Annotated in this window: 52 protein-coding genes and 1 pseudogene (1 of these 53 running past the window's edge); 37 read left to right on the top strand and 16 right to left on the bottom strand. The window is 51.3% G+C overall.

The genetic code is table 11. From position 1 onward, the window contains the following. Both QNH46_RS22840 and QNH46_RS22835 read left to right on the top strand, forming a co-directional pair. A protein-coding gene (locus tag QNH46_RS22840; RefSeq protein ID WP_213591211.1) for a Gfo/Idh/MocA family protein crosses the window boundary here: on the top strand, nucleotides 1–193 show its 3' portion. It extends 788 nt beyond the left edge of the window; 193 of the gene's 981 nt are visible here — the last part of the coding sequence; the start codon falls outside the window, past its left edge; it ends in the stop codon at nucleotides 191–193. A gap of 115 nt (nucleotides 194–308) precedes the next feature. Next, nucleotides 309–725 carry an exosporium protein C gene (locus tag QNH46_RS22835; protein ID WP_283926154.1) on the top strand — a complete coding sequence of 139 codons (417 nt, stop codon included), beginning with the start codon at nucleotides 309–311 and terminating at the stop codon, nucleotides 723–725. 208 nt (nucleotides 726–933) lie between these two features. On the opposite strand, the gene QNH46_RS22830 is transcribed toward QNH46_RS22835, so the two are convergent. Together QNH46_RS22830 and QNH46_RS22825 are read right to left on the bottom strand one after the other, a co-directional pair. Then, on the bottom strand, nucleotides 934–1,620 hold the full coding sequence (locus QNH46_RS22830; RefSeq protein WP_283926153.1) for a CidB/LrgB family autolysis modulator: 687 nt from the start codon (nucleotides 1,618–1,620) through the stop codon (nucleotides 934–936). After that, a complete protein-coding gene (locus tag QNH46_RS22825) occupies nucleotides 1,617–1,997 on the bottom strand; it encodes a CidA/LrgA family holin-like protein (RefSeq protein WP_283926152.1) in 381 nt (126 codons plus the stop codon). Before QNH46_RS22825 ends, QNH46_RS22830 begins: the two co-directional genes overlap by 4 nt. Before the next feature lie 134 nt (nucleotides 1,998–2,131). On the opposite strand from QNH46_RS22825, the gene cidR reads away from it, so the two are divergent. From cidR to abc-f (QNH46_RS22790), 7 genes are all read left to right on the top strand, one after another. Beyond that, a complete protein-coding gene (gene cidR / locus QNH46_RS22820; RefSeq protein ID WP_283926151.1) occupies nucleotides 2,132–3,022 on the top strand; it encodes a cidABC operon transcriptional activator CidR in 891 nt (296 codons plus the stop codon). A gap of 141 nt (nucleotides 3,023–3,163) precedes the next feature. Further along, nucleotides 3,164–4,213: an oxidoreductase gene (locus QNH46_RS22815; protein WP_283926150.1), complete on the top strand. Its 1,050-nt coding sequence runs from the start codon at nucleotides 3,164–3,166 to the stop codon at nucleotides 4,211–4,213. Between the two features lie 154 nt (nucleotides 4,214–4,367). Then, a complete protein-coding gene (gene pdaA / locus QNH46_RS22810; RefSeq protein ID WP_283926149.1) occupies nucleotides 4,368–5,165 on the top strand; it encodes a delta-lactam-biosynthetic de-N-acetylase in 798 nt (265 codons plus the stop codon). Between the two features lie 737 nt (nucleotides 5,166–5,902). Next, nucleotides 5,903–6,394, top strand: coding sequence for a MarR family winged helix-turn-helix transcriptional regulator (locus QNH46_RS22805; protein ID WP_283926148.1), 492 nt, complete (start codon nucleotides 5,903–5,905; stop codon nucleotides 6,392–6,394). Beyond that, nucleotides 6,391–8,118: an ABC transporter ATP-binding protein gene (locus QNH46_RS22800; RefSeq protein WP_283926147.1), complete on the top strand. Its 1,728-nt coding sequence runs from the start codon at nucleotides 6,391–6,393 to the stop codon at nucleotides 8,116–8,118. The genes QNH46_RS22805 and QNH46_RS22800 overlap by 4 nt, the downstream gene beginning before the upstream one ends. Beyond that, on the top strand, nucleotides 8,115–10,007 hold the full coding sequence (locus QNH46_RS22795) for an ABC transporter ATP-binding protein (protein WP_283926146.1): 1,893 nt from the start codon (nucleotides 8,115–8,117) through the stop codon (nucleotides 10,005–10,007). The genes QNH46_RS22800 and QNH46_RS22795 overlap by 4 nt, the downstream gene beginning before the upstream one ends. A gap of 403 nt (nucleotides 10,008–10,410) precedes the next feature. Next, nucleotides 10,411–12,264 (top strand): ribosomal protection-like ABC-F family protein, encoded by a 1,854-nt coding sequence (gene abc-f / locus QNH46_RS22790; protein ID WP_283926145.1) that lies wholly within the window; start codon nucleotides 10,411–10,413, stop codon nucleotides 12,262–12,264. Between the two features lie 113 nt (nucleotides 12,265–12,377). Here the strand turns inward: abc-f (QNH46_RS22790) and QNH46_RS22785 are convergent, their stop codons facing one another. The 7 genes from QNH46_RS22785 to QNH46_RS22755 form a co-directional block, all read right to left on the bottom strand. After that, nucleotides 12,378–12,722 (bottom strand): EamA family transporter, encoded by a 345-nt coding sequence (locus QNH46_RS22785; RefSeq protein ID WP_283926144.1) that lies wholly within the window; start codon nucleotides 12,720–12,722, stop codon nucleotides 12,378–12,380. Next, complete coding sequence (locus tag QNH46_RS22780; RefSeq protein ID WP_283926143.1) at nucleotides 12,706–13,053, bottom strand: DUF2304 domain-containing protein; 348 nt, start codon at nucleotides 13,051–13,053, stop codon at nucleotides 12,706–12,708. Before QNH46_RS22780 ends, QNH46_RS22785 begins: the two co-directional genes overlap by 17 nt. Further along, complete coding sequence (locus QNH46_RS22775; RefSeq protein ID WP_283926142.1) at nucleotides 13,054–13,758, bottom strand: glycosyltransferase family 2 protein; 705 nt, start codon at nucleotides 13,756–13,758, stop codon at nucleotides 13,054–13,056. It abuts the gene before it with no gap. After that, entirely contained in the window at nucleotides 13,755–15,047 is a 1,293-nt protein-coding gene (locus tag QNH46_RS22770; protein ID WP_283926141.1) for an ArnT family glycosyltransferase, read from the bottom strand. Before QNH46_RS22770 ends, QNH46_RS22775 begins: the two co-directional genes overlap by 4 nt. Before the next feature lie 140 nt (nucleotides 15,048–15,187). Further along, on the bottom strand, nucleotides 15,188–15,850 hold the full coding sequence (locus QNH46_RS22765) for a DNA-3-methyladenine glycosylase family protein (RefSeq protein WP_283926140.1): 663 nt from the start codon (nucleotides 15,848–15,850) through the stop codon (nucleotides 15,188–15,190). Between the two features lie 39 nt (nucleotides 15,851–15,889). Next, nucleotides 15,890–17,893, bottom strand: coding sequence for a ribosomal protection-like ABC-F family protein (gene abc-f / locus QNH46_RS22760; protein WP_283926139.1), 2,004 nt, complete (start codon nucleotides 17,891–17,893; stop codon nucleotides 15,890–15,892). 105 nt (nucleotides 17,894–17,998) lie between these two features. Beyond that, entirely contained in the window at nucleotides 17,999–18,112 is a 114-nt protein-coding gene (locus QNH46_RS22755) for an RAxF-45 family protein (RefSeq protein WP_283928529.1), read from the bottom strand. A 226-nt stretch (nucleotides 18,113–18,338) separates the two neighbouring features. On the opposite strand from QNH46_RS22755, the gene QNH46_RS22750 reads away from it, so the two are divergent. The 3 genes from QNH46_RS22750 (at nucleotide 18,339) to QNH46_RS22740 (ending at nucleotide 20,513) form a co-directional block, all read left to right on the top strand. Next, on the top strand, nucleotides 18,339–19,205 hold the full coding sequence (locus QNH46_RS22750; RefSeq protein WP_283926138.1) for an amino acid ABC transporter substrate-binding protein: 867 nt from the start codon (nucleotides 18,339–18,341) through the stop codon (nucleotides 19,203–19,205). A gap of 54 nt (nucleotides 19,206–19,259) precedes the next feature. Further along, nucleotides 19,260–19,928, top strand: coding sequence for an amino acid ABC transporter permease (locus QNH46_RS22745; protein ID WP_213591176.1), 669 nt, complete (start codon nucleotides 19,260–19,262; stop codon nucleotides 19,926–19,928). 135 nt (nucleotides 19,929–20,063) lie between these two features. Beyond that, nucleotides 20,064–20,513: a hypothetical protein gene (locus QNH46_RS22740; protein WP_213591174.1), complete on the top strand. Its 450-nt coding sequence runs from the start codon at nucleotides 20,064–20,066 to the stop codon at nucleotides 20,511–20,513. Nucleotides 20,514–20,601: 88 nt separating this feature from the next. On the opposite strand, the gene QNH46_RS22735 is transcribed toward QNH46_RS22740, so the two are convergent. The 4 genes from QNH46_RS22735 to QNH46_RS22720 all read right to left on the bottom strand — a co-directional run bounded on the left by QNH46_RS22735 (nucleotide 20,602) and on the right by QNH46_RS22720 (nucleotide 24,191). Next, the gene (locus tag QNH46_RS22735; protein ID WP_213591172.1) at nucleotides 20,602–21,555 is read right to left on the bottom strand and encodes a DUF4097 family beta strand repeat-containing protein; all 954 of its coding nucleotides are present in this window, start codon (nucleotides 21,553–21,555) and stop codon (nucleotides 20,602–20,604) included. After that, nucleotides 21,548–22,153, bottom strand: coding sequence for a DUF1700 domain-containing protein (locus QNH46_RS22730; RefSeq protein ID WP_213591170.1), 606 nt, complete (start codon nucleotides 22,151–22,153; stop codon nucleotides 21,548–21,550). Before QNH46_RS22730 ends, QNH46_RS22735 begins: the two co-directional genes overlap by 8 nt. Further along, nucleotides 22,150–22,476, bottom strand: a complete 327-nt coding sequence (locus tag QNH46_RS22725; RefSeq protein WP_213591168.1) for a PadR family transcriptional regulator — start codon at nucleotides 22,474–22,476, stop codon at nucleotides 22,150–22,152. The genes QNH46_RS22730 and QNH46_RS22725 overlap by 4 nt, the downstream gene beginning before the upstream one ends. 161 nt (nucleotides 22,477–22,637) lie before the next feature. Continuing rightward, nucleotides 22,638–24,191 carry an FAD-dependent oxidoreductase gene (locus QNH46_RS22720; RefSeq protein WP_213591166.1) on the bottom strand — a complete coding sequence of 518 codons (1,554 nt, stop codon included), beginning with the start codon at nucleotides 24,189–24,191 and terminating at the stop codon, nucleotides 22,638–22,640. 175 nt (nucleotides 24,192–24,366) lie between these two features. Here QNH46_RS22720 and QNH46_RS22715 point away from each other — a divergent pair, with 175 nt between their 5' ends. The 3 genes from QNH46_RS22715 to QNH46_RS22705 all read left to right on the top strand — a co-directional run bounded on the left by QNH46_RS22715 (nucleotide 24,367) and on the right by QNH46_RS22705 (nucleotide 29,343). After that, nucleotides 24,367–26,724 (top strand): spore germination protein, encoded by a 2,358-nt coding sequence (locus QNH46_RS22715; RefSeq protein ID WP_283926137.1) that lies wholly within the window; start codon nucleotides 24,367–24,369, stop codon nucleotides 26,722–26,724. A 121-nt stretch (nucleotides 26,725–26,845) separates the two neighbouring features. Continuing rightward, nucleotides 26,846–28,051 (top strand): Ger(x)C family spore germination protein, encoded by a 1,206-nt coding sequence (locus QNH46_RS22710; protein ID WP_283926136.1) that lies wholly within the window; start codon nucleotides 26,846–26,848, stop codon nucleotides 28,049–28,051. 14 nt (nucleotides 28,052–28,065) lie between these two features. Beyond that, complete coding sequence (locus QNH46_RS22705; protein WP_283926135.1) at nucleotides 28,066–29,343, top strand: GerAB/ArcD/ProY family transporter; 1,278 nt, start codon at nucleotides 28,066–28,068, stop codon at nucleotides 29,341–29,343. Between the two features lie 102 nt (nucleotides 29,344–29,445). Here QNH46_RS22705 and QNH46_RS24690 read toward each other — a convergent pair. Then, nucleotides 29,446–29,514 (bottom strand): annotated as a pseudogene (locus QNH46_RS24690) (hypothetical protein); the annotation flags it as partial. A gap of 237 nt (nucleotides 29,515–29,751) precedes the next feature. On the opposite strand from QNH46_RS24690, the gene QNH46_RS22700 reads away from it, so the two are divergent. From QNH46_RS22700 to QNH46_RS22655, 10 genes are all read left to right on the top strand, one after another. Next, nucleotides 29,752–30,141, top strand: a complete 390-nt coding sequence (locus tag QNH46_RS22700; RefSeq protein WP_213591158.1) for a Fur family transcriptional regulator — start codon at nucleotides 29,752–29,754, stop codon at nucleotides 30,139–30,141. Beyond that, on the top strand, nucleotides 30,123–30,938 hold the full coding sequence (locus tag QNH46_RS22695; protein WP_283926134.1) for a winged helix family transcriptional regulator: 816 nt from the start codon (nucleotides 30,123–30,125) through the stop codon (nucleotides 30,936–30,938). Before QNH46_RS22700 ends, QNH46_RS22695 begins: the two co-directional genes overlap by 19 nt. 237 nt (nucleotides 30,939–31,175) lie before the next feature. After that, nucleotides 31,176–32,387 (top strand): methyl-accepting chemotaxis protein, encoded by a 1,212-nt coding sequence (locus tag QNH46_RS22690; protein WP_283926133.1) that lies wholly within the window; start codon nucleotides 31,176–31,178, stop codon nucleotides 32,385–32,387. Nucleotides 32,388–32,640: 253 nt separating this feature from the next. Next, nucleotides 32,641–33,474 carry a uroporphyrinogen-III synthase gene (locus QNH46_RS22685; protein ID WP_283926132.1) on the top strand — a complete coding sequence of 278 codons (834 nt, stop codon included), beginning with the start codon at nucleotides 32,641–32,643 and terminating at the stop codon, nucleotides 33,472–33,474. Between the two features lie 48 nt (nucleotides 33,475–33,522). Continuing rightward, the gene (locus tag QNH46_RS22680) at nucleotides 33,523–34,161 is read left to right on the top strand and encodes a ThuA domain-containing protein (RefSeq protein ID WP_213591150.1); all 639 of its coding nucleotides are present in this window, start codon (nucleotides 33,523–33,525) and stop codon (nucleotides 34,159–34,161) included. Between the two features lie 155 nt (nucleotides 34,162–34,316). After that, nucleotides 34,317–35,717: a DEAD/DEAH box helicase gene (locus QNH46_RS22675; RefSeq protein ID WP_283926131.1), complete on the top strand. Its 1,401-nt coding sequence runs from the start codon at nucleotides 34,317–34,319 to the stop codon at nucleotides 35,715–35,717. A 108-nt stretch (nucleotides 35,718–35,825) separates the two neighbouring features. Further along, nucleotides 35,826–36,683: a D-alanyl-D-alanine carboxypeptidase family protein gene (locus QNH46_RS22670; protein WP_283926130.1), complete on the top strand. Its 858-nt coding sequence runs from the start codon at nucleotides 35,826–35,828 to the stop codon at nucleotides 36,681–36,683. An 86-nt stretch (nucleotides 36,684–36,769) separates the two neighbouring features. Further along, a complete protein-coding gene (locus tag QNH46_RS22665; RefSeq protein ID WP_283926129.1) occupies nucleotides 36,770–37,114 on the top strand; it encodes a DUF3243 domain-containing protein in 345 nt (114 codons plus the stop codon). A 167-nt stretch (nucleotides 37,115–37,281) separates the two neighbouring features. Then, on the top strand, nucleotides 37,282–38,142 hold the full coding sequence (locus QNH46_RS22660) for an ABC transporter ATP-binding protein (RefSeq protein WP_213591820.1): 861 nt from the start codon (nucleotides 37,282–37,284) through the stop codon (nucleotides 38,140–38,142). A 48-nt stretch (nucleotides 38,143–38,190) separates the two neighbouring features. Continuing rightward, entirely contained in the window at nucleotides 38,191–39,003 is an 813-nt protein-coding gene (locus QNH46_RS22655) for a hypothetical protein (RefSeq protein WP_283926128.1), read from the top strand. Nucleotides 39,004–39,115: 112 nt separating this feature from the next. Here the strand turns inward: QNH46_RS22655 and QNH46_RS22650 are convergent, their stop codons facing one another. Further along, nucleotides 39,116–39,682: an SDR family oxidoreductase gene (locus QNH46_RS22650; protein WP_283926127.1), complete on the bottom strand. Its 567-nt coding sequence runs from the start codon at nucleotides 39,680–39,682 to the stop codon at nucleotides 39,116–39,118. A 237-nt stretch (nucleotides 39,683–39,919) separates the two neighbouring features. On the opposite strand from QNH46_RS22650, the gene QNH46_RS22645 reads away from it, so the two are divergent. The 11 genes from QNH46_RS22645 (at nucleotide 39,920) to QNH46_RS22595 (ending at nucleotide 55,035) form a co-directional block, all read left to right on the top strand. After that, nucleotides 39,920–41,281 carry an FAD-dependent oxidoreductase gene (locus QNH46_RS22645; protein WP_283926126.1) on the top strand — a complete coding sequence of 454 codons (1,362 nt, stop codon included), beginning with the start codon at nucleotides 39,920–39,922 and terminating at the stop codon, nucleotides 41,279–41,281. Nucleotides 41,282–41,467: 186 nt separating this feature from the next. Next, on the top strand, nucleotides 41,468–42,295 hold the full coding sequence (locus QNH46_RS22640; RefSeq protein WP_283926125.1) for a formate/nitrite transporter family protein: 828 nt from the start codon (nucleotides 41,468–41,470) through the stop codon (nucleotides 42,293–42,295). A 179-nt stretch (nucleotides 42,296–42,474) separates the two neighbouring features. After that, on the top strand, nucleotides 42,475–44,253 hold the full coding sequence (locus QNH46_RS22635) for a glycoside hydrolase family 2 protein (protein ID WP_283926124.1): 1,779 nt from the start codon (nucleotides 42,475–42,477) through the stop codon (nucleotides 44,251–44,253). A gap of 40 nt (nucleotides 44,254–44,293) precedes the next feature. After that, complete coding sequence (locus tag QNH46_RS22630; RefSeq protein WP_283928528.1) at nucleotides 44,294–45,205, top strand: carbohydrate ABC transporter permease; 912 nt, start codon at nucleotides 44,294–44,296, stop codon at nucleotides 45,203–45,205. A 14-nt stretch (nucleotides 45,206–45,219) separates the two neighbouring features. Beyond that, on the top strand, nucleotides 45,220–46,053 hold the full coding sequence (locus QNH46_RS22625; RefSeq protein ID WP_283926123.1) for a carbohydrate ABC transporter permease: 834 nt from the start codon (nucleotides 45,220–45,222) through the stop codon (nucleotides 46,051–46,053). A 93-nt stretch (nucleotides 46,054–46,146) separates the two neighbouring features. Continuing rightward, the gene (locus QNH46_RS22620; RefSeq protein ID WP_283926122.1) at nucleotides 46,147–47,496 is read left to right on the top strand and encodes an ABC transporter substrate-binding protein; all 1,350 of its coding nucleotides are present in this window, start codon (nucleotides 46,147–46,149) and stop codon (nucleotides 47,494–47,496) included. A gap of 78 nt (nucleotides 47,497–47,574) precedes the next feature. Further along, a complete protein-coding gene (locus tag QNH46_RS22615) occupies nucleotides 47,575–49,371 on the top strand; it encodes a sensor histidine kinase (protein ID WP_283926121.1) in 1,797 nt (598 codons plus the stop codon). Next, complete coding sequence (locus tag QNH46_RS22610) at nucleotides 49,364–50,950, top strand: AraC family transcriptional regulator (protein ID WP_283926120.1); 1,587 nt, start codon at nucleotides 49,364–49,366, stop codon at nucleotides 50,948–50,950. Before QNH46_RS22615 ends, QNH46_RS22610 begins: the two co-directional genes overlap by 8 nt. A gap of 77 nt (nucleotides 50,951–51,027) precedes the next feature. Beyond that, nucleotides 51,028–53,115, top strand: a complete 2,088-nt coding sequence (locus QNH46_RS22605; protein ID WP_283926119.1) for a molybdopterin-containing oxidoreductase family protein — start codon at nucleotides 51,028–51,030, stop codon at nucleotides 53,113–53,115. An 87-nt stretch (nucleotides 53,116–53,202) separates the two neighbouring features. Further along, complete coding sequence (locus tag QNH46_RS22600; protein WP_283926118.1) at nucleotides 53,203–54,423, top strand: MFS transporter; 1,221 nt, start codon at nucleotides 53,203–53,205, stop codon at nucleotides 54,421–54,423. 75 nt (nucleotides 54,424–54,498) lie between these two features. Further along, a complete protein-coding gene (locus tag QNH46_RS22595; protein WP_283926117.1) occupies nucleotides 54,499–55,035 on the top strand; it encodes a GNAT family N-acetyltransferase in 537 nt (178 codons plus the stop codon). A 60-nt stretch (nucleotides 55,036–55,095) separates the two neighbouring features. Here the strand turns inward: QNH46_RS22595 and QNH46_RS22590 are convergent, their stop codons facing one another. Next, nucleotides 55,096–55,356 carry a DUF2164 domain-containing protein gene (locus QNH46_RS22590; protein WP_373870970.1) on the bottom strand — a complete coding sequence of 87 codons (261 nt, stop codon included), beginning with the start codon at nucleotides 55,354–55,356 and terminating at the stop codon, nucleotides 55,096–55,098. A 270-nt stretch (nucleotides 55,357–55,626) separates the two neighbouring features. Between QNH46_RS22590 and QNH46_RS22585 the strand changes: the two genes are divergently transcribed. Continuing rightward, nucleotides 55,627–57,333: a glutamine--tRNA ligase/YqeY domain fusion protein gene (locus QNH46_RS22585; RefSeq protein WP_430691856.1), complete on the top strand. Its 1,707-nt coding sequence runs from the start codon at nucleotides 55,627–55,629 to the stop codon at nucleotides 57,331–57,333. Nucleotides 57,334–57,671: the final 338 nt, after the last annotated feature.

The following is a 57,671-nucleotide window of genomic DNA, read 5'->3' as shown; positions in this document are numbered from 1 at the left end:
AGTGTCCACGAGCTATTCCAGCACGGACAATCCATACGCTGCCGAAACGGCCGCATTTATCCATGCGGTGCGAACAGGAGATGCATCGCGGATTCGTTCTGACTATGCGGATGCCGTCCGCACCCAGGCGGTGACCTGCGCAGCCCTCGAGTCGTCATTAAGCGGCAAGCCGGTCCCCGTTCCGGCGATGTGACGTTTCTAATCTAGCTTTCTCGTAAAGATGAGCAAAATCCTTAGAATAGCCGCCCGATCGCATTCTATCGCTCCTTCATAATATGTAGTATTCCATGAAAGGAGTTGATAGAAATATGGCTGTGCTTCTTCAACATGTCACAAATGTGCCAACCCCTATTACCAACGGAGCGGCAATTAATGTGCCGCAAACTCCGGCTGGCCAGGGCATTGCACTGGTGCGCGTTTCCATTCCTGCCAACGCGCCTGTAAATACGGTCGAATTGACGGCGACAGTTGGATTACAGGGCTTGACGGGAATTCCCCGCGTATTGTTTCGGATTCTCCGTGACGGCCACGAAATCTATTACGCTGAACAGGCTGTTGAAACGAATTTCGAGAACGTCAATCTCACCACATTGATAGCTGTAGATTCGAACGTAGCTCCCGGGGTGCATGACTACATCTTATCCGTGGAACAAATTGCGGCTGCTACAAATACAGCTAGAGTCATCGGCCCGATTGTATTCAGCGCGCTGGCTACAGCTCCGTAACTCCGGCAGAGTAGAAACCTCCCTTTCAGTCAGCAGGATTTTGCACGAACTGCACAGATTAGACCGAGAGCTCGTCTCTCGGTCTTTTTTGGCGTGCGCCGACAAGAAGAGGTTCATTATGTGAAAAAAAGAGGCCTTGCCATCCGGCAAAGCCTGAATCCAATCTATATAAATTTTGGAGGAACCCTAAAATTAACACACTTCGCACTTATCCATAGAATAATAGAGTGATGAGGGCAGGAGCCGCTCCCAGCGTGAACAAAGCGGCGAGAATCATCGAAATGCTGGATATCGTTCCGGTCAAGGAGCTAAGCTCGAACGCTTTGGAGGTCCCCGTGCCATGGGCGCCGGTTCCCAGCAGTACGCCGCGGGCAATTTCATTCTCGATGCGGAACCACTTCAATACATAAGGCCCGATAATGCTACCGAGCAGGCCGGTAATAACGGCAAAAATTGCTGTCATACCAGGAATTCCGCCGATGGCCTGGGACACGCTCATCGCGATGGGAGCCGTGATAGAGCGGGGGATCAGGCTGCTGACCAGTTCATGGTCCAGGCGCAGCCACTCAGCCAGCATTGCCGAAGAAATAATGGCGACGATCGAGCCCGACAGCACGCTGACGATGATGACTGCTGCGTGTTTTTTGAGCACGTTATAGTATTTGTACAGCGGTACGGCAAAGGCAATCGTCGCAGGCTGCAGCATATCGCTAAGCCATTTGCCGCCTGAATTGTAAGACTCATAAGGAATATGCGCCCACATCAGGCCGATTACGAGCACGATCGGAGTCACCAGCAGCGGGGACAGGTAGACGCTGGGTTTGGCCTGATACAATCGTTTGGACAGCGCGTAGATGAGAAGCGTAAGGGCCAGCCAGAATAGACCGGTGATCATGACGCGTTGCTCTCCCTTCGTTTGGTAATTCTTGAGGCAATGAGCCCTGAGCTTAGCATGACGATAAACGTGCTGGAAATGACGACAATTAGAATGCGAACCCCGTCGCTCTCCAGCAGCGGAATATATTTCATGATGCCGACCGCGGAAGGGATGAAGAACAGGAGCAGCTCGGCTAGAAGCAGATTGGCCCCTTGTTCGATCCAGGTCAGCTTGATGACATTCAGTTTGAGCAGTGCAAAGATGACGATAATGCCCAGTATGGACCCAGGGATAGGTAAATGAAGCATACCGGCCAGCTGGTTCATCGCCATCGAAATGAAGAATAAAAGAGTGATTTGCAGCACGCTCAAGGCGATGTGACGTAATTTATTCATGGGAAGCCGGTTCCTTTCATTGTTTTCGGTTGGTAATGAAAATATTACATTAATTACTTTCATGAGTAAAATGAATATAAATAATGTATACTATTCCAAAAAGTTATCGATAAGAAAGGAGATTATTAGAGTCTATGGATATTCGGCAGCTTCAATATTTAATCGAGGTCGCCCGGCATGGCAGCTTCACCAAAGCCGCGAGTGCATTGTATATCACGCAGCCGGCGATCAGCAAAGCGATCAAGGCGATGGAGGACGAGCTTGGCGTCGTGCTGTTCGACCGTCTGGGCAAGAGAGTGGAGTTGACGGATGCCGGACAGATGATTGCCGGACAGGCTCAGCAGATCGTCGCTTCGTTCCACAACCTGACCTCGGAGCTGGATGATCTTCGTAATTTGAAGAAGGGGCATATCCGAATTGGGCTCCCCCCTATGGTAGGCGCCAGCTTCTTTCCCAAGGTGATCGGGCAATTTCATAAGAGGTATCCAGATATTACGATCCAGCTCTATGAAGACGGGGCGAAAAAGGTAGAGCTTGAAGTAGCTTCCGGCACGCTGGAAGTCGGCGTTGTCGTCCTGCCGACGACGCATGAGGGATTATGCAGCTTCCCGTTCGTGGAGGAGAAGCTGAATTTGGTCGTGCATCCTACCCACCCGCTTGCGGAGCGAACGGAAGTTGAGCTGGCGGAGCTGGCCCAGGACGACTTCGTTTTGTTTCGGGAAGATTTTACGCTGCATGACCGGATTATCGGCGAGTGCGCCAGATTTGGATTTCAGCCGCATGTTATCTACGAGAGCTCGCAATGGGACTTAATCAGTGAAATGGTGGCCGTAGGTCTGGGCATTACACTTCTTCCAGAGACGATCTGCCGGGAGATCGATAATAAGCGGGTTAAGATCATTCCTCTCGTGAAGCCCGTCATTCCGTGGAAGCTCGGTATCATATGGCGCGATGACCGTTATATGTCGTTTGCTACCCGGGAGTGGATCGCATTTGCCAAATCGGAGCTGTCAAAGGTGTTTTAATAATAGTGCTGCTAGGAAAGGCGCTGCATTTCAAAGATATTTTGCATTCCATGGGCTGCTAGAGTTGTCCGATGGTATAATAGGGGCATTATTCGATTTGCACAAACCATCATTGGGACTTGAAACAGAGGGGGAACAGGAATGGCAATTCAGGTAGGACTTATCGGTTTCGGCCTATCGGGCTCCGTATTTCACGCTCCGCTCATTGATCGGTCGGAAGGTATGACGCTCGCTGCCGTCGTATCTTCTCAGCCAGCTAAAGTGAAGGGAATTTATCCCCAAGCGAAGGTATATGAGGATGTAGAAACACTGCTGAGCGATCCGGATATTCAGCTTGTGGTCGTATCCAGTCCGAATTTAACCCATTATGAATATGCGGCCCATGCGCTGGAGGCAGGCAAGCATGTCGTCGTGGAGAAGCCATTTACGAATAGCTCGGCGGAAGCGGATCGTTTGATCGCGCTTGCTAAGGAGAAGAAGCTGCTGCTTACGGTTTATCATAATCGGCGTTGGGATAATGATTTCTTGACTATTAGCCGCCTGCTGGATTCAGGCGTACTGGGCAGCGTTTCGTACTACGAAGCTCACTTCGACCGCTTTCGGCCGGAAGTGACCGGACGCTGGCGCGAACAGGATTTACCGGGCTCGGGTATTCTCTATGATCTCGGTTCGCATCTGATTGATCAGGCTTTGACGTTATTTGGAAAACCGAACACCGTATGGGCGGACTTGCGCAAGGAACGCAAAGGCAGCAAGGCTAATGATTATTTTCACCTTGTGCTCGGCTATTCGAACCTGCGGGTCGTCCTTCATTCCGGATCATTGGTACGGGAGCAAGGCCCGCGCTTCATTCTGCACGGGGATCGAGGCAGCTTCATCAAGCACGGATTCGACCCGCAGGAAGCTCAGCTCCGGAAAGGGTCAGGCCCTGGCGACGAGAATTGGGGCCGGGATAACGAAGCGAATTATGGCAAGCTGACCACGGATATCGGCGGCCTCGCTGTCAGCGGAACGGTGGAGACGCTGACGGGGAGCTATGAAACATTCTACCGGAAGCTGGCAGATGCCATTAGCGCAGGACAGCCTTCTCCTGTCGCGGCCGAAGATGCCCGTGATGTGATTCGGATTATCGAGCTGGCTATGGAGAGCCACTCCCAGGGACGGGTGCTTCCCCTGGATCACCGCGGCTAAGGATTTAATATAAGGACATATGGAATGGGCTATTCAGCCAGTCTATACAAGAGACTGCGCAGGATAGCCTTATTTGTTGCGAGCGGATGCATATTTTTTGCCTATACAGCTGAAAATACAATGACCTATCATGATAAAAAGGAGAGAACCAAGGATGAGAATGGCGTTGTTGACGGCGATGGCGGTATGCTGTCTCCTGGGCATCCTGCCGATCGGGACGGCAGCTTCGGCCTCGGCCGCAGCAGACGGGCCTTATCATTTCGGCTTTAAGCGGAGCGTGGGCGGGCAGCTTCCCTCTATCGACGAGGAGGGATTTAAACCGATCGTCGATAAGCATGGCGCAATCTTTCTGGGCGATACCTCACGCAAGGATTTATTCCTGACGTTCGACAATGGTTATGAGAACGGTTATACGGCACCGATTCTTGATACGCTTAAAGCGAAAAAGGTGCCGGCGATATTTTTTGTCACCGGGCATTTTGTAAAAGATCAGCCTGCGCTCGTCAAACGGATGACCGCCGAAGGGCATATCGTCGGGAACCACTCGTGGAGCCATCCGGACATGACGACCATCTCCGACGCACAGATCAAGGAAGAGCTGGAACGGGTAAATAAAGAGATCGTCGCTTTGACTGGACAGAGCGATATGGGATACCTTCGCCCCCCGCGAGGCATCTTTAACGAACGGACGCTGCGAGTGACGAAAGAGCTTGGCTACACCAATGTCTTCTGGTCCGCAGCCTACAAGGACTGGGATACGAAGGATCAGAAGGGAAGCGGCTATGCGTTCAAGAAGGTAGTTGGGCAGCTGCATCCGGGAGCCGTAATTTTGCTGCACTCGGTATCGAAGGATAACATGGAGGCACTGGGTTCCATCATCGACGAGGCTAGGCGGCAAGGCTATGAATTCAGAGCACTCCCTGAGCTGGAGGGAATTAAGCTGCCATTTTAGAGCAAAAGCATACATGTTTAAGACCTCGCCTGCGGCGGGGTCTTATTGGGTTATAGAATATAAGTTTTTAGTGGAACCATCCTGGACATTATGTCGACAGAAGTTTTTTCTTATATGATCGCGAGGGAAGCGAGCATTGGGGCCCTTGTCGCTGCAACTTTTTCAAGCAAATTCTGTAGTAAAAGGCCAGGTTCTCGTCCGTGCGGATGAACCCACCAAACAAGACAACTCGAAGGAGGCGGCATTTGGCTGTTAGTCCGATCTAACGGATCTCATCCACGTTATTTGTACATATTTGCGATGATTTTAATTCTAACGGTTGCTAGCCACTCTATTTGCCAATTATCCTCTGCTTGGTGCAGAAAAAAGTAAAATAACGCTCCCTAGATTAGTTACATTTTGACAGGGGCTACTTTCAAACAAATAGCGCTTGTGAGATCCGTTATAAAGTGTCGGTCGCCGTCACGTTCCTGATCTAGATCTCGGCTTCGGTTCCCGTATAGGTCGCGGTTTCGGTCCGCGGTTCGTGGTATTAGGTCGCGTGGTATAGGTCATGTCTGGATCACCGGTTTCAGTTGTGGCATTTTTCGCCTGCAAATTTACTGTCTGCATATTGGATAACATTGCTGCTCCATAGATATTTGACTTTGAAAAATGACGGAAATATAATTAGGTGTACTAATAAATAGGAATGCTAATTATTAAATAGTATAAATAAATGCACAGGGGGTGATTGCATGATTATGGGCGACGATCCGGTAGCCCAGAGGCTTATTGATGCGCTTCACCGTTTTCGCCGGGCAGACTGGCACAAGATGGCGGTTGGCGGATGGAACAATAGCGAAATCAAAATGCTGCTCTGCATCCAGTATGGGTGCACTCAGGATGAGAGAGGCTCATCCGTCTCTTCACTAAGCTCCATGATGGAGGTTACCTCGCCGACCATTACCCAGCTCATCAAGAATCTGGAACGCGGGGGGCTGGTCACCCGGTATAACGACCAGGAGGACCGGCGCGTTGTCAGAGTGAAGCTGACGGAGCAGGGAAAGGCTGTGACAAAGCAGGCCAAGGAGGATGTAGCGCGCAGATTCAAGGAGCTGTACGAGCGTCTGGGAAAAGAGAAGACGGAGCAGCTGGCCTCGCTGCTTGAACAGGTCTATGAGCATTTGGAGGCTGGTATGAAAGAGAAGAGCGACATTTATAGGGAAAGTGGAGATGATGGACGATGACTAAGCTTTTTCGGTTTTTGAAGCCGTTCCGGCTGCCGATTCTGGCCGTGCTCGTGCTGGTGTTTTTTCAATCGCTATCCGAGCTTTACCTGCCGACGCTGATGGCGGATATCGTGGATATTGGCGTAGTCAACGGCGATACACCATATATATGGAAGGTTGGCTCCTTTATGCTGCTGGTAGCGCTTGGAGGAATGCTCTGCTCCATCGCAGCCAGCTATTTCGCCTCCCGGGCGGCGACAGGATTCGGTAAGCTGCTGCGGGCGAAGGTTTTTAACCATGTCGAGAATTTCTCTCTGGAGGAATTCGACAAGCTCGGCACGGCTTCGCTGATTACGCGTACGACGAACGACATTACGCAAGTCCAGCAGGTACTGATCATGATTTTGCGGATGATGGTCATGGCGCCGATGCTCTGTATAGGCGGAATCATTATGGCCGTCTCGAAGGACGCTACGCTGTCGCTCATTTTCGTGGTAGTTCTGCCTGTGCTGGCGCTGGCTATTTTTCTAATTGCCCGGAAGGGCATTCCGCTGTTCAAGGCGATCCAGAAGAAGATCGACAAGTTGAATCTGGTTATGCGGGAGAATCTGACGGGAATTCGCGTCATCCGTTCCTTTAACCGGGTTCAGCATGAGAAAATGCGCTTTGACCAAGCGAACTATGACTTGACGGATACCTCGATTAAAGTAAACAAAATTATGGCTTTCATGATGCCGGTCATGATGCTGGTGATGAACCTGTCGTCGGTAGCAATTATTTGGTTCGGCGGGCTGCGCATCAACGCGGAAATGATGCAGGTTGGGGATCTGATGGCGTTCCTGCAGTATGCGATGCAAATTATGTTCTCGCTTGTAATGGTGTCGATGATGTTCGTGATGATTCCGCGCGCGTCGGCTTCGGCTGTCCGGATCAATGAGGTGCTGGATATGGCCCCGGTCATCAAGGATACGGATGCGCCGGCGCCCGCGAATGGGCAAAAAGGCCATGTCGAGTTCCAGAACGTGTCGTTTAGCTACCCTGGCGCCGAGAAGCCGGCAATCCAGGATATCAGCTTTGCGGCCCGTCCCGGCGAGGTAACGGCGATCATCGGCGGTACAGGCTCCGGCAAATCCACGCTGATTAATCTCATTCCGAGGTTTTATGACGTGGAGGAAGGCCGGGTACTGGTGAACGGCACCGATGTCAGGGACATGTCCCAGCATGAGCTGCGCTCGAAGATCGGCTTCGTTCCGCAGAAAGCCGTACTGTTCACAGGCACGATCAGCGACAATATCCGATACGGGAAAGAGGATGCCAGCGATGAGGAGGTGCGGCATGCGGCGGAAATTGCCCAAGCGGCCGACTTCATCTCTAAGATGGAGCATGGGTATGACTCCCCAATTGCGCAGGGCGGCTCCAACGTCTCCGGCGGTCAGAAGCAGCGTCTCTCCATTGCCCGGGCATTGGTACGCCAGGCGGAGATATATATTTTCGACGACAGCTTCTCGGCGCTTGACTTCAAGACGGATTCCAAGCTGCGCGCAGCGCTCAAGCAGGAGACCGGGGAATCCACCGTCATTATCGTCGCTCAGCGGGTAAGTACCGTACTGGATGCCGATCAGATCATCGTGATGGACGAGAGCCGAATCGCGGGGATCGGCAAGCATCAGGAATTGATGGAGACCTGCGAGGTGTATCGGGAAATCGTCTTGTCCCAGCTGTCAGAGGAGGAGATCGCATGAGTCAGAGTCACCAACAAAGCGCAAAAAGACCAGGCGGCTTCGGCGGAGGCCGGGGGCATGGCGGCCCGCCCGGAATGGGCGTACCGGCCGAAAAGGCAAAGGATTTCAAAGGTACGCTCAGACGCCTTATAACTTATATGCGTCCGTTCCGGCTGCAGATTGGTTCCGTGGTCCTCATGGCTGTCCTCAGTACGGTATTCGCCATTCTTAGCCCGAGGGTTATGGGGGATGCGACGACCATACTATTCGAAGGAATCATGGGGAAAATGAAGGGAATTCCGGGGGCGGCTATCGACTTCGATGCCATCGGAAGAATTATTCTTACTTTGCTTGGACTGTACTTATTGAGTGCTCTATTCAGCTACTTCCAGCAGTATTTAATGGCGGATGTCTCGCAGAAGACGGTCTACAATTTGCGGAAGCAAGTGAACGACAAGCTGTCGCGTCTGCCGCTCAAATATTATGACGCCAGAACGCATGGGGAAATTCTCAGCCGGGTGACGAATGATATGGACAATATCAGCTCCACCCTGCAGCAGAGCATGACCCAGCTGATTTCATCGGTTCTGACCATTATCGGGGTTATCGTGATGATGCTCTCGATCAGTCCGTTAATGACGTTGATCGCGGTATTGACGATCCCGCTAAGCATCATGGCGATCACTTCGATCGCCAAGCGTTCCCAGCGCCAGTTTGTCCGCCAGCAGAAGGAGCTTGGCATGCTGAACGGTCATGTGGAGGAAATGTACACGGGCCATAAGGTGGTCAAAGTGTTCGGCCGCGAACAGAAGTCGCTGCAGCAATTTGATGAGATCAACGAACGCCTGTATGAGGCGGGCTGGAAGGCGCAATTCATTTCTGGCGTGATCATGCCAATCATGAGCTTCATCGGCAATATCGGTTATGTGCTTGTTGCCGTGGTAGGCGGCGTTCTGGTCCTGAAGGGAAAAATCAAGATCGGTGACATTCAGGCATTCATCCAGTATACGAGACAGCTGTCCATGCCGATTTCGCAAACGGCTAACATTGCCAATATCATTCAATCCACCGTCGCTTCCTCGGAGCGTGTATTCGAAGTGCTGGACGAAACCGAGGAAGTTCCAGATCCGGCTCACCCTGTTCAAATTGAAGAGCCGAAGGGAGAGGTCTCCTTCAATCATGTCCGTTTTGGCTACCAGGATCAGGCGATACTGATCGACGATATGAATATTCATGCCTCGAAAGGACAGACGATCGCCATCGTCGGCCCAACGGGCGCCGGGAAGACGACGCTGATCAATCTGCTGATGCGTTTCTATGAATTGAACGGCGGCTCGATTACAATCGACGGGGTCGATATTACGGAGATGAGCCGGGGGAACCTGCGCAGTCTATTCGGTATGGTGCTTCAGGATACCTGGCTGTTCAACGGTACGATTCGCGATAATATTGCCTATGGGCGTGAAGGAGCGACGGAGGAGGAGATCATCCAGGCCGCGAAGACGGCGCATGCCGATCATTTCATCCGCACGCTGCCGGACGGGTATGATACGATCCTGAACGAAGAAGCCTCCAACATCTCACAAGGCCAGAAGCAGCTTCTGACCATCGCTCGGGCTGTTCTCGCCGATCCGGCGATTCTTATCCTGGATGAAGCGACGAGCAGCGTGGATACGCGGACGGAAATTTATATCCAGAAGGCGATGAATGAGCTGATGAAAGGGCGCACGAGCTTTGTCATTGCGCACCGCTTGTCGACGATCAAGGATGCGGACTTGATTCTAGTCATGAATCACGGTTCGGTCATCGAGCAGGGTACCCATGAAGAACTGCTGGCACAAGGCGGATTCTACGCTGATCTGTACAACAGCCAATTCTCCAAAGGCGGCTTTGATCTCGAAGTCGGGTAAGCCCGCTAAATTCGTTTAATCCGGTAAATCCGGAAAGGCGGCTTGCTCTCGGCTGGAAATCATGGTAATAATAAAAGAGTAAGAAGCAACCCATTATTTTAACTATTCAGGAGGACCCTTAGACGATGGAGTAAGAACACGTTCCCACAAGACAACTTGTCAGCAGGCAAGCGGCGCTCTCGAGACATCGGGAGCCGGTCAGGGATACGTGTGTCGACTTAGGGTCTTCTTTTTTTGTACTCAAAAAGACAGATACAATCATAAGGAAAGCTGAACCAGCGCTCATTTTGGCGTCTGAGTCTGTTTCTGCTTATGGTTGTACCCCTATTTCGCTGTATCTGACCGTGTGCCGCTGGCCACGGTTATTTGCGTTCCATATTCGCGAAACGGGGGATGATGTGAAATGACGATGGTTTTAACAGTTAAGGGTTTAAGGAAGGAATGGAATGGAGAGGTATTGTTTACAGACCTCTCGTTTGAAGTAGGCAGCGGAGAGCGGGTGGCGCTATTCGGCCGCAATGGCTCCGGGAAGACGACTTTGCTGCAGGGCCTGCTGGGCAAGATCAGCTTTGAGGAGGGGCGTGTCCACAGAGTGCTGCCGCTCGAAGAATGGGGCTGGATGGAGCAGCAGGTCGACCTCGATTCGCCATTAACGCTGCTGGAATACGTGCTGTCCCGATCCGGAGAAATCTATGAGTTGAAAAAAGAACTGGAGCAATTGCAGAGCGAAATGGGATCCGGTCAAGCCTCGGAGGCAAGCGTGGAGCGATACGGTTTGATTTATGAGCGGTATATGCAGCTTGGCGGCTATGATTGGGAGGTCAAAGCAGAGAAGCGCCTGGGGCAAATGAACCTGCCGCCGGAGCTGTGGAATTTGCCGTTTGAGCGGCTGAGCGGCGGGCAGAAGACGAGAGCGCAGCTCGCTGCCCTGATGGTTCGCGAGCCGAAGTTCATCCTGCTGGATGAGCCGACGAACCATCTCGATACCCAGTCCCTGAACGACCTGGAAGAGTGGGTTCGCACCTATGAAGGGACGATCCTGTACGTGTCGCATGACCGGACATTCATGGACCGGACGGCTACGTCCGTTCTGGAGCTGCAGGCTGACGGATGCCGGCGTTATGCAGGCGGCTACAGCGATTACCGGCAGCAGAAGGAGGTCGAGTGGCGCACCCAAATGACGACGTACAAAAAGCAGGAGCAGGCGAAGCAGGCTCTGGAGCAATCCATCCGGCGCTACCAGGAATGGTTCCATCAGGCCCACCGGGCTGCCCGCGCGGATAATTTGGATGTGGCGATCACGGCGAGCTTCTACAAGGCGAAGGCGAAGAAGAATATTTCGCGTTATCATGCGAAACAGAAGGAGCTGGAGCGACTGGAGCGGGATCGGGTGGAGAAGCCCCGCGAGGCGAAAAAGCTTCGAATGAACCTGCAGGACGGAGCGTTTGCGGCGTCGACCTTGCTGCGCATGAACGATGTTGGCTTCGGCTACGGGCAGGATCTGCTGTTCCGCCAGTTCAACCTGCAGGTAGAACGGGGGGACCGGGTCGGCGTATTGGGGCCTAACGGAACGGGCAAGTCTACGCTGCTCAAGCTGGTAACGGGGCAGCTTGCCCCGTCTTCAGGCGCGGTTGCCCTGCATCCGCAGGCACAGATCGGCTATTTTGCCCAGGAGCTGCATAACCTGGATGAAGGCATGAGTATTCTGGACAGCCTGCTGGTGCTGCCGGATATGACCGAATCGCATGCAAGGACGATTCTGGGCTGTTTTTTATTTTCCAGGGATGAGGTGTATAAGAAAATCGGCGATTTGAGCATGGGCGAGAAATGTCGGGTAGCGTTTCTGAAGCTGTTTTTCGGCCAGTCCAATCTGTTGATTCTCGACGAGCCAACAAATTACCTGGACATTGACACGCGTGAAGTCGTTGAGGAAGCGTTATGCGCGTATCCGGGAGCGCTCATGATTGTGACGCATGACAGGTATTTGGCTCGCAAGGTCTGCAATCGGCTGCTGCTGCTGGACGGGAGGGAGGAGCCGGAGTGGTTCCCGGGTACGGTGGAGGAATATGAATCCAAGGATCGGGTGAACCGGCGGGATTCCGACGGGCAAATGGCTGACAACGAACGGGAGCGCCTGGGGCTGGAGCTGGCTGTTCTGATGGCGCGTGAGGAGCCGGAATCTCCCGGAGAACGGGAGGAATTGATGCGGGCAATTGCCGAAGTCCGCAGGAAGATAGAGGCTCTGTCCGAGGTATGATGAAGCGTATGCCAACGCGTTCTCCCAGTAAGGAAAGCTGCTGTCGATCACATTTAAACTGATAAAATTCAAAAAGACGCCAAACGGCGTCTTTTTTGTTTGCAGATATGCGGTTATTTCGCCAGCAGGTATACGCCGAACAGAATGACGGCAACGCCGGCCAGCTTAGCAGCCGAGATGGATTCGCCAAACAGGTAGTAAGCAGGTATAAGTGCGAGAACGTAGGCGAAGGCTTGCATCGGATAGGCTACACTTAGCGGCAAACGGGTCAGAACGGCAAACCACAGAATCGTGGCCAGCCCATAAAGTGCAACGCCGCCGAGAATCATCGGGGACAGAAGCAGCTTGTTCCATACGAGCCCTCCTGACCGCGTCAGTCCGATCTTAAAGAGAACCTGCCCCGTGACCAGCAGCAGAATGTTGCCGAAGAGCATTACATAACTAATTGTTTTTTCCATAAAGCGCCTCCCGAGCCTTTAAGATCGCCACTTCCTGACTCAGGCGGAGTACCTGGCTCGTCAGCTTGGTAATGACGATCGTAAGATGAAGTATGAGCGAAAAGCAGAACAGCAGGCCGAACAGGAAAAGGACGGCCGGAGCGTATTTTACGCCAAGCTGGTCCGCGATCCATTCCATCAAGGATACATTCCATGAAACGATGAGCAGTACGATGCTGAATAATATCCATAGCAGGGAATACTGTTCTTTCAGCCTCTGTCTTCGCACGAGTTCCAATACGATGACGAGAAAAGCAATCGCGACCGACACTGATAGAATGTTGATAAACATCTATTTGATCACCGCCGTTCTATTATATCGCATTGCGCTCATAATGACAGAGAGAGTTACTTTAACCATATAGTAAACGGACCTTGCGGGCGTGATCGAGGATCGGCCTGCCTGTCTCCGCTGCATTTCCGTGGATACCTCCGTAATTTTGCAGCCATGGCGCTTAAGGTAGACGAGGGATTCCACCTCAGGGTAATCGATCGGATAATAGCTGGCATACAAATTGATGACTTTGCGTCCGGCTGCCCGGAAACCGCTGGTCGTATCCGTGAACCGCTGTCTCGTAATGAGCGAGACCAGCTGGGAGAAAAAGATCATGCCGATGCGGCGCATATGCGGCGAGCGGTATGACGTGGATTTCACGTACCTGGAGCCGATCACGAGATCGTATCTGGACGCCTGTTCGATCAATTTAGGCAGCTCTTTTGCCGGATGCTGGCCGTCGGCATCCATTTGCACGGCCACATCATATCCTTGCATTTTTGCATATATATAACCGGTCTGCATGCCGCCGCCAATTCCGACATTGTAAGGCATCGTCAAGACGCTGGCGCCGCTGGCCTTGGCAATCTCTTCCGTCCGGTCGGTAGAACCGTCGTTGATGACGACAATATCTGTTTCCGGCACATGTCTGCGGATATCCGCGATTACGGAGGCAATGCTGCCTTCCTCATTATATGCCGGGATGATAATGAGAGTTTTCATGGGGTTACCGTCCTCCTTCTTCTGAAGCCATTGTTATAAAGCTTGCTGAAGTACCCGAGAAGCTGTTCTACGAAATATGATCCGAATAGTATTAACAGAATCATGTTCGGATAGCCATACCGGTTAAAAGCAACGAAGGGGATATAAATAACGGTGAAATAACCGAGTGCCAAAACGAGCGGGAGAAGCTTGTCCCAGCGATGCTTAAGCAGAGCCCGGCAAATGCCGAGCATATTGATGATCATCAGGATGATTTGAATCACATTCATCACCGGCCTCGTTACGGGCCAGATCGGGCGGGAGTAGAAAGGATGAAAATACAGCTCAACCCATCGGCCTGCCGTAAACCAGTAGAGATATTTCAAGGGTTCATGCTGGAAGCCGTATTTGATCATATCGATTCCCTTTTGAATCGCCATGCGGTCAGCGCCTTGGAACAAGGTGTCCGGGTCGTATTGTGGATAGGCCTCGAAGAAGCCTGCTGGCGGCAGCTGCCCATGGATTCGGGTTCCAAGCAGGAAGGGGCTTCCCCCGGAATTCGTGAACAGGATAAACTCATGGAACGTCAGCCAGTTCCGGATCCACCAGGGAGTGAGCAGAAGGATATAAACCCCGATCATGAGCAGGGCATACTTCAGCATGGAACGCCATGGGAGCCGATGCCTCCACCAGAGAACGAGAAATACGGCAGGGTAGAGGGAGGCATGGGGCTTGAAATAAGCCGCTGCAGCGGTCAGCGCTCCTATCAGGATATAATAACGCGCCGTATTTTTGTCCAGGGCCATGATGGTGACGCATAGCAGAAGCAGGAGGATCGTTCTAAAGGTCGTTTCCGATAGAATGACGCCAGAAGAGAAATAATCCGGCAAATAAATCGCGCTGATCGTACAGGCAACGAGAGCCGTCCGGGTGTTAAAGATGCGCTTGCCCAGCCAGAAGATCAGATAGATCGACAGCACTTGCAGGATGCATTGATATAGCCGGTAAGCGATGACTCCGCCTTCCTCTTGACCGAACAGGGCCATGAATCCCGCCAGAATAAGCGGAAGGCCGGGCATGATGAAGGCCGTCGGCTTGTCTCCGGTATTATAGGCAAGCACGCCTTCATTCAGCAGAAGGCGGGAGGTCTGCATATATTTGACGTCATCATTGTTAGGCTTAAGCGGATCGCCAAGAAAAAAGTAATTATTATAGGCCAAAACAACGACACAGGAAACAATACCAACAAAAGCCATTAAAACGGCTAAATACAGCTTGGCCCCGCGGCTCACTCCTCCAATTCCGAACAAAAGCTTCAACTCCACTCTAGAAAATATTCAAATATATATATAAACAAGTTGCGGCGTTTTAAATAGGCAATGTTCATATAACATATATTATGGGAAAATATCCCGTAATTATAAAACGTTCCAGAGTGTAATATTCAATTTTATTTGTAGAGAAGCTCGCTGAGCGTTTGGCCGGAGTCTACATGTCCGATATTGATTGCTTCCCATAAATAGAGGGAGGCGATGGAACCGTAAGGGCTCCATAGATCCATGACCTGCTGCAGATACTTGCGGTCCACCCGCTCTTCCAGGTCATAGAGCCATTTGGCGGCGCGCTGAAGCCCGGCATCCCCCACAGATACGACATTCTCGCGGCCGAGCCCGAAGATCAGGAACATCTCGGCCGTCCATCTGCCGATGCCTTTAATTGAAGTCAGCGCCTGGATGACCGCATCGTCGCTCTTTTCGTGCAGGCGCTCCAGTACGATTTCGCCCGATTGCACTTTGCCGGACAGGTCGCGAAGATATGCCACCTTGGAAGCGGACAGTCCCGCGCCCCGCAAGGCTTCGTCATTTACCGCCGATAAGGCGTCCGGGGAGAGCTCGCCAGCTAATTCCAGCACCCTGCCCCGGATCGTTGCCGCAGCCTTGACGGAAATTTGCTGGCTGATGATCGAGCGGGCAAGGGCAGCGAAATGCGGGCCTTGCGGCGCCGTCTTGATCTCGCCAATCAGCGTGATCAAGGCCCCCATGCGGTCATCGGCCTCAGACAAGGCGGCCAGGCGAGGGTCATCCATCTGAAGATGGAAGGATATCGGGTTCATCGGACATTCACTCCTTATTTTGCTGAAATAACGGCCCCATCACTTTTCTAAAAGGGAAATATATTTATCAATGAGCGGATCAAGATTCCGCTGAACTTCAACACGCTCCTCCAGCAGAACGTTCAGCTTATCTGCGTCGCTCCCGATGCCCGGATCAAGCATAGCCTCATCGATCTGTGCAATCCTCTGCTCCAGGGAGGATATCTCCTGTTCCATTTTGCGAAGCGTGGCAGGGTTAGCGGCGGAAGAGGCTGAATGATCGTGCTCTTGCCCCGAGGTCTGCTCTGCTTTATTTCGCATTTTTCCGTTAGGGGAAGCTTCCGGAGCGGGCAATTTGGGGAGAGCGGAATCTCTCGCCGCGTTGAATTCGTATGCCTGCGCGGACTGTCCGTGTGACGCAGGCTTCCGCTTATTCAGCTCAGCCTGATAGTCCGCATAGCCGCCCTCGGTAATGAACATCTTGCCCCCAGCAAGCTCCCATATCTGGTCTGCGATTTTGTTGATAAAATATCGGTCATGGGAGATGACGAGCACAGAGCCGGGATATTCCTCGAGCGCGTCCTCCAGGGCTTCCCGGGAGTCGATGTCCAGATGGTTGGTCGGTTCATCCAGGAGCAGCAAATTCGGTTTGCGGTACATCAGCATAGCCAATCTCAGCCTCGTCCATTCACCGCCTGACAGACTATGAACCTTCTTGAAAACGTCACTTCCGTAAAAGAGGAAGCGCGCAAGCTGATTACGGGCTTCCCCGGCTTCCATGCCGAGTCCATTCCGAAAATACTCCAGTACCGTGCAGGGGTCGTCCTTGGGTGCCGATTCTTGTGCAAGATAGCCGGTTTCCACCCGCGAGCCGAGCCGAATCTCCCCCTCCTGAACGGGTTCCATGCCTAGAATGCACTTCATGAGCGTCGTTTTTCCAGCACCGTTGCCGCCGATTAAGGCAGCGTTCTCTCCGTAGCGAAGCGTATGATTTATACCGCGGTACAGCGTGCGTTCCCCGAGGCTTTTACCTGCTTCCCGCAGGACGATGACATCTTTGCCGGAACGGTCAGACTGCGACAGCTGCAGGTCGATGCGCTTTCGTTCGAGCACGGGCCTTTTCAGCTTGACCATGCGGTCCAGCGCCTTTTGCATGGAGGCTGCTCTGCGGTGGAATCCCGCGTTCGGCGGGTTGGAACGGTTTCCCCACTCAATCAGCTGCTTGATGGCCTCCTGCATTTTCTTAATTTTCTTCTGCTGTTCTTGATAGTTGGCAAATTGCTGGAGCAGCCTGCGTTCTTTCTCATTTTTGTATTCGCTATAGCTGCAGGGGTAGGTAAATGCTTCACCGTCCTCGATTTCGATGATTTTATCGGCTACCCTGTCCAGAAAGTAGCGGTCATGGGAGATCACGGTAACGGTACCTTTAAAAGCATGCAGAAATTCCTCTAGCCAATGGACGGCAGCCAGGTCCAAATGATTGGTCGGCTCGTCAAGCAGAAGAACATCCGGCTGCTGCAGCAAAATGACGGCTAGACCGATCTTCGTCTTCTCTCCGCCGGATAAGGAGCTGAAGGCCTGCTTGTAGGAACTGGCAGAGATACCGAGCCCATGAGTCACCCGCTCGATGGACGCCTCCATTTCAAAGCCGCCGTTACGCTCAAAGGCTTCCTGCAAGGTTCCATACTGCTGGAGCAGGCGGTCCATGTTAGAGGTGTTCATGCCTGACGAGGATAACGCGGACATTTCTGCTTCCAGCTGCCTCATTTGCGCATGGATCACGAGCAAAGGCTCAAAGGCGGATTGCAGCACATCGTATACCGTCATATGGCTGGCATAGTCAGGAATCTGGGCGAGAACGCCCAACGTAGTGTCCTTGCGGATGGCGATAGAGCCATGATCGGGCGTTTCACTGCCGGATAAAAGACGCATCAGCGTCGTCTTGCCGCTTCCGTTGCGGCCGATCAAGCCTACCTTCTCGCCGGATTTGATTTCAAAGGTAACATCGCTGAGCACCAGCTCGGCACCGTAATATTTTTGGACATTTATACATTGGATAATCATTCTTTATAATCTCCTTTGGCTCATGCCGCTTCCAGCGAAGCAAAGCTACCTTGGAGACGAAAAAAGGCTGCAGAAATTCTGCAGCCTTCTTCACGTAACGTTCCGTTAGGTTAAGGTAGGAGCGGCATTTCGCAAGTGTAATTTGGATATCGAATAGCTAAAAATGGACAGACTAATCCCGTTGACAGCCACACCATAAAAAATGCCAAATAACGCCATAGGCAATTGGCTAATTCGATTCCATACGAGCTTGCGATCCACTCTACCCACCTCCTTCTAAATATAATTATTTAAATTGTATCCGTTTTGGCATTTATTTTCAACAGCCCTTTTGCTGATATAAAAAAAGGGATTGACGAAATCGGGGTTGAAGCGTAATATATTCAATTAATCCGAGTTGAATTATATGAATTAAATTTAAATTATAGATAGGGGTCTGGTAGATATGAAGAAACTCAGCTTAACAGTTCTAACCCTAGTATTGACGGTCCTGCTTGCAGCCGCTTGCGGCGGTGGAACGAATAACGGCTCTGGCAATACGGCAAATGACTCTGCGGGTAAAGGCAATGTTGGCGCAGGAGCGCAGACGGAGACAGCCTCTGGGGAGAAGAACCTGCTTGAAACGATCAAGGCAAACGGCAAAATCCGGATCGGAACGGAGGGAACGTACGCGCCGTTCACGTTCCATGATAAAGACGGCAAGCTGACAGGTTTTGACGTAGAGCTGGCTCAGGAGGTTGCCAAGCGTCTTGGCGTAGAGGCCGAGTTCATCGAGACGCCGTGGGACGGCATTTTCGCCGGACTGGATGCGAAGCGGTTCGATACCGTGTTCAATCAGGTCACCATTCGCGAGGATCGCAAGGAGAAATACGACTTCTCGGATGCCTACATCGTATCCCGTGCCGCTTTGATCGTCCGCGAGGATAATAACGACATTGCGAAATTTGCTGATCTTAACGGGAAAAAAGCCGGGCAGTCGCTGACGAGCAATTTAACGGATATCGCCAGGGAGAACGGGGCGGAAATCGTCGGAACCGAAGGCTTTAACCAGGCGATCGACCTGCTGCTTTCGAAGCGGATCGATGCAACGGTGAACGACGGGTTGTCCTTCTTGGATTTGAAAAATCAAAAGCCGGACGTGCCGCTGAAAGTCGTTGATGAGCTGCCGGAGGCTGCAGAAAGCGCAGCGCTGTTCAACAAAGGAAATGACGAGCTTGTAGCCGCCGTCAATGAAGCGCTGGCAGCGATAAAGGAAGATGGCACGTACCTGGAGATTTCCAACAAATATTTTGGCGCAGACGTATCTAAATAAACTGAATCCGGAACAGGGTGATTCCGCCGGTCTGCCCGCAAAGGATGTCTTGATATGAACGATAGGCTTGTACAAATATTTATCGATTCGCTGCTGCCCCTGCTTAAAGCGGGGGTTGCTTTTACTATTCCCCTTACGTTGATTACCTTTGGCCTTGGCATGCTAGTGGCCATATTGACCGCCCTGGCGAGGCTGTCCAAGTGGACGCTGATTCGTCAAGCCGCGAAGTTCTACGTATGGGTTATACGGGGAACTCCGCTCCTCGTGCAGCTGTTTATTATTTTCTACGGCTTGCCTAGTGTCGGCATTACGCTGAAGCCTTTTTCCGCGGCGGTCATCGGTTTCACGTTAAGCGTCGGAGCCTACGGATCGGAAATCGTCCGCGCAGCGATATTGTCGATAGAGAAGGGGCAATGGGAGGCCGCCTATTCACTGGGGATGAGCCGGATCCAGGCGCTATATTACGTGATACTGCCTCAGGCGGCCCGCGTATCGGTTCCGCCGCTGGGCAACTCCTTCATCAGTCTAGTGAAGGATACCTCGCTGGCCTTTACGGTCACCTATGCGGAAATGTTCCGCAAGGCGCAGGAAATCACATCTGTGACCTATGAGCCGCTCCTCGTGTATAGCGAGGTCGCTTTGATCTATTTGCTGTTCAGCACGGTTCTTTCGGCATTGCAGTCGCATATGGAGAAACGGCTCGATCGTTTTGCCGTCAAATAAGCCATGTAAAAAATGTGGTTGCTCTGTTATTTATTTCTGAAATCCGTTGCATTATAATGAGGAAGGCAAAAACGTGCTGGTGGAGGAAAATCAGATTACGAGGTGTCAATCTTACATGAAATAAGGGGAGTCTACTTGAAAAGAACAGCACAACTTATTATGGATCAGCTGCTGAAGCAGTCCGGCAGCACGGTTACCCTCGACGTTCGTTCGCGCTTCCCCGGTGGTCGGAACGTTGGCGGCAAATACAGTATCGCCAACCATAACGTCACGATGTATTTGGAGGAAATCAAGAAGCAATGCCTAAGTCTCTTTGGTTCGCTGGATGTTTTCCCGCAGGTGCTGAGTATCGTGTTCGCCCATGAACTCGGGCATGCGGAGGATGCCAGTCTGAAGGAGCTGTCGGATCTTCTGGATGCGACCGACAACGAGCTGGAGCGCAGGAGAATTGCTCTTCGTATCGAAGAGAACGCCTGGGACTATGCCAAGACGCTGATTCCGGAGGAAGATAAGAGCATTATGCAGACGGTCATTTATTACTCGCTGAAGTCATACCGCGATGCCATCGCGGGCGAAATCGCCTAGCGAATCGCATTTCAGTATGTCATATGTCATAATAGCCCCTGGCTTTTAGAGCCGGGGGCTATTTTTTGAATAGGATAGATTAGAACAGTTATTTGATCGTAATATTTCCTGAGGTGGAGCGCACCTTAATGAGGTCTTCGGTTACGCTAGGTGAATCGGGCGCTTCGATTCGGCCCGAAGTGGCCCTAAGGTCGTAAATGCCTTGAAACTCAGGGTCAGCGGAAAGGGCTACGTTTCCAGAATGGATGGATATATCCAGTGAGTCTGAGCGCTGCTCCTTGATCGTGATGTTGCCGGAGGTGGATTTAATGGTTCCGTTCCCCGTCCATTCACTGATTTTAATATTGCCCGAGGTGGCTGTAACCTGAATATCGCCTTTCATATCTTGGGCTGAGAAATCCCCAGAGGTCATTTCGGAAGTTAAAGATCCTCTTATATTGTTGAGTCTCACATTGCCAGAGGTTAGCTTAATATCGGTATCAGCCGCAATCTCATCCAGCGAGATTACGCCGGAGAAGTTCTGGATCTTCAAGCGGTCGGCGGTTAAATTCTGGGCCGTCAGGTTGCCTGATTTCGTCTCCAATGATATTTCTTTGGCGCGTAAAGCCTTGAAATTGCCGTTGTTGGCCAGCAGATCGACAGAGATTTGATTTAACGACCGCTCCGGATCGGCCAAGGCCACCGTCACATGCTGGGTGGAGGATCGAAAGTTGAAGCTGAGGAAACGAATGACATACTCCTCTTGAAAATGAAGGGCGAGGGACTGAGCGGCGATTTTCGTCCCTGTCAGCTTATCAATTGATTTCTGGGGCAAATTCCCGCTAGCTTCCACGTAATTCGTGCCATCTGGGCTGTGGATAAATTCGAAATTGACATTATAGTCGCTGTCGATGGACAGCGACTGCAGTTCGTCATCCCCAAACGTCCATTTCTGCGTATAGGCAGGCTGTTCTTTCTCGAAGTCGAAGCCCTGATAGATCATCCCGCCGATGCCCAGGATGATGCAAAGGGTCGCAATTAAGCTCCATCCTTTTTTATTCATTAATCTTAACTCCTTTGGCGACTCGGACGTTCCATGCCCAATAAGACGCGCTTAGTTTTAGGATGCCGGAATAGGCATGCCGCGTACTGATGGCGAGAAAGATACCAATTCCGACTAAGGTTAGGGCGGCAAAAGCCTTTGCCGGCAAGAGAGCCCCGTTAAATGCATATTCGAGCAGCAGGGCAGCAGGGCTCACAATACCGCCAACGGCCCCCAGTGCAAGGGCTAGGGCTGCTGCCCATAGAGATGCCAGCAAAGGCATCATGACCAGGTTAAGGAAGAACAACCCGGCATAAACTGCTGGAGCAGCTTTCCGGTAGCGGGTGCCGCGATCTCCGGTAGGAATTGCGTCGGTCTGTCCCTGTGGCGGTTCTCCAAACCAGTATAAGGGGTGCTGTGGAGCCGAACGGTTGCCCAGGGCTTCCTGGGCCAGTTCAACCGGATCGCCCAGTTCGCGGACGATTTCTTCCTCGGTCTTTCCATTCTGAAGGCCGAAAGCAAAATGAGCTTCATAGTCCTCCATTAATTCATGGCGCTCCTCCGGCGGGAGCGCCGATAAATGAGTACTGAGCAGCGAGATGAATTCGCTCTTTGTCATAAATCGTTCCCTCTCTCGATTAAATTGGATACGTTGCTGACGAATCGTTTCCATTCAATCACCAGCTTCTTCATGTGTATTTCCCCTTGAGGGGTCAGTTTGTAATATTTACGGGGAGGCCCTTCGCTCGATTCCTGTAAATACGTCGTGCAATGGCCTTCGTTCACGAGCCTGCGCAGCAGAGGATATAGGGCGCCTTCCGCCACTTCGATGTGCTCCGAGACAGATTGGGCCAGCTCATATCCATAGCGATCCTTTTCGTGGATGAGTACGAGGACGCAAATTTCCAAGGCGCCTTTTTTGAATTGGATACTGATATCCAAGTGGCATCGCCTCTTTTTTCATATATTTAGCAGTATTTATCAGCAGTTTTCTACATGATATCATCCAGTACTGAATAATGCAATATAGTAAATGCAAGAAAGGCACCAGCCGGTGCCTTCGTGCAATCCAGGTTTTATTCTTCGGTATGCCATCACCGCCGTCAAGGCTCCTGACTGAGCAGCGGCAAGCTTTCCGTGGCCGGCCCTTCCAGCACTTTTCCTTCGTAGTTGAACCTTGATCCGTGGCATGGGCAGTCCCAGGAGCGCTCGGCCTCGTTCCATTCCACCTCGCAGCCGAGATGTGTGCATGTCGTATCAACGATGTAAAGTCGGCCTTCCTTGTCCTTATAGCCGCCGGCCCGCTTGCCGAGATGCCGCACAACCCCGCCTTCGTCATTTTTCAAATCTTCCGCTTTACGGCGGATCAATTCTACCTTGCCAGATACCCATTCCTTGGCGACATCAGCGTTCTGTACCGTAAAGTTCTTCATGCCCGGATTTACCTTAAAGCGGGAAGGCGTATACAGATCCGTATACTTGTTGCCGTGGCCCATAATGAGATCGCGGAACATCAGAGCGGCTGCGGTTCCGTTCGTCATTCCCCATTTGGCAAATCCAGTGGCTACCAGAACCTTGTCCTCGTTTGCAGTAATAGCCCCGATGTAAGGGATTTCGTCTATTGTGACGAGATCTTGAGTCGACCATCGGTAAGGGATGCGTTTGGCTCCGAACAGCTTGCCGCCGAATTTCTCCAGTTCTTCATAGTGCTTGAAAGTGCACTCGCCCTTACCCGTTTTGTGTGATTCTCCGCCGACCAGAATAACCTGCTCATCGTTCAGCAGGGCTGATCTCAGGGAACGCTTAGGGTCGCCGCAATTAATGTACATGCCCTGTTCCAGCGGAATTTCCGGCTCTATAGCAACTACATAAGAACGTTCCGCATGTAGTCTAGTGAAGTAGAACCCGCCTCCGTCATAGAACGGGAAGTGCGAGGCAGAGATCGCATATTGGCAAGTGATTTTATGACCTCCCTCGGTAGTGAGCTGCCGCCGCCCGTCCCGGGTATGGTCAGCCGCATCCTCCAGGGTCGTATTTTCGTAGAGGGTTCCGCCATGTGAAACTACGTATTCAACGAGGGTACGCAGGTAATGCAGCGGGTGGAATTGGGCCTGGTTCTTCATCCGTATGGCTCCATAGACTTGGATGGGGATCGGCAAGGTGTCGCACCATTCGCCCGGCAGCCCTAGCTGCTCATAAGCCTCCCATTCTTTGCGAAGCTGCTCTGCCTGCTCCTCGGAGTCGGCGTATAAATAGGCATCCTGCTGCTGCAATTGGCAGTCGATTTGATGCTCCTCCACTGTGGATCGAATGAAAGAGAGGGCTTCCTCATTTGCTTCATAGTAGAGTCTGGCCTCTTTATCTCCAAAATGCTTCCGCAGCTTGTCGTAAATCAGTCCGTGCTGGGCCGTGATTTTGGCCGTTGTGAACCCGGTCGTTCCGTCAAGAATTTCGGCCGCATCCACAACGGCTACCTTAAAGCCTGCCTTACATAGCAGATAGGCGGTGGTAATGCCCGTAATGCCAGCGCCGATAATGGCGACGTCGGTCTCGATATCCTCTTGGAGCCGGGGAAAAGAGGGCAGGTTGGTCGTATCCCGCCACATGGATTGGGGGTATCGGGGGAGCTCTCCAGAACCGTAAGTTTGGTTATTCATAGGCAACCTCCTTATAATCGCAGTCGTTTTTCATTATTACCACGTTGTTGGCAAATTAAAGCATAGCTAGTCTCGTTCTTTTGCCGATTGCGTCTGCGATACTTGTAATGAATCCGCATGAAAATGGGTTTGTTAGCAAATAATGGGGATAAGTTAAGCGACAGGAGCTGCCATCATGAAACGCAATCAATTTATCGGTAGAAGCAGACGCCAAATTCAAGGAAATCAAGAGCAGAGGAAGAACGGCAACCATCATCGCAGACCGGACGGGGATACAAGCCAAGACAAAAACGAGACCGATTCCCGAAAGGATGCTAATTCTCAGCAGCATCAAGCGGAGCCTCAAAGCCGCGATAGAACACACCAGGATGATGCAGGTATCCAAAGCAGCGGTAGCACGCATAAGAATGATGCTGGGTCTGAAAGCAGCGGCAGTGTGCGGCATGGTGATGCTGAATCTCGGAGCAATGGCAGTAGGAAGCAGAATCAAGCCGAGTTACAGAGCAGCGATAACTTGCAAAATGGCAATAGCTCACAGACCGGTGCAAATTCACAGGGGGATTACGGTTCATCGAATGGAACTACCTCTCGGGTAGATTCCGCACAGGGAGGTGCAGGCTCGCAAGGAACTTCTGGCTCCCAGAGCAGTACCGGCTCCCAGGAAGGCGCTGATTCGCAAGGCAGTCCTATTCTTCAGAGCAGTATTCCACAGGGCGGAACCCATAATAGGGAAATTCCTGGGGAGTTGCAGCAAACCGTACAGCGCATCCAGAAAGAAACCGGGGATAGCCCGGATATCGTTGTCCGCAAAATGAGTTTGGGGGGAGAAAAGCCGACCTCTATCGCTGTTATTTACTTAAATGGATTAAGCGATCAAATGATCATCAATTCCTTTGTTATGGAAACCATATCCGGTCTGGGGGAATTGGAAGCGAAGGATTCGGAAGCAATGCTGGACCAATTGCAGACCCGGTTCCTGTCCCTGGGTGAATCAAAAATAGTTTCTGAGTGGAGCCATGTGGTGTTTGATATTTTGTCCGGGGATACAGCTATATTTTTGGAGGGCAGCACTAGAGCCATTATAGCCGGAACCCGTGGGGGAGAATGGAGATCCATTACGGAATCCACTACGGAGCTAGTCGTCCGGGGTCCGAAAGACAGCTTTGTAGAATCGATTGCAACCAACATCTCCCTCCTTCGGCGCAGAATCAAAAATACGGATTTGTGGCTGGAGACCATGAAAATAGGCGCTGTCTCTCATACGAATGTGGCTATGATGTATATTCAGAGCCTGGCTGATCCGAAGCTTGTTCAGGAAGTCAGGCAGCGTCTGGAGAACGTTCAGCTTAACGGAGTACTGGAATCCGGTTATATCGAAGAATTTATTCAGGATAAGACTTTTACTCCGTTCCCTACCATATTTAACACAGAGAGGCCTGACACCGCGGCTGGACATTTATTGGAGGGCCGGGTAATCATCCTTGTTGATGGCACCCCGTTCGTCTTAATTTTGCCAACCGTATTCGGCCATTTCTTTCAATCGCCGGAGGATTATTCCCAGCGTTTCGATATCAGCATTATAATGCGTTCGATTCGCTATCTCAGCTTCATCATACTGCTTCTTGGACCAGCTATATACATCGCGCTGACCACATTTCATTATGAGATGCTTCCTTCACTGCTGCTGGTCAGTCTGCTTGCCCAGCGGGAAGGAGTACCCTTCCCGGCATTTGTCGAAGCGATGCTGATGGAGGTTACCTTTGAACTGCTCCGTGAAGCGGGGCTGCGCATGCCAAGAGCTGTCGGGCAGACGATATCGATTGTGGGTGCGCTTATTTTGGGAACAGCCGTGGTTGAAGCGGGACTGATTACTCCGGGAATGGTCATCGTCGTTGCCTTGACGGGAATTTCCAGTTTTGCGCCGACTGCATACAATATCGCTGTTGCTGGACGGCTGATCCGGTTCGTATTCATGGTCTTGGCTGGCATGTTCGGATTGTACGGCATTACTCTGGGAATTGTGATGCTGATCATCCACATGAACAGTCTCCGATCTTTTGGAGTTCCGTATCTAGCTCCTATTACACCATTTGTTCCGAAGGATCAGAAGGATACGTTCATCCGTATGCCGGCTTGGATCTTAAGGACTCCGCCAGACAGGATCAGGGAGCAGCATCTCATTCGGGAGGGCCGGAATAAAAACTCGATAGGACTCAACCACCAACAGGGCCAACAAGGCCATCAAGGCCAGCAAGGCCAGCAAGGCCAGCAGGGCCAGCAGGGCCAACAAGGCCAGCAGGGCCAGCAGGGCCAGCAGGGCCAGCAGTGGCAGCAGGGCCATCAAGGCCAGCAAGGCCAACAGGGCCATCAAGGCCAGCAAGGCCAACAGGGCCAGCAAGGCCAGCAGTGGCAGCAGGGCCAGCAAGGCCAACAGGGCCAGCAGTGGCAGCAGGGCCAGCAAGGCCAACAGGGCCAGCAGAGCCAGCAGAGCCAGCAGTGGCAGCAAAGCCAGCAAGGCCAGCAAGGCCCATAAGAGCCCCAAGGCCAACAAGGGGCTTCGGATCACAGGATATAAGGGGTTGCCGGGCTATGTGATGAACTGAACTGGCAGGCCGCTCATTAGACTAATTTGTTTCTGGCAGGAGGAGCGAACCATGATAAAGAGGACTATAGCCGTCGCTTTGGCTTTCTGCTGTATTGTGCTGACGAGCGGCTGTTGGGACGCTATTGAGTTGAACCGGAGGGCGGTCGTTTCTGGAATCGGCATCGATCATGCGCCGGGAGAGGAGGGGCTGCTTATGGTAACCTTCCAGGTGATCATCGCCGACGAAATCTCGGGTAAAACCGGCAGAGGAGCTACTCCGACTTCTGTTTACTATGGCAAGGGGCACACGATTAGCGAAGCGATCCGCAACGCATCCCGCCAAGTGCCGCGCTTGACTTCCACAGCGCATACCAGGCTCATTGTCATCTCTGAGAGTGTTGCCCGGAAAGGCATCGCGGAAATTATGGACTTCCTGGACAGGGACTCCGATATTCGGTTGTCCTCTGATGTCGTTATTGCCAAAGAAAATCTCACCGCCGAAGAAGTGACTGCTTCGCTTACGCCCATTGGCAAAATTATGGCCTATTCTCTTTCGGAAAAAGTTGAGTTTGCGTCGAGCCAGCTAGGGGAAAATTACCCTATGGCAATAGATGATATCATGCGTGACTTGCTGATTCCTGGAGGGGGACCTGTCATCAATGGATTGGAGGTGTTTGGCGACGTAAGTGGACTGGGCAAGAAGAGCAATTTGGAAAGCGTTAGAAGCTCGCTAATCGTGATCGGCGCCCCTGCTATTTTCAAAGGCGATAAGCTGGTGGATTGGTTATCCCCGAACGAAAGCCGCGGCATGGTCTGGATGAAGAATAAAATGAAAAAAACTTCGCTGGTCCTGCAGCCCGATCAGGAAATAGGCAGCATGGGCATGGACGTCATTCGCTCCAAAACCGACTTGAAAGCCAAACTGGACGATCCGCTTCACCCGGTGATCCAGGTCGGAGTCAAATTGCAGTTGTCTGTAAGGGACGTAAACACCCCCATTGATTTGAAACAGCCTGAGGTGCTCCACATGATTGAAGCAAAAGCGAATGAGGAGATTGTTCGTGACTTGCAGGCCGTTGTCCAAAAAGCACAATTGGCAAAGAGCGATATTTTTGGTTTTGGAGGAGTTATCGAGCGTCAAAGTCCTGCGGTTTGGAAAAAGATTGAGGGTCAATGGGAAGATCTGTTTCCGCAGATTAAAGTTGAATATAATGTGGATTCCGTCATACGCAATACGCAGCTGCGTGACCGATCCTATAAATTTCATCAACGCTAGGGAGGCATAGCGAAGTGGAGAAAATCAAAATCACTCCTTTGCAAATATTTTCGTTAATAGTCTTGTTTGAGCTGGGTACGGGACTTGTCGTCAATTTGGGAATGGAAGCCGGCAAGGACGAGTGGCTGGCCGTTCTGCTCGGGATGGTCATCGGAATTTTGCTGTATGCCGGCTATTCGATGCTGTACCTGTGGTTCCCCAATATGCTGCCTACGGAATATGATAAACTGCTGCTTGGTAAATACCTGGGAACCTTGGCTGGAATCAGCTATATGGTATTTTTCTTGTATAAGGCATCAAGGGATTTAATGGACGGCGGGTTGCTGGTCATTGCCACGACGCTGCGGGAAACTCCCGTTTTTATTGTTAATATGCTCATGATGATTACTGTTGCTTATACGATACATAAAGGGCTGGAGGTGCTCGCCCGAACGGCTCTGATCCTATTGACAGTCATGATGATGATCGGTGCGCTAAACCTGCTTCTCATTGCTTTCGCGCACATTGTCGATATTAATCGGCTGTTGCCTGTGCTGGGCGGCGGCATAGGTCCGCTGCTCCGAGCGGTGTCCAGAACAAATTATCAGTTCCCATTTGCAGAGGTCATTGCGTTCAACATGCTGCTGCCGTTCCTGAATCATCCCAAAAAGGGGGTTAAAGCCGGTTATTTAGCCCTTTTATTTACCGGCCTTATACTTAGTTTAGCCGTGGCGACGACAGTAGCCGTGCTGGGGGCTGATCTTGCCGAGCGATCTTATTTTCCCATGTTGATTATGGTCGGGAAGGCTTCAATCTCCGACTTCATTCAGCGGCCAGATATCTTTGTCGTTATGGCGTTTATTATTGGCATCTACTTCAAAATTTGCATTTACTTCTTTGCAGCGGTCATAGGGATATCGAATATTTTCAATATCCCGTACCAGAAATTAATTTACCCGCTTACTCTCATCATTTTGGCGCTGACGGCTTTTGAAACCCGTTCATATAGCGAGCATTTAACGAAAGGGGGAAAAATGCTGTATCTGGTCGATCCGATATTTTTCATTGTGCTCCCGTTAATCCTTCTGATTGCAGCTGTAATTCGCAAGTTTATTTTCCGTTCAAGACCCGGAGCCGGAACCGGAACCGGCGGGGGATTCGGGACAGGAGCCGGGGACGGGATAATGGGCGGAGCCGGCACTAGTGCCGCTGGGACTGCCCATACCGGAACTGAAGGCGGTTCCGGAGCCGGATACGAAGTTCCCCGAAGCGGCCCCGGAAGCGGCGGAGGGGTTGGCGGTGGTGGAAGTTGACTTGCCGGCCGGATTTTTCTTTTTCGCATACATAGCACGGAACATGTCGGGTACAACGAGAAGCAGGAGCATAGCACTAGCAGCCCATTTTTCTGCACCCGTGAAGAAGGAATGGCTCGTGTTTATAAAAATGGTGTTCCATGGAAAGCCGGTTCGGATATCAACCCACATGCTAAATGCAGCGCATAACAAGGTAAACAAAATGGTAATCGCATATTTTTTCACGAACATCGGTATCCATCCTTTTGGTCAGAATTATAGTCTTATTATGTGAATGGACCGGCTGTTCCCATGCAGAAATTGAATTTTTCCGGGGGGTGAGCCGGAGCAGGGACAGACCAGCTTGACGAATTGTATAATAAGACTTATACTAATTCTAAAAACAAATCATAAGGAATGATTCTATATATGAAATCACTAAATTTAACGACGCAGCGCAAAGCAGTTTACGATGTCGTCCGCAATGCGAATGACCACCCGACTGCGGCGGAAGTAATGAACCGTCTTGTCGAACAGGGTTATAATTTTGCATACGGCACGGTATATAATTCGCTCAGATACTTAACCGACAAAGAGCTGATCCGTGAATTGAAGCTGGGCGAGGCCGCAAGCCGTTATGACGCCAAGCTGGATGATCACCAGCATATTCTGTGCGAGGTGTGCGGCAGAGTGGATGAAGTCATGTCGAAGGTTCCGGAGGACTGGAGCGCTGATGTAGCCAAGGAGACCGGATATGACGTGCATCATGCCCATGTTGTATTTGGGGGGGTGTGCCCAGAATGCAGGCAGAAGAAGTAAAGAAAAGAGTACAGAGCGGATCGGTTACTCCGTTTAGGCGCCCAGAGCAAGGGCTTGGATACAATGAGCAGCTGTTCGGTAATGATTATCCTCAAGCATGTCCGGTGACGCAGCGCGTTATCCTCGTCAGCCCATTTCCCAGCGAAATTTATGAGCTTGTAAGGGATCTGTCGGTAGGCTGCTTCGATGTCCTTGTATTTCATCATTTGGAGCAGGGCCTCCGCAATGCTCTGGCTGCCGATCTTGTTATCTTTGACTTGACGGCTTATCGGGGCAGTGAAGAGGTTTCGATGCTTACCAAGCGAATGCTGCAGGATCTCGAAGATGTCCCTTCCCTGCTGCTGGTGAACGAGGCGATGCTATCGCAAATGGACCCGAGCTTAATGCACCTCGAGCTCCTCGTCTGGCCTTCCTCGCCGCATGAGATACTGTACCATGTTCAGCGGATTATCCGCACAAGCAATCATCGTCCAGCTTCCGGTGCTTTACCAGCCGGGGGAACGTCAACTTATAAAGATCTTTGGATCGACCGCAAGAAGATGCAGGTGTACCGGTCCGGCATAGCTATCGAGCTGACCAAGACGGAATACGAGCTGCTGATTAAATTGCTGGATCATGAAGGGAGCGTCCTGTCCCGGGAAGAGCTGCTTGCTGACGTATGGGAGACCTCCTTTATGGGCGGGAGCAACGTAGTGGACGTGCACATCAAGAGCCTGCGCAAGAAGCTCGGCGACAGGGCCGCGAATCCGACTTATATCGCGACTGTCCGAGGGGTCGGATACCGTTTGGCGGATTAAAGGAGCCGACTACAAACGAATAGTGCTCATACTATTAAAATTATGCAAACCGCTCGCTTATCGGCCGAGCGGTTTTATGCGTCGTTGTCGAAAAAGGAAAATATGCGATTTATGTCGAATATAACAATATAAATATTACATATACAAGCAAAACAGGTTAGGGTCAAAAGTTAGGTTCAAATCTATGAAGGAAAGGAACTGAATTGAATGAAAAGGCGCGTAACGTTTTCATTATTTATGGCTAGTCTATTGATTGCCGCCGTTCCTGTGGTGTTACTGCTGCTGCTGGATGAGTCCATGAAATGGATCGTGGCTGTAGTGTCTGTTGTGTTTGCTTTGTTGGTGTCTGCGTTATTGATTCGAAGCATAACAGGCCCGCTTCAACGCTTAAGTGCATCTATTCAGAAAATTAGCGGAGGCGATTTGTCGGAGCGGGTCAGCGGAGCCGAGCGTAATGATGAGATCGGCATAGTGGCCAAGCGGCTGCAGGAAGCGGTCGATCAATGGAATGTTATGCTGACGGAGATGCAGCAAGCGTCCAATCAGGTCAGCTTATCGGCGAACCAGCTGTCGGCAAGCGCAGACCAGACGACCCGAGCGATCGAGCATGTAACTCAGGCTATACAGGAAGTGGCTTCTGGCAGTGAACGCCAAACGCATAATATGATTCGCGGGGTAGAAGGTGTCGAGGATATTTCACGGCAAGCCGCGGCGATATCGGGCCATATTCAAGAGGTCAGCGAGACGATGGAGCAGACTACAGCCGTGGCTGAAGAAGGAAATACGTCTGTTCTCAGCGTCGTTGAAAAAATCGAGTATATTCATCAAACGGTCGATGAGCTCGGCGGGGTCATTCAAACCTTGAACGAGCATACCGAGAATATCGGCGGGATTGTCGGTGTCATTACAGGAATCGCCCAGCAGACCAATCTGCTTGCCTTGAACGCATCGATTGAAGCAGCAAGAGCCGGGGAGGAAGGGCGCGGGTTTGCCGTTGTCGCATCGGAAGTCCGGAAGCTTGCCGAAGGCTCTGAGAGCTACGCCCATCAGATTGAGGAGCTTATTGACGGTGTTCAAACGGAAGTACAGCGGGCGCTGGAATCGATGGAGAATGCGAAGAAGGGCGTAGAGGAAGGCATTGTTGCCGTCGATATATCCGGCCGCAGCTTCTCGCGCATCCGCAGAGCCGTACGCGGAGCAGCAGCCAAAATCGAAGAGGTGTCCGGCTCGGCCCGGGAATTAACGCAGGGGGCCGGGAAAGTGTCGCAGATTATCTCCGAAATCCGCAACATTACGGAAGAAGGTGCGGACAATGTCGGGGCGATTTCCGCAGCCGCCGAGGAGCAGCTCGCTTCGATTCAGGAAATCGCGTCTTCTACGACCCAGTTGTCCTCGATTGCGGGGCAGCTGGAAGAGATGTCGGGTAAGTTCAGATTGCGAAAATCCTAAATGGAATTAGGCCTGCTAAGACAATGGAATGCCGTCTCGCCGTCGGTTAAACGATGGCGGGGCGGCATTTTCGAGTTTAAAGCGGGATTTTTTCTAGATGTTCCTGATTCTAAAGTTGGATGCATAAATGCAACAGCCGGAATTCATTCTAACGAGAAAGATGCAATAGAACGATTTACTTAACCCCCTGTGTCGTTTAAGCTTATGTTAAACGAAGCTGCTGGCAATGATAGCTGAATACGGGGGTAGAGAAGTGGCTAGAAGATTAGAAGGCAAGCGAATTGCGCTGACCGGGCCTCGCCGTGCCGAGGAGCTGGGCAAGCTGATCGAGAATATGGGCGGAATTCCGCTCTACCGGCCAGCACAGGGGACTGTGTTTTTGGAAGACGAGAAGCTGCGGCAGGGGATACGGACGTGGGTGAGCCAACCTCCGGACTGGTCTATTTTTACCACGGGAATTGGGCTTAATGCTCTGTTCGAGATGGCCGAGGAGATGGGGCTGCTGGAGGTGTTGCTGGCCAATCTCTCTAATTCGCGCATCGCCGCGCGGGGGTATAAGACGGTGAATGTTTTGAAGAAGCGCCAGTTGACGCCTCATGTCCGCGACGATGACGGCAGCACGGATGGACTGATCCGCGAGCTGGCCGCATATGAATTGAAGGGTGCTACGGTATTGCTGCAGTTATACGGCGACCGTGCGCCAAAGCTGGTGGAATGGCTTGAGCAACAGGGGGCGGTCTGCACGGAAATATTGCCTTATCGTCATATTGCGCCCCCGGAGGAGGACTTAAACCGCCTATTGCTGGATATTGTGGAGGGGAAAGTTGATGCCGTATCCTTTACAAGCAGTCCGCAGGTAAGGTTTCTGCTGGAATATGCGGAGAAGCAAGGCCGCTTCGACGAGCTGATCTCTGCGCTGCGCGGGCCGGTAATCGCCGTTGCCGTAGGTAAAGTAACCGCTCAGGGACTGTATGAAGCGGGAATTCCTCGCGTAGTCGCTCCGAAGGAAGAACGAATGGGGAGCATGATTGTTGAACTAGCGCGTTATTTCGCCGGCGAAAGCGATCCCCTGCTGGCTGGCAAATAAGCCCTGCCCTGCCGGGGATGGGGACTTTACGGACAGGAGGAGCAATTCATGAACAAGAAAAGAGCGCTGCTGATTGGTGATTATACTCATCCTAAATTTTATCCCCTGCAAGGGGTTGATCGGGAAATAACCCATATTTTGAATGACAGCTTTTCAGTACAATGTACAGAGAACAACCATATGCTTGAGGAAAGCAATTTGCAGTCGTTCGACCTCTGCATTTCCTATCACGACAGTTGGAGGGAGAAGCTGTCCTCCAAGCAGACCTCAGGTCTTCTGTCCTGCATTAGCGGCGGGCGCGGACTGTTAGTTCTTCATAACGGCATTGTTTTGCAAAAGAAATACGAGATTGCCCAGCTCATTGGCGCCCGCAACGTATCGCATCCTTCCTTGCAGAAATTGCAGATGCGCGTGACAGCGCCGGATCATGACATCATGCTTGACATTTCGCCCTTTGAAATCGAGGACGAGCCATACCGGTTTGAGTTTGATCCGTTTTGCGAAACGACGATTTTGCTGGAATACGAGATGGATGGAGAATGGCACCCGGCGGCTTGGGCGCATAGCTATGGGCTTGGCCGTGTAGTCTATCTTCTTCCAGGACGCGATCAGGCTGTGTTCCAGCATCCAGAGTATCGCAAGCTCGTGCTGCAGGCAGCGAAGTGGGCGGCAAGGTCGCCGGGCTAAGCGGATTTGAAGCGCGGCTTTATACCGCGTTGAATCACGGAACCAAAACAACCTTCTACAAAAGGCCGGAACGCTGATTGGATGCGGGTTCGGCCTTTTTTAAAGCAGGGAAAACCTGAAACAAAGCAGGATACTAAATAACGAGGTGGATATATTTGACGACTTTCGATCAATGGGGCATTTCGCCTGAGCTTATTCGAACGCTACAACATCATGGCATCAGCACTCCGACACCAGTACAGGAGGAGGCTATTCCTGTCCTGCTGGCAGGGGAGGACGCGATTGTCCAGGCCCAGACGGGAACAGGGAAGACGCTGGCATTCCTGCTGCCGATCATGGACAAGCTGAAGGCGGATCGCCCTGACCCACAGGCGCTGATCATCACGCCAACCCGGGAATTGGCCATTCAAATTACGGCGGAGGCGCGCAAGCTGGCTGCTGCCCGCGAGGGGATATCGATTCTCGCTGCGTATGGAGGACAAGATGTGGAGCGGCAGCTTCGCAAATTGCACAATGGCACCCAACTGGTCATCGGTACACCGGGCCGATTGCTGGATCATTTGCGCCGCGGTTCGCTGACGCTGGGTGCTGTACGCATGCTCGTGCTCGATGAAGCGGACCAGATGCTGCATATGGGCTTCCTGGCCGAAGTAGAGGCGATTATTCATATGGTACCGAAAAACCGCCAGACCATGCTGTTTTCCGCGACGATGCCGGACAATGTCAAGCGGCTTGCCCGGTCATACATGGACCGGCCGCGGGATATCCGCATCGCAGAGACCTCCCGTGTCACGCTGGACAGTATCCGCCAAATTCTCGTGGAATGCACGGACCGTGGCAAGCAGGGGGCTTTGATCGAGCTCATCCGCACCCATCGCCCTTATCTGGCGGTCATCTTCTGCCGGACGAAGCGGCGTGCGAGCAAGCTGAACGAAGCTTTGCAGGAGGCCGGGTTTGCCTCCGACGAGCTGCACGGGGATTTATCCCAATCCAAACGGGAGCAGGTGATGCGCGCATTCCGCGATGCGAAACTGGAGCTGCTCGTTGCTACCGATGTAGCGGCCAGAGGCATCGATGTTGAAGGCGTAACCCATGTGTTTAATTATGATATTCCGCAGGATGTGGACAGCTACATCCACCGGATCGGCCGTACGGGCCGGGCTGGCGGGAAAGGGGTGGCGATAACCTTTGCTTCTCCGCGAGATATCGATGCACTGCGCCATATTGAACGGGGCATAGGGATGAAGCTGGAACGGCGCCGTCAGGAGAAGAGCGAAACAGCAGCTTCTGTGAGCCGGGATACGGCAGGCAGTCGGGAATCCAAGGATTCCGCCGGAAAAGGAAGACGGCCTGAAGGCAGGAAGCCGGCAGGCGGAAGAGCAGGCGAAGGGCGCCGCGGCCAAGGCAGCGGGAAGGGCAGCCGTGAACGTCAATCCACCCGGTCCACCCAGGCTAGGGGCGCTAAGCCATCTAATACGAGAAGCGGACACGCCTCCCGCAGCGACAGCGGCGGCCGGCGCGGCAGATCGGAACGGGGAGGGCGCCGGGGGCGGTAAATACAGTCGGCTTGATGTTGAAACGCAACAAAGTGTGGCTAAAATACGTTTTAAACATAGAAATAATGCCTCGTCCTTGAGGGGAAGAGGTTAGGGGGAGAGGGCAAAGTGAAAGAGAGAAGGATCTTATCGATCTTGTTGATTTGCATACTGGCTGCAATCGCCATAACGGCTTGCGGTAAGGAGGATACGCCACCGCAGCCGGATAATTCGGCCGCAGTGTCCCAACCGGGTGCTAACCCGTCAAATGGGAACGAAGGGCAGGGCAATGCTGCTGGAGAAAGCTCTGGTCAGGGAACCGCTTCCGACTCGGAGCAGGCGCCAGCGGCTAACAATCCGCAGGAAGGCTCCTCAGCGGTCGACAAGGCGGCTGCCGCCGATCCTCACAGCATTGCTGTGCTTGTTAATAAAGAGCTGGCTTTACCTGAAGATTATGAGCCGTCCGATTTGGTCTATCCGGATGTACGGTTTACGTTCAAGGAGAAGATTGAGAAGCGGATGATGCGCAGCGAAGCTGCCAAGGCGCTGGAGGAAATGTTCGCCGGAGCCGAGCGGGACGGCATTTATTTGGCTGGCGTATCAGCCTACCGGTCTCACAGTACGCAAACGTCTTTGTTCAATCGTTATGTAGCAAGAGACGGAGAAGAGAAGGCCAAGACATACAGCGCGGTTCCAGGGCATAGCGAGCATGAGACCGGGCTTGCGATCGACGTCTCGGGGAGCGACGGGAAGTGCGCTGCGGAGGATTGCTTTGGAGGAACGAAGGAGGCCGAGTGGCTTGCCCAGCATTCCGCGGAATACGGCTTTATCATCCGTTATCCTGAAGGGAAAGAGGCCATTACAGGCTATAAGTATGAGCCTTGGCATTTACGCTATGTCGGCAAGGAAATCGCCGCGGATATTTTTGAACGGGACATTACCTTGGAAGAATATTATGATGCTGTTCCGGTATCCGGAACTCCATAGCTTTTGCCAGTCGGAATGATTCATCTCGCTGCCAGCCGGGTTATGTAGTTACGAACTCCAACTAAACTTTAAGGAGGCGTAGGGACATGTCCGAGCATAATCATGTAGTCAACAAAGAAGGCGAGATGGCGCTGAATAAAGTGAATGATGCGCTTAGGCGTATGGATGGGGAACGGAAGGAAGATATCCTCGAGAGTTTCGATGCCTTTAAACGTTATTTGGGAGGGCGGATCGAGGTAGCTCAGAGCATAGGGCTTAGCGAAGAGATGATGGCGAAGGCGGCGGAGAAGATCGGCGATTACCTGGCCGCTAACGAGGAGCCGCGCAATCGGGAAGAGAAGCTACTGCAAGAGCTGTGGAAAGCCGGGGAGCAGGAGCATCGCCATGCTTTGGCCCATATTCTGGTCAGGCTTGTTAGAACAACACAGTAAGATGAAATGAGTTTAAGTGAAGGTGGTTTCCTTATGGAAATCACCTTTTTCTATTGACAACTGATAATGATTATCAGTATCTTTAGAACAGAGGATCTTTTGTTAGATAATGGACGCGTTGTGTTCACATATAATCAATATGTCGTATTGCGGAAAGGGAGATCATGATGATCGGATTGAATACATCCCATTTAAATATCGCTTATGGAGACCGTCTCATTGTAGAAGACTTGAATATCAGCATTCCTAAAGGGAAAATAACCGCCCTTGTCGGGGCGAACGGTTCGGGGAAATCGACAGTACTGAAAACGATGGCCCGCATCCTGCAGCCTAAATCCGGAACGGTGCTGTTGAACGGGAAATCCATTCATAAGCAGTCGACCCGGGAAGTGGCCAAGCAGCTGGCCATTCTGCCCCAGAATCCGACGGCCCCCGACGGGCTTACGGTCTATGAGCTTGTATCTTACGGCCGCTTTCCGCATCAGAAGGGGTTCGGAAGTCTGAAGTCTGAGGACCGGAAAATCGTCGATTGGGCGATTGATGCTACGGGCATGAACGAGTTTGCAGATCGGGCGCTTGAGCAGTTGTCCGGAGGACAGCGGCAGCGGGCCTGGATCGCCATGGCGCTGGCACAGGAGACGGATATTCTATTTCTGGATGAGCCGACGACCTTCCTGGATATGGCGCACCAGCTGGAGGTGCTGCAGCTGCTGGAGCAGTTGAACGCGGAATCCAGCCGCACCATCGTTATGGTCGTGCATGACTTGAACCATGCCGCAAGGTATGCTCACCATATGATTGCCATTAAGAAGGGGCAAGCCATCGCCGAGGGAGCGCCGGCCGAAGTGGTCACCTCTTCCGTCCTGCGTGAAGTATTCGGCATTGAGGCGGATATTGTGACGGATCCGCGGAGCGGAGTACCGCTGTGCCTTCCGTATGAGCTGTATCGCGTAGCAGAGAGCAAGGGACAGCTTCCGAAGAACAGTGTGCTTACAGGTGCCAGCGACAAGGTGGCAGCACTTCGTTAAGTAACGGGGCATTCAAGAGGCTTGGAGAGAGAAAAGCAGGAGGATCATATGCAGCGGTTGGCTATCGATTATCAATTCTTAGAACAGCATTGTCACGTGGTACGCAGCTTCAGAGAGCAGGCCATTTATACGGTTGAGGGACAAGAGCTCCTGGATCGGCAGCAGATCGAGCAGTTTTTGACCCTGTACCAATCCGAGATTAAAGGGCTTGATATTCAGGTTGCGGCGACGTATTTTGCGGCAAGCTGGCGGGTCCTTTGTACAGCGCTGCATTATATGGCGTCATTGACGAGCTCGCAGTTAAATTTTCGGTTGGATAATTTGACGCTGCAGATCGTTCGGGTTCAGCAATTTCCGACGATCTTCTTCGTGCTGCGGGACGATACGGAGTCAGCATCGCCGGAAGGCGAAGCTAGCGTCTGGCAGGAGCAGCGGCTGGGCAGCTTCTACCAGGAAACCTTGCGGCCGGTGATGGAAACGGTAGCCGGCGTGTCCAAGCTGCCGGTTACGCAGCTCTGGGGACAGCTGCCGCTCGGAATTGCTTATTATATCAAGCAATTAGCCAATAGGCTGGACACTGCGGAGCAGCGTGAGCGGCTATGGGCGGATCATGAATCTGTCAAGGAAATGTCCGCGGAGTGGTTTGGTGTCAAGCGCAATCCGTTTGCGGTTAAGGAAATCCTGGTAGATCATCCTTATTCGCCCGGCGAGATGATGCCTTTGAAACCGACCTGCTGCCTAGCTTACCGTACGAAGACTGATTTAGGCTATTGTTACACTTGCCCTAAGCTGACCAAGCAGCAGAGGGAAGAGAAGCGGAGCCAGCTAATGCAGAGACAAATGGAGTCCAGCAAGAAATAAGCCGCCCGGGTCAGGGCGGCTTTTGTGAGTGATTAGCGATTACTTTAGCGACTGCAAAGCTTGGACTAGCGGGGTCTCCCCTGCAATCAAATTAAAGGCGGCATACTCCGTCTCAGGAAGCTTTAAGGCAAGAACCGCCGCCTCGGCCACGTCTTTTCGAGAGATAAATCCGGAATGTGTGAACCCATCGCGAATGGATACTTTGTACTTTGCCTAGAGGCAAATCATCGGTCAGACCTCCCGGACGTATAATCGTATGACATAACGTGCTTTCCTCCAGTACTTTTTCGGCCCGGCGTTTGGCTAATAAATACGGCTTCAAAATTTTCGGCATGCGTTCCGGCTCCAGCGTTCCCATCGAGCTGATTAGAATGAAGCGCTTAACGCCCAGCAAGGCGGATTGCTCGATCAATCGAACGGTTCCGAGATGGTCAATTTCCTCCGGGTCTCCCTTATCTCCCGCGCCAACCGCGCAAATGACGGCGTCCGCCCCATCGATTCCTTCCGAGAACACGGTTCTCAAATCACCGACATACGGCTGTGCCCCCCATTCCTGCAAGTGATCCCGCTGAGATTCATTGCGTACCAGACCCCTGACTTCATAATTTTCTCTTCGAAGCGCTTTAACGATGTGACGACCTGTTCTTCCGTGCGCTCCCGCTACAAAGACGGTATACATGGGCAGTCCTCCGGTATCTAGATGATATTGGCAATATCCCTAAATTGCTGGGATATTTATCATTACCCTAAAAAAATAATCATAACCCCTTGTATTGTGAAAAAGATCACACTATAATAAGAGTCACAAGGTGAATGTTTTCACAATATTTCATTTTTATAAGTGATATATTTCACAATAAACATCCCGATTATTGAACAATATAAAACATCGGGTCATCATAAGGAGGAAGAAATCATGAGAGTAGCAGTTATTGGATGTACGCATGCGGGGACGGCAGCCATTGTAAATACAGCTAAATTATATCCAGAAGCGGAGATTACCGTATATGAGCGCAATGACAACATTTCATTCCTGTCGTGCGGTATAGCTTTATATGTCGGCGGCGTGGTGAAGGATCCCCAGGGGTTGTTCTATTCATCGCCCGGGCAGCTTGCGGAGCTTGGCGTAAAGACGAAAATGCTTCACGAAGTGACCGCCGTGGACACGGACCGGAAGCAGTTAACGGCACGGAATTTGCAGACCGGGGAGGAATTTACGGATCATTTCGACAAGCTGATCGTAACGACGGGATCGTGGCCTGTCGTGCCCCGATTCCCAGGAATCGAGCTGGACAACATTATTCTGTCCAAAAGCTTCAATCATGCCAATTTGATCATTGAAAAAGGGAAGGAAGCGCAAAATATTGTCGTCGTCGGCGCAGGATACATTGGCATTGAGCTGGTCGAAGCCTTTCAAATGAACGGCAAGAACGTGACGCTGATTGACGCAGAAGAGCGGATCTTGAGCAAATATCTTGATGCGGAATACACGGACATCATCGAGGATACCCTGCGCGAACGCGGAATTGCCCTGGCGCTTGGGGAGAAGGTCGTGCGGTTTGAAGGCGAAGAGGGCAAGGTGAATGTCGTTATTACCGATCATGGCCGGTATGCCGCAGATGTCGTCATTCTCTGCATCGGCTTCAAGCCGAATACGGAGCTGCTGAAGGGCCAGGTCGATATGCTGGATAACGGGGCGATCATCGTCGACGAGTACATGCAGACGAGCAAACGGGATGTGTTCGCGGCAGGCGACAGCTGCGCCGTATATTATAATCCGCTTAAGAGCCATGCATATATTCCACTTGCCACCAATGCCGTTCGCATGGGGACATTAGCCGCACGCAACCTGGTATCGCCTACGGTGAAATATTTAGGTACTCAAGGGACATCGGGCATCAAGATTTACGAGAATAACATTGCGGCAACCGGTCTGACGGAGTCGGCAGCCAGGGAAGCCGGGCTTGAAGCAGACTCGGTACTGGTGACTGACAGCTACCGTCCGGAATTCATGCCGACCCATGAGAAGGTTACACTGAAGCTCGTATACGAGCAAGGAACAAACCGCATTCTCGGCGCGCAAATCATGTCGAAGGTGGATTTGACGCAAGCGATCAATACGATTTCTGTCTGCATCCAAAACGAGATGAAGATGGAGGAGCTCGCCTTCGTGGATTTCTTCTTCCAGCCGCATTTTAACAAGCCATGGAATTTCTTGAACAGTGCCGGATTGCAGGTACTCCCTGAAGGAAAGACAGCGGAAATCGTCCACGTGTAACCGCCGCAGGGAAAGTAGCCATATCCTAATCAAGCTTATGGCCACCGCCAGAGGAGATCATCCCTTGAGCGGTGGCTTCTTTCATATCCAAAGTGACTTATGTTACATTGCCGGCGCTCCAAGGCACGATACAATGAGGATAAAGTAGAGATAGATTATGGCTCAGATCAAGAGGAGATGATAACCATGGCTTATTACAAACCGCCGCAAATTGCGGAAATAACCGTGGATACGGGAGTCCAGAAGGCGCGCAATCCGCTGCTGACTGTGATGATATTAGGATTTCTCGGCGGTGCTTTTATTGCGCTTGGATTTTTGCTCGATATACGGGTGATCAGTAATGCGCCGCAGGAATGGGGAAGCATCGTCAATTTTATCGGTGCCGCTGTGTTTCCGATCGGCCTGATTCTCGTCCTGCTTGCTGGCGGCGAGCTGTTGACGGGCAACATGATGGCCGTGCCGCTCGCGCGGATGGCCAGGCGCATCACGACGCTGGAAATGCTGAAGAATATCGTGCTGATTACGATTGCCAATTTCCTGGGCGCTGTCTTTGTAGCTTATTTCTTCGGGCATGTCGTCGGGCTGACGGCCAGTGGTCCTTATCTTGATAAATTGATCGCGATGGCCGGGCATAAGCTGGATGACAGCTTCCTGCAGGCTTTTGTATCCGGGATTGGCTGCAACTGGCTCGTTGCTCTTGCCGTGTGGCTCTCCTATGGCGCCGATAATATAAGCGGCAAAATCCTCGGCATCTGGTTCCCGACGATGGCTTTTGTTGCCATCGGCTTTCAGCACGTTGTTGCGAACATGTTCCTTATTCCCGCGGCGATATTTGAGGGTTATTTCTCTTGGGGGGATTATATTAGAAATTTCGTGCCCGTCTGGCTAGGCAATTTGACCGGAGGCGCCCTGTTTGTCGCAGGGGCTTATTGGACGGCTTATTTGAAGGACAGAAAGACTACAGCTGTGCAGAAGTCTGAGCTTGCATCCGTTCCCGTAAGCAAGCACGTATAATTTAATAACTTAAGAAGCGAATCAGCCTGTTGATCATTCAACAGGCTGATTTTTTTAGGCATTATAACTGAAAACCGTTGTAGTCAAATAATTTCAAGATCAGTCAAATCTGTTGCTATGAGATGGATTTCTGAAGTGATTAAATAAGTTCCAGAGCATATACAGGGAGGAATGTCTGAATGAACCCGGCTGTGAATTTTGTCGATGCGCTTCACAATGAATCGTTTGAGGATCGTTATTTATCCAAGAGAATCACTCATCAGAGCATGATTTACGACCATGGCAGAGAGAAGGAATCTTTAAACGGGAACTGGCATTTCGGAATTGACCAATACGATACCTGTCTCAGGGCCGATTGGTATAAAGAAAGCTACGAGGATTCCGAGGGCAGAACCAATCCCATGGATTTCAGCTTCGACGAGTGGGAGACCATGACGGTTCCATCCTGCTGGAATACCCAGGGGGAGAAGTATTTTTACTATGAAGGAAGCGTGGTGTACACCCGGACATTCCAGTACGGCAACAGAGGGGAGGAGCGGGTGTTCATCAAATTCGGTGCAGTCAATTACGATGCGAAAATCTTTTTGAATCGGGAATATCTCGGTTGCCATAAGGGAGGCTCCACCCCCTTCTATGTCGAAGTGACGGGCATTCTAAAGAAATATAACCGGATCATAGCCGTCGCAAACAATACGCGCAAACCGAGCCAGGTTCCTACGGATAATACGGACTGGTTCAACTACGGGGGCATTTACCGGGATGTAGAAATCATACGGCTGCCGGAAACGTTCATTAAGAATTTCTCCATCACCTTGGTTCCCGGAAGCGGGTTCTCGAAGATCAAGGTCGAGCTAGAGGTGGAGGGTTCGAACCGGAATGGCCTCGGGGAACTAACCATTGAAGAGCTGGGGATTACTTTTCCGCTTGAAGTATCGGACGGCAGAGCATCTGCTGTGATTGACGCCAAACCGGAATTATGGAGCCCTGAGCATCCGAAGCTGTATAAGGTCAAAGCGGTTTTCGAAAACGACGTGATTAGCGAGAACATCGGATTCCGTGAAATCCGCGTAGAGGGTACGGACATTTTGTTAAACGGCAGCAAAATCTTCCTGAAGGGCATCAGCGCTCATGAGGAAAGTGTGCTCAACGGCAAAGCCGTTACGGAAGCAGAGATTATTGAGAATTTTACATTAGCCAAAGAGATGAACTGCAACTACATGAGGCTGGCTCATTACCCCCATACCGAAAAGGCGGCAAAAATCGCCGATGAAATGGGCATCATGCTCTGGGAGGAGATTCCCGTCTACTGGGCTATCCAATTCCATAACGAAGCAACCTATCAGGACGCAGAAAACCAGCTGATCGAGCTCATTAAAAGAGACCGCAACCGAGCCAGCGTCATCATCTGGTCCGTGGGCAACGAAAATGCCGATACCGATGCGAGACTGAAATTTATGAGTTCCTTGGCCATGACGGCGAAAAAGTGGGATCCGACCCGGCTAGTGTCCGCTGCATGCCTCCTGGACCATGTCAATCATGTCATTGACGACCGCCTTGCCGAGTATCTGGACATTATTGGGGCCAATCAATATTACGGATGGTATCAGACCGATTTCACCAATCTGATCAAGCTGTTTGAGAACAGCAAGCCGGCAAAGCCCGTTCTCATTACCGAATTCGGCGCCGATGCCAAAGCCGGACATCGGGGTACCGCCGATGATAAAGGAACCGAGGATTGCCAGTTGGACATCTATAAAAAACAGGTAGAGGTGCTTGGCCAAATTCCTTATATCAAGGGAACCAGCCCCTGGATTCTTTACGACTTCCGCTGCCCGAGAAGGCTTCATCCGATTACTCAAGACTATTACAATACCAAAGGGCTATTGAATGCGGACAAAAGCTATAAAAAACCCGCGTTCTATGTGATGCAGGATTTTTACAAAAATATTAACCCATGATACAACACCAGCAAGAAGAGGAGGGTAAACTGTGAGCGCGATGTCCACCCCAAAAACGAGACGCAAAAAAATAAATACCGAAAAAGAAGAAAATCTCGCCGGCTATGTCTTCGTTGCCCCAATGCTGATCGGACTGCTGATTCTGACCATCATTCCGACCGTCATTACTTTTATTTTGAGTTTTACAGAATGGAGCTTTATTGCCCATCTCGATAAAATCAAGTTCGTTGGCTTGAAAAACTTCGGGAAACTGCTCGATGACCCGGTCTTCCTCACTTCCTTCAAGAACAATCTGATCCTGCTGCTGGCCGTGCCTGTACAGCTATTGATCGGATTAGTATTCGCCGTCATCATCGACAAATACGTTTATTTTAAAAGCGTGTTCAAGGTTGTTTTTTTCATGCCGTATATTTCAAGTATCGTGGCTGTGGCCATTGTATTCCAATTGTTGTTCCAGCCGTCCTACGGGCCCGTCAACCAGACCTTGCGGGCGGTCGGAATCTCCGATCCGCCGAAGTGGCTGGCCGATCTGCACTACGCGCTTCCTTCCGTCATGATCATTATGGTGTGGGTTGGTATCGGCTTTAGTCTCGTCGTTTACCTGGCTGCCTTGCAATCGATTTCCAAAGACCTGTATGAATCGGCGGAAATCGACGGGGCAGGCTTTAGAACGAAGTTCTGGAAGATTACGTTTCCGCTCGTCTCGCCGACGACATTCTTTTTGCTTATCACCGGTCTGATTTCAAGCTTCAAATCCTTTGATATCATTAAAGTTCTTACAGGCGGGGGGCCATCTTACTCGACCTCAGTCATCACCTATTACCTGTACACAACCGCCTTTGAAAATTTGAAAACCGGTTATGCTTCATCGATCGCCTTATTCTTGTTTGGATGCGTCATGTTGATTACGGTGATTCAACTGTACGGTCAAAACAAATGGGTGAATTATTAATGCGGGAGGCTGCTATGAAAAAATCGCTTGATTTAGGGAAAATCGCCCTCACGCTATTAATGACCGTTCTGGGTATCGCTTTTTTGCTGCCTTTCCTATGGATGATCTCGGCTTCATTTAAACCGGAAATCGATGTATTTAAATACCCGATTGAGTGGATTCCCCGGCATTGGCAAGTTTACAAAAATTACAGCAAAGTCTGGTTTGAGGAAACTCCCTTTTATCTATATTATTGGAATACAATTAAGGTAAGCGTGTTGACCACTTTGTTGTCCCTTACCGTATCCTCCATGGCTGCCTATGCTTTTGGGCTGATTTATTTCAAGGGGAAAAATTTCTTGTTCGTCCTGGTACTCATGACGTTCATGATTCCTAACTATTCGATTATGGTCCCGCAATTCATGATCTTTAAATGGCTGCATCTGTTCGATAGCCATCTGGGCTTAATCCTGCTCGGTTCATTCAGTGCGCTCGGCACATTTATGCTGCGGCAATTTTTCATGGGGCTGCAGAAGGATTGTCTTGATGCCGCCAGAATAGACGGCGCCGGACAACCGACCTTGTTTCTGCGGGTGGCCGTGCCGCTGGTTCGTCCAGCACTGGTCACTTACGCCATTCTGCGATTTATATGGACCTGGAACGATTATGCCAATCCGCTGATCTTTCTCCGGAGCCGTAACCTGGAGACGATTCAGCTGGCCATTCAGAAGTTTGCTTCGGAAAGCGGAGTGTTCTATTCCTTGACCATGGCTGGCGCAGTTTCGGCGATTATTCCGCTGATCATCATCTTCATTCTTGCTCAGAAGCAGGTCATTGAAGGCATCGCACTTGGTGGCGTAAAAGGGTAAAAATAATGCGAAACGAGTCAAAATTGTAGCTTTGGCCATAAAAATTTTGATGGTACGATTCAGATGTGTTTTTAAAATAAAGGAGGGTTTAAATTGAGAAAAAAGTGGGCATTATTCGTTGCTTTATCCGCTTTGCTGACTAGCCTGCTGTCCGGCTGCGGCAGCGAGCCGAAACAGAATGCTGCTTCGCCTGCAAATGATTCGGGGGCTGGAAATACTGCCGCGGAACATGTAACGATCAAATTCATCAACTGGGAGAGCCCTGAGGTCTATCAGCCAGCGATCGATGCCTTCCAACAGAAATATCCCCATATTACTGTTGAGTACGTTCCATTGGTTGAGAATGACTCCAACGAGACATTAAAGAAATTGGATATCATGTACGCTTCAGGTGAAGAATTTGACGTATTCTCGATTAACTCCACACCTAATTTCAGCCAACGGGCCAACAACGATATGCTGGAGCCGCTTGATGATTACATCGCCAAGGAAGGCTTGGTTTATGAGGACGAGTATAAAGCCGAACAAATGAAAGTAGATGGCAAACGTTACTCCTTACCGGGAAAATTCGGACCTTGGCTAATCCTGTTGAATAAAGACCAGTTAACCGAGGCAGGTCTGTCTGTTCCTGAGAGCTGGACCTGGGATGAATTCCGTGACTATGCCAAACGGTTAACTAGCGGCGAAGGCGCAAGCAAGCATTACGGAGCTCACTTCCATACCTGGAAGGACTATCTGTTGCTGAACAAATACAGCGCTCCCGACAATCAAGGCATTCTGAATGATGAGGGAACGGCGGTAGACGCGGATAATCCGTTAATGAAAAAGTCTCTCGAGCTCCGATACGATATGGAGAAAGTAGATAAGTCCGCAACGCCTTACCAGGACGTAATAACGCAAAAAATACCTTATCGCGATCAGTTTTTCCAAGGCAAGGCCAGCATGCTGCCGACAGGCCCGTGGATGATTGCGGAAGCCGGAGGAACGGAAACGATTCCCGCCACGTTCGTAACTGCCTTTGCACCTTGGCCTACAAACAACAAGGGTGACGAAGTTTACTCTTACGGCGGAGCTGATTCGCTGGTTATTTCATCGCATTCCAAGCATAAACAGGAGTCCTATGAATTTATCCGGTTCCTTTCGACGGAAGGCATGTCACTGACCAAACAATTGTCGGCCTGGAGGCAGGCGGATGTAGGCAAAGAGCTTGACGCCATTATTGCCTCGACGCCATCTCCGGACAAGATCGATAAAGAATCGCTGATGAACACTCTGTCCGTAACGAAGCTCCCGAATCCTCCGGTTGTCGTGCCTTATGCCGGCGATCTGGAGAACGCTTACATCTCTGAGGTGGATCAATATTTGCTGGGCAAGGCGGATATCGATACCACGATTGGAAAGATTAAGTCCAGCCTGCAGAAGATAATCGATGCAAACAAATGATCGCTGCGTTATAGTAGAAGGAGGATGCCGCCTGAGGCATCCCCTCTATTTTTATATAAAAGGAAGGGAACCGGCCCCATGAACAGGATCAAGATAAGCTGGAGACACAAACTTATTTATACCTCGCTCTTATGTCTAATGCTTCCGTCCATCATCTCACTGGCGCTCACCGGTATCCATACCAAGGATGAGTTCAAGCGAAAAGCGATCCTTAATGCCGAGCAATCCTTGGAAGTCTCTGATTTATATATAGCCAATATAGTCAGTGACATGATTTCCGTCACGAATTCGATCCAATACAGCAGCGAAATCATCACCCAATTGCGTTCCGCGTGGATGCAATACAATGAAGAAGGCTATAATTCAATCGACCTTTCCACCTTTAGAAAAATAACCGAAAACCTCGGCGATTTTACCTATATCCGGGATAAAACCTACTTGACCATCCTTATGCCGAACGGGCTCTATTTTACGAATTATCCTACGCATAATATAGATTTTTCTACAATATATCATGCGGATTGGCTGCAGAAGATGGCGGACGATCCGATAAATACAACGAGATTTATTGCGCCGCAGCCTAACTATGTCGTGTCGGAAGCCGGCAAACATCCTAATGTCATCACCGTGGCCCGTACCTTTCAGCTATATGCCCACAGTCCGAACTCATACATTATTATTAGCAAGCCTGAAGAGCAATTCCATCAAATCTTAAGTAAATATGCCTCGGATCAAACCATTTTGCTGAAAGATTCGGCAGGAAAAATCATTTCGCATACGGACCTGGAACAGCTCGGACGACCTGCTCCCGAAGCCCATTCGGCCGGCGGCCAGGCTGTGGTGAATTGGAACGGCACGGAATATTTGTCCGTGGACCATCCGCTTGCTTATGCGGGCTGGAGCCTGCAAAGCTTGATCGACTCCCGGAAAGTCACGGGGAATATTGGCAGTTTTATTAATTATTTGTTTTTGCTGCAAATGTTGTTCGTCATCATATTCTCTATCGTCATGTACTACTTGCTCCGTCAATTTACGTATCCGATCATCCGATTGGCCAGAACCTCGGGCAGAGTACAGGGAGGCGACCTCAATGTACGTTCCAAAGTCGAAGGAACGGACGAAATCGGCCAATTGGGGGTATCGTTTGACCGAATGCTGGATCGGATTGAGGAAATGGTCCGCCAAATCGAATGGGAGCAAAACCGGAAGCGGATCGCTGAGCTGGAATTGCTGCAGGCCCAGATTAATCCCCATTTCCTGTTTAACATTTTGAACTCCATTCGTCTTCAGGTCATGATGAAGGGTGAAGGCGAAATCGCTAAAATCATTGAGTCTTTATCCACTTTGCTCCGAATGACGATTAACCGGAATAATGAATTCATACCCTTGCATGAGGAAGTCGCAACGGTGGAGCATTATATGAAATTAATGAATTACAGGCATATGGATAAGGTGGAACTCAAGATCAGTCTCGCTTCCAACACCTTGTTGGAAACTATTCCGAGGTTTACTTTGCAGCCACTCATTGAAAACGCATACATTCATGGACTCGAGCAAAAGAGTGGCGAAATTTCAATTTCCTCCTGGAAGACCGAAACTAAGCTGTTTATTTGCGTGCAGGATAACGGGAAAGGAATGACAGAGGAGCAGCTGGAAGATGTGATGAATCTGTTTCATTCCAAAGGGAAGATCGAGGGGGAAACGCGGGATAATCAGCATATTTCAGGCATCGGCCTGCGCAATGTCCATGAACGGATCAAGATGATTTACGGAACAGCTTGTTCCATGGAACTGCAGAGCCCTTCCGGCGAGGGTGTAAAAATCACTTTGACATTACCATTTACAGAAAATAAGGAGAAACACGTCCATGTATAAAGTGATTATTGTCGATGATGACGTTGCCGTGCTTACTTTCCTAAGCAATATGATACCTTGGGAGAAGTATGGCTTTGAATTGGAAGGCGCCTGTTCGGATGCATATCAAGCCCTGGAATTAAGTGAACGGAATATGCCGGACCTGGTGGTTACGGATATCGGGATGCCCGGAATGAGCGGCTTAGAGCTGATTAAAAAATTGAAAGAGCTTAGCGGGCATTCGCATTTTCTGATTCTCTCCTGTCATGATGAATTCAGATTCGCTCAACAAGCGGTTCAGCTAGGGGTACAGGAGTATATTTTAAAAGAAACACTCCATGTGGAAGGCATGGAGGAAATTCTCGGGAGAATCCGCAGTCAGCTTGTTGAAAGCTCCCGCTTACAGCAAAGGGTGGAGAAGCTGCAGTATCAAGCTGTTCAAAGCAAATCCAGCCTAAAGGAAAAGTGGCTCCGGGATTTTTTGACCTCCCCGTTGACGGACCCTGAAAACGGGATCCCAAAATTGACCGATTATGGATTGATTCCGAACCTGAATCGCTTCCTGCCGATGGTGGGCAGTGTTTACAGTTATCAGGATGCTTTATCCCGGTACAATAATGAACACGTTTTAAAGTTTGTCATTGAGAATATGTTGGAAGAGTTGCTTCAAGAAGAATCGCGGATTCTTTTTTTTCCCTATTCGGCTAAGCAATTTTGCCTGCTCTATGCGTGCGAGCCGGATCTTAAAATCAACCCCTACGCAGAAGCGGAACGTTTTTGCTGCAAATTGCAGAGAAGTTTGGCCGGGACTCTTAAGGTTGAAGTTTCTTTTCTCATAGGCGAGCTGGGTAGCGATAGTCATAAAATGAAACGCCAGTGGATGGATTTGTTCCAGTCGGCTAACGCCTTTTTCTATTCCGCCGAACCGGGAGTAAGCAAAATAAATCGGATCATGCCGCTTGCAGGCCAAGAGGAGCTGCTCTCTTATTTCCCTGTGCTGGCCGAGCAGATCAATCTTTTGGTTTTGGAAGGAAATACGGATGTTGGACCGACGGTTGACGCATTTATCCAATTTATCGCCGAACGGAAATTTCATCCGATCTACGTGAAGCAATTTTTGTATAAACTTGAGCTTGATATACAACTGAAATTAATATACAGCCACCAGTTTAAAAATAAAAAAAACCAACTGATGCTAGACCAGGTCGGCAGTATTCACGAATTGAAGGCTTGGATGACCCAATTTTTGATGGAAGCCGTCTCCGTCATGGATCAAATCTCCAAGCAAAGCAAAAAAACAGAAATCATCGAAGCCCAAAAATACATCCAAATGAATCTGCGGCGGAAGATTACGTTGGAGGAGGTGGCTGACCACCTCTACTTGAACTCGAGTTATTTCAGCCGGCTGTTCAAAAAAGAAACCGGTGAGACCTTTGTTGAATATATGACTCGGATGAAAATGGAGAGGGCCAGAGAGATGCTTAGCGATACGAGTGCAGCCGTAGAAGAAGTGGCGCTGGCGCTTGGATATGATAATAGGAGCTATTTCGTTAAGCTGTTCAAGAAGTATTATGGCATATCGCCAAGCCGATTAATTTAAGGTTCCAGTAGACACCAGTCCGTCTTTTTTCTAAGATGATAACAATAGGAAGACATGAGAATAGGGGATGTGTTGACATGGTTCGAGAGGAGAATGGAGTGTTTCCGGCTGTGTGTCCATTGGATTGTCCGGATACCTGCGGCCTGTTACTGCATAAAGAAGACGGAAAAATCGTAAAGGTGACGGGGAATCCCGCGCATCCGATCACGCAAGGCGCCATCTGCAATAAAGTCCGCAACATGACGGAGCGTATATATCATCCGGAACGCATTCTCTACCCGCTGCGGCGGACGGGAGCCAAGGGGGAAGGAAAATTCGAGCGGATAACTTGGGACGAAGCCATTGGCGAAATTACCGGGCGATTTACGGAATTGATTCGCGATTACGGCTCAGAGAGCATTATGCCTTACAGCTTCTACGGCAATATGGGAGCGCTGAGCGTGGATGGCATGGACCGACGTTTCTTTCACAGGATTGGCTCGACCCGGCTGGATCAAGGAATTTGCAATGCAGCCGGCAGCGTAGGCTGGAAGTATACGATGGGATTCATGGGGGGAAAGAGTCCGGAGGAGACCGCCAAGGCCAAGCTGTTCATTGTATGGGGACAGAACACGATCAGCACGAATATGCACGCATGGTCCATCATGGAAAAGGCGCGCAAGCAAGGGGCGAAGCTCGTCGTTATTGATGTGCACCGGAATCGGACCGGCGATCGGGCTGACTGGTTCATTCCGCTCCATCCGGGAACGGATGCGGCTCTGGCGCTCGGCTTGATGCATGTCCTGTTCGACCGCGGCCTGGTGAACGAGGAGTTCCTCGAGAAATATACTATCGGCCATCAAGAGCTGCGCGAGCATGTGAAGCAGTATACGCCGGACAAGGTGGCAGCCATTACCGGGGTTCCGGCGGATGATATCGTCAAGCTAGCCAAGATGTACGGGGAAACATCCCCGGCGTTCATACAAATCGGCAACGGACTGCAGCATCACGACAACGGCGGCATGAACATCCGGACGATCGTCTGCCTTCCAGCGCTGACGGGGCAGTGGCTCGTCGAGGGAGGCGGCGCCATTAAAGCGAACGGCGATTATTCCAAATTCAATGGAACGGCTTTGGAGCGTTCCGACCTCCGGGGGAATCCCGATGCCCGGATCGTTAGCATGAACCAGCTCGGCGAGGCGCTGCTGTCCCTGGATCCGCCGATCCGGGGAATGTTCGTCTACTGCGCGAATCCGGCTGTGGTAGCCCCGGATACAGACAAGGTGGAACGAGGCTTGCTGCGCGAGGATTTGTTCACGGTCGTACATGATCTGTTCATGACGGATACGGCCAAATATGCGGATATTATCCTGCCGGCAACATCAACCTTCGAGAATACGGACGTATACCGCTCCTACTGGCATCACTACATCCAGCTTCAGGAGCCGGTCATTCCCCCGCAGGGCGAGAGCAAGAGCAATATGGAGGTATTCAAGCTGCTTGCGCAGGCGATGGGGTTCACGGAGGAGGCCTTTCAGGATACGGAAGAGGATATGATTCGCCAGGCTCTGGATCACCCGGAAAATCCGCATATCGAGCATATTACGCTGGATGGATTGAAGGAGCACCGCTTCCTGAAGCTGGATATGGAATATCAGAGCCGTTATTTCACGGCGCCACCAACCCCTTCCGGCAAAATCGAACTGTATTCGCAGCGCATGGCCGAGGCCGGGCTTCCGCCGCTGCCCACTTATGTTCCGCTCGTGGAAGGCTATGATGGCGAACGGCGGCCGGGCACAGGCTCCCGCTATCCGCTTATGTTCATTTCGCCGCCGAACCACAGCTTTCTCAACTCCACCTTCGCCAATGTGGAGAAGCTGGCAGCGCTGGAGAAGGAGCCGACGCTGCAAATTCATCCGGAGGATGCGATGGCACGGGGAATATCTGACGGGGACGCGGTTCTCGTATGGAATGATCGCGGGCAGTTCGAAGTTACGGCGGCGGTGACGGATAAAATGCTGCCGGGCACCGTTGTCAGCCAGGGGCTGTGGTGGGAGCAGGATGGCAAGCGCCAGCGTGCGAATGCACTTACTCCTGAACGCCTTGCCGATATGGGGAATGGGGCGACTTTCTTCTCGACTGTTGTCGAGGTAAAGCGTCAACGGAAGTGCTTGCCGAATCAATAAGATTACGCGATACTAGATAATTATTTTTGTGTATAGGAAAAGCCCGCAAGGGCTTTTTCCTCTTCATGCAGATGGTGGGCGATAACGTTGAAATTTTTGGAGCAGTATCCTAAAGAAGTGAAAGGTTTTCTAGTCGCGAGTCTTGTCAATTCCGCAGGCGGGTCGCTCATGTGGCCGCTCGTGTCGATGTATGTGTTTGATGAGCTGGGCCGCAGCATGGCGGACGCCGGCTTCGTCATTCTGATCCAATCCGTCGGCGGCATCGCCGGACAGCTCCTGGGAGGCGGGCTGTATCACAGAATCGGCGTTAAGAGATTGATCGTCGGCTCCCTGATTCTAAATGCGCTCGGATTGTTTACATTGCCTTTTATCAACAGCTACTGGCTGTTTTTTGTGGCGATGATGGGCTTCATCGGCTTCTGCAATGCCGTGTCGCTTCCGGCAATCCAGGCCTTTGTCGGCTTTCGGTTTGCCGACCGGCGCGGAGAGCTGTTTAATGTCATTTATGTGGCCAACAATATTGGAGTAGCCGCCGGTACGGCGCTGAGCGGATTTCTGGCTGAATTTTCGTATCATTTGAGTTTTATCCTAAACGGGGTAACCTCGGCCGGGTTCGCGTTGTTCTTCTTCGCTTATTTGTCACGGATCGACGGTATCGGCGGTGGAGCAGCGGTGAAGTTGAAGAAAGGGGCTCCCTCCGAAGGCAAGGGGATGGGGCTGCTGCTTGGAAATACGCGAATTTATCTCTATATGGGCCTCGGCTCGCTGTTTCTCTGGTTCGGCAACTCGATATGGAACACGGGGGTGTCCCCGTACATTATCTCCGAAGGGATGTCCAAAACTGCCTATGGCTATTTGTGGACGTTGAACGGCATATTGATCTTTGTCGCTCAGCCGGTGACGGGGGCGATCAAGCGGCTGTTTGCCCGTACGGAGAATGCCCAGATGACGATTAGCGCGATGTTCTACCTGTCGGCCTACGTCGTCATCGTCATTATGAACAATTATCCGGGCATGGTGCTGGCGATGGTGCTGGCCACGCTTGGAGAGATGCTGATTTCTCCCGCGATCCCTTCGTTTATAGCCGAGCGGTGCGGCAAGGAGGCACCGTTCTATATCGGGCTTGTAGGCGGTCTGGGAGCTGCAGGAAGAGTGATCGGCCCGTATATTATGGGATCGATGTATGATGGCGGCGGTCTTCCGCCGGTCGCTTGGCTGGCTGCCGGGACCGCGGTGTTATCCATCAGCTTCTTCTTCGCCCATTCCCGGATGAACCGGGCAAATGCTGCCCCAGAGCGTGCGGTATGAGATTTTATAGCAAATTCCCTATAGTGGTATAATGGTAGTACATCATTATTAGGAACGATGGAAAGGGATGGCGGCATGCATGGCGATGAAACGGATGTGCCTCGGAAGTTCAGCATCTGGATCAGGCGATCGGAGCTGCGGGACGCAGTTCAATTAATGGAGATTGACGCGTTGGCCTGGACCAGCCGGACCAGCCCCTCTCCTATCAAGTGGGCGTCCCGGGAGCAATATTTGCGGAACTGTCCGCCAGGCGGCCAGCTCGTAGCTGTTATCGGTGAGCGGGTGTGCGGATATTTGGGTTTTGCCGCACCTACGGCGATGCCATGCCATCGCCATGTGTATGAAATTCATGTGGCGATTCATCCGGCTTACCGGCGGCTCGGAATTGGAAGCAGTCTAATGGCGGCAATGAAGGAGTTGGCTGCGGAAGAGGGCATCCGCAAGCTCTCCCTGCGCGTGCTCAGCACGAATCCTTGCGCTGTTGCCTTTTATGAAAGCTGCGGGTTTATGATGCAGGGCAGGCTGATTGCGGAATATTGCATTGAAGGGGAATATGTGGACGATATTTTAATGTGGTGCCCGGTTATCCCTCCAGCAAGTGATAGCAAATAGTCATCCCGTGCCGGAGGTCTATGTGAGGCAGCTGACGTTTAGATAGGCTTGTCCCTGGCGTTATCTGACTCGTCCGGGTCTCAGTTCAAGCGCATAGATATCTTCTTCCAGCGATGCCATTCGTTCATTCACAAGCTGGCGGGAGTCGCTTAGTGCCTGATTGTATACATAAGGGCCGATTTGCTTCAGAAAAAAATCCAGCATGCCGTCTGCGGCCAAATCGCCGATTTGTTCGCCCCGTTCCACCTCGAAATATTCCTGAATGAGCGATATCATTTGTTCGCGCTGCTCTCTAGGCAGCTTCAATGGGGTGATGGCCATATTTGATGACGTCCTTTCGTATGAATTGATGGCTTCATTTAGATGAAAACACGTCTATCGACGTACTTTTCAGGAAGCCTTGACCTCAATTAGCGGGGTTCCCTTGTGATATAAGGATGCGGAAGCTTCGAAGGTCTATACTTCCCTATATCTTAACAAAAGCGCCGGGCTGCGCCTATGCCATTGAACTATTGCGGAGTTATCGGTATATTTATAAGAAGAAAAATCGGATCAGAACGAGGTTTATCATATAAGGAAAGGTTGATATCCGTGGAGCATAACAGCAGCAACAGTACACCTCCTAACTTTATTAAGAACATTATTACCGAGGATCTGAAGAGCGGCAAAGTGAAGGAGATCGTCACGCGCTTTCCGCCGGAGCCAAACGGTTATTTGCATATCGGGCATGCCAAAGCGATCTGGATTAACTTTACGATCGCTGATGAATTCGGCGGCCGCACCCATCTGCGCTTTGACGATACAAACCCCGTCAAGGAGGACGTGGAGTACGTCAACTCGATCAAGGAAGACGTGAAATGGCTTGGCTTCGATTGGGAAGAGCTGCATTTTGCCTCGGATTATTTCGAAGAGATGTATGAGCGGGCGATCGTGCTGATCAAGAAAGGCAAAGCCTACGTTGACGATCAAAGCCCCGACGAGATCCGCGCGACCCGCGGAACGCTGACCGAGCCGGGTCAGAATAGCCCGTATCGCGACCGTTCCGTGGAGGAGAACCTTGGTCTGTTCGCCCGGATGCGTGCCGGGGAATTCAAGGACGGCGAGAAGGTGCTGCGCGCCAAAATTGACATGGCCTCGCCGAACATTAACCTGCGGGATCCGGTCATTTACCGCATTCTCCATGCTTCTCATCACAACACGGGAGACAAGTGGTGCATCTATCCGATGTATACCTACGCCCATCCGCTGGAGGATGCGATCGAGGGCATCACGCACTCGCTCTGCACGACAGAATTTGAAGATCAGCGTCCGTTCTATGATTGGGTCATCGAGGAGACGGAGATGCCAAGTGTTCCCCGCCAGTATGAATTTGGGCGCTTGAATCTGACCCAGACGGTAACGAGCAAGCGGAAGTTGAAGCTGCTGGTTGACGAAGGCATCGTGGACGGCTGGGACGACCCGAGAATGCCGACGATATCCGGCCTGCGCCGCCGCGGCGTAACGCCGGAAGCGATCAAGGCTTTCGTGTTCGAAGCGGGCATATCCAAGGCGTACGGGGAGATTGATCTGAAGATGCTGGATCATTTCATCCGTGAGGATTTGAAGCTGAAGGCGCCAAGAACGATGGCTGTCCTTGACCCGCTTAAAGTCGTGATCACGAACTACCCGGAAGGGCAAACCGAACTGCTCGAAGCTGAGAACAACAGCGAGAACCCGGAAATGGGCCATCGCCAAATCCCGTTCTCCCGGGAAATTTATATTGAGCGCGAGGACTTCATGGAGAACCCGCCAAGCAAGTATTTCCGCTTGTTCCCGGGCAATGAGGTGCGTTTGAAGCATGCTTATTTCATCAAATGCAATGACGTGATCAAGGATGAAGAAGGCAATGTAGTGGAAATCCACTGTACTTACGATCCGGAAACGAAGAGCGGCAGCGGATTTACCGGCCGCAAGGTGAAGGGTACGATCCATTGGGTCGAGGCATCGCAGGCGGTACCAGCCGAATTCAGACTATACGAGCCGTTGATCCGGGATGTTCAGGTGGAGGAAGGGGTTCAGCTCGACGATGAGGAAGGCGGCGAAGAGAAAACCTTCATGGACTACCTCAACCCGAACTCCTTGAAGGTCGTTCAAGGTTTTGTGGAGCCGGGCTTGAAGGATGTGAAGCCGCAGGATAAATTCCAGTTTTTCCGCCATGGCTACTTCAACGTCGATTCCAAATATTCGGCGCCGGGCCGTCCGGTCTTTAACCTGGTCGTATCTCTGAAGAGTTCCTTCCAGCTGCCGGATAAAAAATAAACAGGATTTGCTGCGTATCTGTGCATATGAATACCCCGCATTAAGCCTTGCTTAATGCGGGGTATTTTGCGTTGAGCAAGGCCGTGTGCTGCCATGTGTGATGCGATGGCGGCTGCAGTGTAGCTAAAGAAAGAGAGGGAAATGAGCTTTTGAAAGCTGTGGACCATGGGGAGAGTATGGTCGTGAAAGTGGTGGTGCAGTGGTGGGCAGTGTTGGTGATCGTGGTAGTGGCAGCGGTAATATGTGGTGGTAGCGACAGTGACAGTGACAGCTTCAGTGACAGTGACATAGCGGTGCTAGCGGGTGTGAGGGCAGCAATGCAAGGTGATGGCCGAAGT

The sequence above is a fragment of the Paenibacillus woosongensis genome (genome assembly GCF_030122845.1).
Taxonomy (GTDB): Bacteria; Bacillota; Bacilli; order Paenibacillales; family Paenibacillaceae; genus Fontibacillus; species Fontibacillus woosongensis_A.
The sequence above is the reverse complement of the archived record's forward strand: the minus strand, read 5'-3'. Positions and strand labels throughout refer to the sequence as shown.

Excerpts from the sequence above, each read along its gene's own strand:
- QNH46_RS22690 (WP_283926133.1), top strand. The coding sequence starts at position 31,176 with ATGGCTAGTCTATTGATTGCCGCCGTTCCTGTGGTGTTACTGCTGCTG.
- QNH46_RS22635 (WP_283926124.1), top strand. The coding sequence starts at position 42,475 with ATGAACCCGGCTGTGAATTTTGTCGATGCGCTTCACAATGAATCGTTT.
- cidR (WP_283926151.1), top strand. The coding sequence starts at position 2,132 with ATGGATATTCGGCAGCTTCAATATTTAATCGAGGTCGCCCGGCATGGC.
- QNH46_RS22615 (WP_283926121.1), top strand. The coding sequence starts at position 47,575 with ATGAACAGGATCAAGATAAGCTGGAGACACAAACTTATTTATACCTCG.
- QNH46_RS22755 (WP_283928529.1), bottom strand. The coding sequence starts at position 18,112 with ATGGCGTTATTTGGCATTTTTTATGGTGTGGCTGTCAACGGGATTAGT.
- QNH46_RS22745 (WP_213591176.1), top strand. The coding sequence starts at position 19,260 with ATGAACGATAGGCTTGTACAAATATTTATCGATTCGCTGCTGCCCCTG.
- QNH46_RS22640 (WP_283926125.1), top strand. The coding sequence starts at position 41,468 with ATGGCTTATTACAAACCGCCGCAAATTGCGGAAATAACCGTGGATACG.
- QNH46_RS22800 (WP_283926147.1), top strand. The coding sequence starts at position 6,391 with ATGACTAAGCTTTTTCGGTTTTTGAAGCCGTTCCGGCTGCCGATTCTG.
- QNH46_RS22825 (WP_283926152.1), bottom strand. The coding sequence starts at position 1,997 with ATGAATAAATTACGTCACATCGCCTTGAGCGTGCTGCAAATCACTCTT.
- QNH46_RS22830 (WP_283926153.1), bottom strand. The coding sequence starts at position 1,620 with ATGATCACCGGTCTATTCTGGCTGGCCCTTACGCTTCTCATCTACGCG.
- QNH46_RS22750 (WP_283926138.1), top strand. The coding sequence starts at position 18,339 with ATGAAGAAACTCAGCTTAACAGTTCTAACCCTAGTATTGACGGTCCTG.
- QNH46_RS22610 (WP_283926120.1), top strand. The coding sequence starts at position 49,364 with ATGTATAAAGTGATTATTGTCGATGATGACGTTGCCGTGCTTACTTTC.
- QNH46_RS22695 (WP_283926134.1), top strand. The coding sequence starts at position 30,123 with ATGCAGGCAGAAGAAGTAAAGAAAAGAGTACAGAGCGGATCGGTTACT.
- abc-f (WP_283926145.1), top strand. The coding sequence starts at position 10,411 with ATGACGATGGTTTTAACAGTTAAGGGTTTAAGGAAGGAATGGAATGGA.
- QNH46_RS22630 (WP_283928528.1), top strand. The coding sequence starts at position 44,294 with ATGTCCACCCCAAAAACGAGACGCAAAAAAATAAATACCGAAAAAGAA.
- QNH46_RS22665 (WP_283926129.1), top strand. The coding sequence starts at position 36,770 with ATGTCCGAGCATAATCATGTAGTCAACAAAGAAGGCGAGATGGCGCTG.
- QNH46_RS22835 (WP_283926154.1), top strand. The coding sequence starts at position 309 with ATGGCTGTGCTTCTTCAACATGTCACAAATGTGCCAACCCCTATTACC.
- QNH46_RS22795 (WP_283926146.1), top strand. The coding sequence starts at position 8,115 with ATGAGTCAGAGTCACCAACAAAGCGCAAAAAGACCAGGCGGCTTCGGC.
- abc-f (WP_283926139.1), bottom strand. The coding sequence starts at position 17,893 with ATGATTATCCAATGTATAAATGTCCAAAAATATTACGGTGCCGAGCTG.
- QNH46_RS22780 (WP_283926143.1), bottom strand. The coding sequence starts at position 13,053 with ATGTTTATCAACATTCTATCAGTGTCGGTCGCGATTGCTTTTCTCGTC.
- QNH46_RS22595 (WP_283926117.1), top strand. The coding sequence starts at position 54,499 with ATGCATGGCGATGAAACGGATGTGCCTCGGAAGTTCAGCATCTGGATC.
- QNH46_RS22765 (WP_283926140.1), bottom strand. The coding sequence starts at position 15,850 with ATGAACCCGATATCCTTCCATCTTCAGATGGATGACCCTCGCCTGGCC.
- QNH46_RS22625 (WP_283926123.1), top strand. The coding sequence starts at position 45,220 with ATGAAAAAATCGCTTGATTTAGGGAAAATCGCCCTCACGCTATTAATG.
- QNH46_RS22715 (WP_283926137.1), top strand. The coding sequence starts at position 24,367 with ATGAAACGCAATCAATTTATCGGTAGAAGCAGACGCCAAATTCAAGGA.
- QNH46_RS22805 (WP_283926148.1), top strand. The coding sequence starts at position 5,903 with ATGATTATGGGCGACGATCCGGTAGCCCAGAGGCTTATTGATGCGCTT.
- QNH46_RS22650 (WP_283926127.1), bottom strand. The coding sequence starts at position 39,682 with ATGTATACCGTCTTTGTAGCGGGAGCGCACGGAAGAACAGGTCGTCAC.
- QNH46_RS22815 (WP_283926150.1), top strand. The coding sequence starts at position 3,164 with ATGGCAATTCAGGTAGGACTTATCGGTTTCGGCCTATCGGGCTCCGTA.
- pdaA (WP_283926149.1), top strand. The coding sequence starts at position 4,368 with ATGAGAATGGCGTTGTTGACGGCGATGGCGGTATGCTGTCTCCTGGGC.
- QNH46_RS22645 (WP_283926126.1), top strand. The coding sequence starts at position 39,920 with ATGAGAGTAGCAGTTATTGGATGTACGCATGCGGGGACGGCAGCCATT.
- QNH46_RS22590 (WP_373870970.1), bottom strand. The coding sequence starts at position 55,356 with ATGGCCATCACCCCATTGAAGCTGCCTAGAGAGCAGCGCGAACAAATG.
- QNH46_RS22700 (WP_213591158.1), top strand. The coding sequence starts at position 29,752 with ATGAAATCACTAAATTTAACGACGCAGCGCAAAGCAGTTTACGATGTC.
- QNH46_RS22775 (WP_283926142.1), bottom strand. The coding sequence starts at position 13,758 with ATGAAAACTCTCATTATCATCCCGGCATATAATGAGGAAGGCAGCATT.
- QNH46_RS22710 (WP_283926136.1), top strand. The coding sequence starts at position 26,846 with ATGATAAAGAGGACTATAGCCGTCGCTTTGGCTTTCTGCTGTATTGTG.
- QNH46_RS22655 (WP_283926128.1), top strand. The coding sequence starts at position 38,191 with ATGCAGCGGTTGGCTATCGATTATCAATTCTTAGAACAGCATTGTCAC.
- QNH46_RS22730 (WP_213591170.1), bottom strand. The coding sequence starts at position 22,153 with ATGACAAAGAGCGAATTCATCTCGCTGCTCAGTACTCATTTATCGGCG.
- QNH46_RS22660 (WP_213591820.1), top strand. The coding sequence starts at position 37,282 with ATGATCGGATTGAATACATCCCATTTAAATATCGCTTATGGAGACCGT.
- QNH46_RS22735 (WP_213591172.1), bottom strand. The coding sequence starts at position 21,555 with ATGAATAAAAAAGGATGGAGCTTAATTGCGACCCTTTGCATCATCCTG.
- QNH46_RS22605 (WP_283926119.1), top strand. The coding sequence starts at position 51,028 with ATGGTTCGAGAGGAGAATGGAGTGTTTCCGGCTGTGTGTCCATTGGAT.
- QNH46_RS22720 (WP_213591166.1), bottom strand. The coding sequence starts at position 24,191 with ATGAATAACCAAACTTACGGTTCTGGAGAGCTCCCCCGATACCCCCAA.
- QNH46_RS22785 (WP_283926144.1), bottom strand. The coding sequence starts at position 12,722 with ATGGAAAAAACAATTAGTTATGTAATGCTCTTCGGCAACATTCTGCTG.
- QNH46_RS22680 (WP_213591150.1), top strand. The coding sequence starts at position 33,523 with ATGAACAAGAAAAGAGCGCTGCTGATTGGTGATTATACTCATCCTAAA.